Source organism: Streptomyces sp. NPDC003379 (genome assembly GCF_053589195.1).
The window spans coordinates 1-55,531 of sequence record NZ_JBSFRK010000039.1 but is presented as its reverse complement, the minus strand read 5'-3'; the positions used below and the strand labels follow the sequence as shown (position 1 = coordinate 55,531).

Here is a 55,531-nt window from a genome sequence, read left to right as displayed (position 1 = left end):
CGGATTCCGGGAAGGGAGCGAGCGGTATGAGCCACGTCGTTGACGAGGAGGACGGCCCGGTCGCCGGCGCGGAGGAGTCCGCCACCGGTGAACTGCTGCGCGTGGTGGATGAATCCCCCGAGTCCCTGTACGCGCTCCTCGCCGAAGGCGGCTGGAGTGACGGGCTGCCCGTCGCCGCCCCCACCCCGGCGCGTGTCGAGGCGATGCTGGCCGGTTGCGGCCCCGATCTGGACCCGGACGAGGTGATCGGCGTCCTGCCTCCGCGACTGGGCGAGGCCACCCCCCGGCTGCTGGCCGTGAACGCGGTGCTGGCCGGATGCACACCGGACCTCATGCCCCTGCTCGTCGCGGCCGTGCGCGGCATCGCCGCGCCGGAGTTCAACCTGCGCGGCGTCAACTCCACCACTCACCCGGTGTCCGTTCTGGTCATCGTGCACGGCGAGGCCGTGCGTACCTGTGGCTTCAACGCGGGCACCGGCACGCTGGGACCGGGCAACCGGGCCAACGCCACCCTCGGCCGCGCCATGCGGCTCGTGCTGCTGCACGTCGCCGGCGGCACGGCCGGCTCCGGGGACGCCGCCACGCACGGGCAGCCGGCGAAGTACACGTACTGCCTGGCGGAGAACGCCGCCGCGAGCCCATGGCCCGCCTATCCGCACACCATCGGCGTGGACGCGTCCAGCGCCGTCACGGTGGCGGGCATGGAGAACCCGCACAATGTGCACGACATGGAGACCCGCGGCAGCCCGGCGCCCCTGCTGGCCAAGGCCGCCAGCGTCATGGCCACGCTCGGCTCCAACAATGCCGTGGTCTCCAGCGCGGAGTTCTTCGTCGTCCTCGGGCCGGAGCACGCGGCGACCATCGCCGCCGCCGGATGGTCGCGGCAGGACGTACAGGCGTACCTGTACGAGAAGGCCCGCCGCCCGGCCGGGGAGCTGCGGGCGCACTTCGGCAGCGTCCTTTGGCCTGCGTGGATGCGGGCGCTGGGCGACGACGACCTCCAGCCGATGACAGGCAGCCCGCAGAACATCCGGGTGCTCGTGGCGGGCGGGCCGGGCAAACACTCGCTGGTCGTGCCGAGTTGGGGGCTGACCCGCAGTGTGACCGTCCCGGTCGTCCCTTCCCGGGCGCCGACGTCCACCCGCGACCGGTGAGACGTTCCGCCGGGCGGCCGCGGGAGCACTACCGGAAGAACGGCAGGAGCACCGCAGGAGCACCGCAGGGGCAGCGAGCGCGTCACCACCGAGACACAAGGAGCGCCGTGATCGAGATCCTGTCACCCGCCGGGCGCGTCGGCGTCCGGCCCGTGGAGCCGGCGCCCGGGACCGGTGTGCTCACCGGCCGCCGCATCGCCGTACTGGACAACGGCAAGCCGCACGCCGGTTTCGTCATGGCGGCCATCGCCCGGCTGCTCGCCGAGCGCACCGGGGCCTCACTCGCGGGGGAGGCCGTGAAGACCAGCGCCGCCCTCCCGATGGAGCCGGACGTCGCCGAGCGGCTGCGCGGCGCGGCCGACGTCGTGCTGACCGGATCAGCCGACTGCGGCTCATGCACCTCATGGAGCGTGCACGACACCGTGGAACTGGAACGGCTGGGCCTGCCGACGGTCCTGCTCGCCACCCGCGCCTTCGCCGACCTCGCCCGCGAGGTCTGCGCGCTGCACGGGCTGCGCCGGGCCCGGGTCATGACCGTCCGAGGCCCGCTCGGCGGCTCCCCGGACAGCGAGCTGATGGCTATGGCGGAAGAGGGCGCGGAGCAGGCGCTGCGCCTGTGGACCGAGACCTGACCGACGTGAGAGGGGCAACAACGGCCATGACACACCCCGGCTGCGACGGCGGCGATGGCGTTGCCGCCGCCTTGGACCCGCTGGCCCGGACGCTGGCCGCGGACGGGTACCGCTTGGAGGTCACCCGGCTCGACGAGGCCACGCGCCGGCTCGTCCTCACCATCGCCGCGGGGGAGGGAGCCTGCGCGGAGTGCCTCGTTCCGAAGGAGATCCTGAGCCGTCTGGCGCGCGCACGGCTGAGCGCGGCGATTCCCGGCCCTCCGTGGGACGTGGAGTTCGTGCTTCCCGGCACCGCCCCGGTGGACGGCTGATGACCCGCCCGATGTCATTCGGTCTCCATCTCCATGGGCGCTGCGCCCTGGTCACGGGCGGTGGCGCGGGCATCGGCCGGGCCGTGGCACGGGCGCTGGGGGAGGCGGGCGCCGCTGTGGCCGTCGTGGACATCGTGGCGCATGCCGCGGACGAGACGGCCCGGGACCTCGTGGCCGCCGGTCACCGCGCCGTCGCCGTCACCGCGGACGTCACCGACGCACGGCAGGCCGAGGCGGCGGTCGAGGAAACCGTGCGGAAGCTGGGAGGCCTCGACATCGCCGTCAACAACGTGGGCATGCTGGCCGGACACCGCCCGCGCCCGTTCGTGGCCTGGTCGCCCGCCGCCACCGGGGACGTGGTGGCGAACAACCTGTACGCGACGGTGTACTCCTGCCAGGCAGAGGCGCGGGCCATGATCGCGCACCGGCGCGGTGGCGTGATCATCAACGTCAGCTCGGGCGAGGCCACCCGGCCCGCGCCCGGCATGGCCGTGTACGGTGCCGCCAAGGCGGCCGTGAACCATCTGACGCGGACGCTCGCCATGGAACTGGCGCCGCACGGCATCCGCGTCAACGCCGTCGCCCCGGGGACGACGCTCACCCGCGACGTCGAGGCCGGGCTTCCCGAGGACTACCGGCGGGCGCTGATACGGTCCATCCCTCTGGGCGCGCTCTCCGAGCCGAGCGACTTGGCCGGCCTCGTGCTGCTCCTGGCGTCCGACCTGGCGGCGCACACCACCGGACAGTTCCTCCTCGCGGACAACGGCGCCTTCCTGTCCCGGAACCGGCCCGAGATGCCGCTGCCCGCAGAGGAGTGACGAGAGGTCGCCGAGCGCCGGTGCTCCCTGACCGTGTGGCGAGCGGTGTTCAGGACCAGTAGCGGCGAGTGGCCGCCCACGCCCGGCGGGCGAACTCGGCCGGGCCCAGTGCCGCGAGCTCCGCGGAATTGACCTCCACGCTCACCACTCCCGCGTAGCCCTTCTCGGCGAGCGCCTCACGGAAGGCCCCGAGCGCGAACACCCCGTCGCCCGGCATCACTCGCCGCATCATGCACTCGTCATACAAGTCGGCGCCGGTCCCCAGCATCGCCGGATGGTCATTGAACTGGACATAGGCGATTTCCTCGGCGGGCAGTGCGGAGAGCTCCTCCCACGTGTCCGGCCCCTGGAAGAAGTGCCAGGTGTCGACCAGCACCCCGGCCCGCGCTGCCCCGGCGTGCCGGACCAGGGCACGGGCGTCGGCGATCGTGGTGAGGGGCGTGAACGGCAGGAACTCCACCGCCGCCATCCCGTCCGCGTCCGCGATGAACTCGGCGCAACGCGCGAACAGGTCTGCGCTCCGCGGTCCCGACGCCGCGGTGACCATGCCGAGCGCGTACGGGGCGCCGAACGCCGCGAGGGCCTCGGCGGTCCGCCGTGCGCTTTCGTACGTGCTTCCTTCGTCGTCGGACACGACGAACCCCAGCATCTCGTGGCAGCGCAGCCCGGCCGCGCTCAGGTCCCGGGCGAGCCGGTCCAGGGTGTGTCCGCGCCCGACCCACGCGTCCACGGTGAACAGGTCCAGGCCCACCCCGGTGAACCCCGCCGCCCGTACCGCGTCGAACAGTTCGCCCGGATCCACGGCCGCCCCGCCCGCCCCGCCCGGACCGGCCGCCCGTACGAACGGCGAGAAGTTCAACGCGTTCAAGCACAGCTCCGCCACGGCGACTGCCCCTCCCTGACCTGACGAACCATCAGATACCAATCCTGACTGTACCGCGAACGGCCCGTGGGGGGTGCCGGACGGCATCGACCTCCAGTACGACCATCGCGCCGCCGGGCGGCTGCACAACCAGTTCACCGTGAACGTCATCCAGGGGGTTCAGCATGTCGACGGTCACGCCGTGCCGAGCGGGACGGCGGAGCGAAACGCCGACTGCGGTGGAGCCGAGGGGCGTCAGGGGTTATTCAGGTAGGTGAGGACGGCGAGGACGCGGCGGTTGTTGGTGTCGTCATCGGTGATGCCGAGTTTGCCGAACAGGGAGGTCGTGTATTTGCTGATGGCGCTTTCGCTGAGGAAGAGCCGCCGGCCGATGGCCTGATTGGACAGTCCTTCGGCCATGAGGCCGAGCACGGAGTGTTCGCGTTCGGTGAGTCCTTCGAGTCGCCGGTTCGAGGAGCCGCTGGACAGCAACTTGGCGATGACGACTGGGTCCATGGCGGTCCCGCCCCCGGCGACGCGTTCCAGGGCATCGATGAACTGATCGGCGTCGAAGACGCTCTCTTTGAGGAAATAGCCAATGCCACCGGCGCCGTCGGCCAGGAGCTCGCGGGCGTACAGCTGCTCGACGTACTGGGAAAGGATGAGGACCGGCAGTCCGGGCAGTTCGCTGCGGGCGGCAAGAGCAGCGCGCAGGCCCTCATCCGACTGGGCCGGCGGCATGCGGACGTCGATGACGGCAACGTCCGGCCGCCACGTCAGCAGCGCCTCGAGCGTCTCGGGTCCGGTGGCTGCCGTCGCCACCACCTGGTGCCCGCACGCCTCGATGAGGCGGACCATTCCGTCACGCAGGAGGTAGAGGTCTTCGGCTACTACGATTCGCATGGCACCATCATCCTCACCCGGGTCGGGCCGCCTGCCGGGCTGGTGATCTGCAGGGTGCCGTCGAAGACCGCGAGCCGACGACGCAGCCCCGCAAGTCCGCCGTCGGCTCGCACGCCGGCTCCGCCGCGGCCGTCGTCTTCGACATCGATGACGATGCCGGTGTCGTCATGGGTGATGGAGATCCGGGCCCGTGTCGCACGGGCGTGCTTGACAGCGTTGGTCAGCAGTTCGGCGATGGCGAAGTACAGGGCAGACTCGATCGGCGGGTCCAGGCGGAGCTGAAGGTCGGCGCTGACACCCGCTTCGAGCGGGCTGTCCAGGGCAAGAGCGCGGACGGCATCGACGAGCCCGCGGTCGTTCAGCACGGGCGGATTGATTCCCTGGACCAGTTCGCGGAGCTCGGTCAGTGAAGCGGTGGCACCGGCCCGCGCTTCCCTCATCAGCTTCCTGGCCTGGTCGGGGTCGGTTTCCATCAACTTCTCCGCAGTCGCCAAAGAGAGCCCGAGCCCGACCAGGCGGGCCTGCGCTCCGTCGTGCAGGTCCCGCTCGATCCGGCGGATCTCGGCGGCCTGAGCGACCGTCGCGTCCGCACGCTGGGCGGTCAGTTCGCCCACCCGGTCCGCCAACGCCATAGCGGGTGACGGGCGTAGGAAGCGGACGGCCACCGGCTCGACACACCGCCACGCATACGGGGCACTAGCGAGGGCCACCACCAGGCCGAGCGCCCCGACGACGCGAGCGGCGGACTCCGGCCGGCCGAGCCCGAGGACCGCCACGGCCACCCCGGCCGGCGGGAGGGACGCGACCACGCCCGCGGTGAGCGGCGCGATCGCCGTGAACCTCAGATCGCGCCAGTTGGCGGGATCCCCCCACCGGACGCGCCACTTCTGATCCAAGAGGGCGTCGCGGCGGGTGCGCTCGTAACTGAAGCCGTTCCACCAGTACCCGGTGGACATCCGTGTCACCGGCCCGGCCTCCCGGTATCCGGCGGGGATGACGGTGGCCGTCCACTTCGTGACGAGGAAGCGGACCATCCGGCAGACCGGGCGGGACAGGAGGAGCGTGCCCCCGCACACCAACACGATCGGCGCGACCCACGACCACGGGTTTCCCGCCCCCCACCAGATCCCCAGCGCCACGGCGGCTGCCCACAAGGCCGGGAGCAGCATGCTGATGGCCGCCACGACGCACGCCCGTACGAACCCCACGCCGGCGCGCGCCGACCACGAACCCAGCTGTCTCATGTTTCTTCCTTCGCTTTCCGTTCGGTGCTTCCACTGTGCACCGCGCGGAGCCCGCTACCGCCCTGGTCAGCCGGGGAGTAGGGCTACCCCCACCCACCCGTGCGTCCAGACGGATACCGCGTCGACCGAGCGCTTCGTAGCGTCGGTGAGCATGGAATCCAACATCCACACCCCGCCCTCCGCCGCCCATCACGACCATCCCCACACCCGACGAGCCTTCGACACGGCGAAGAGCAGCATCAAGGTCTACGGCGCACTCGGCGCCGTCGCCCTCCTGGCGGTCATCGTGGTGTCGAGCAGCGGTCATATGGTGAACACGTTCATGTGGGTCCGGGCAGTCCTGCTGCCTGTAGTCGCCGTGCTGATCTACCGGATGACCGGCTCCGCTTCCCGGGGATCCCGACGGGCCTTCGAGCGCGTGAGTGCCCTCGCCGTGATCATGCCGATCGCGATCATCGGCGTCGACCTGATCCCGGGTGTCTGCCCGCCGTGGTACGCGGTGATGCAGGTCGTCTGCATGCTGCCCATCATCCGAGTCGCGTTCATCATCCGTGGCTCTGCACTGCGCGCCGCCTTCCCGAGAGAGCGGGGCGGGCGTGACGATCGAACCACGGCATCTGCGACCACGCACGACCGGGCCGGGACCCTCCGGCAACCGCCCGGGCAGGGCGAGCGCGGGACCAGTACTCGACCCTGCTCTCCTACCGGGTAACGGCAGGCCCGGCGGGGACAGGCTTCCTGGCCGCGCTGCGGCGGACGATCGCCCGTGGGACCGCCCGCTTCGGCCTGCGCGGCGCGGTTGCCTCCGCTGAACCCGGGCGCTCCACGGACCGCCGGCGAAGACGCGGGCGAGCGGTGCTCGGCGGCCTACCGGCTTCCGGGGCGATGACTCACCGGGCCAGCAGACACATGACCGCGCCCGCCGCGGAGGCAGCGGCGACAAGGCACGCCGCACAGGTGGCGTGCCGTCTCAGCAGGGTGCGCTTGAGCGTGACGTAACGCGCCTCGTACTCCTGCCGCAGCCGTGCGGCCCGGTCGGCGGTGCTGCGCAGTCTCTGATGCGTCAGGGCGAGGTCTCGCTGGATGTAGTGGTGCGTGAGGTCCTCCGCCTGCGCGGTGGTGAGCCACGGCAGACGGGCACACAGGTCCTCCGCTCCCTGCCGTGCCCGCTGTCGTTCGGCTTCGAGGAGGAGGAAGCCCTCGGTCTCCTCGGCGAGGGTCGCGCCCTGACGTTCTTGCGGTACGTCGTGTCCGTCCGCGATCACGACCGGTCGCCCTCGTGCCCGCTGGCGTCGATGACATCGCGCTTGCCGGCGTTCTCCTTCTGGTCGAGCTGGACGACGGCGGGGTGATGCAGGTCGAAGGCGGGGGATTCGGAGCGGATCTTGGGGAGGGTGAGGAAGTTGTGGCGAGGTGGCGGGCAGGAGGTGGCCCACTCCAGGGAACGCCCGAATCCCCAGGGGTCGTCGACGTCGACGCGCTTGCCGTACTTGGCGGTCTTCCAGACGTTGTAGAGGAAGGGCAGCGTGGACAGGCCGAGCAGGAAGGCTCCGATGGAGGAGATGGTGTTGAGGGCGGTGAAGCCGTCGGCATCCAGGTAGTCGGCGTAGCGGCGGGGCATGCCTTCGGCGCCGAGCCAGTGCTGGACGAGGAAGGTGGTGTGGAAGCCGACGAACAGCGTCCAGAAGTGGATCTTCTCCAGGCGGGTGTCGAGCATGGTGCCGGTCATCTTCGGCCACCAGAAGCTGAAGCCGCCGAACATGGCGAAGACGATCGTGCCGAAGAGCACGTAGTGGAAGTGGGCGATGACGAAGTAGCTGTCGGTGACGTGCCAGTCCAGGGGCGGAGAGCCGAGGATCACTCCGGTCAGGCCGCCGAAGAGGAAGGTCACCAGGAAGCCGACCGCCCACAGCATGGGCGGCTCGAAGGAGAGCGAGCCCTTCCACATGGTGCCGATCCAGTTGAAGAACTTCACCCCGGTGGGCACAGCGATCAGATACGTCATGAAGGCGAAGAACGGCAGCAGTACCGCGCCGGTGGCGAACATGTGGTGCGCCCACACCGTGACCGAGAGACCGGTGATCGCGATGGTGGCGCCGACCAGGCCCATGTATCCGAAGATCGGCTTGCGGGAGAACACCGGCAGGATCTCGGTGATCACGCCGAAGAACGGCAGCGCGAGGATGTAGACCTCGGGGTGGCCGAAGAACCAGAACAGGTGCTGCCACAGGATGGCCCCGCCGTTCTCGGGGCTGAAGACCTGCGCGCCGAAGCGCCGGTCGGCCTCCAAGGCGAGCAGCGCCGCTGCCAGGACGGGGAAGGCGAGCAGTACCAGGACCGAGGTGAGCAGCACGTTCCAGGTGAAGATCGGCATCCGGAACATGGTCATGCCGGGGGCGCGCATGCAGATGATGGTGGTGATGAAGTTGACCGCGCCGAGGATGGTGCCGAACCCGGACAGGGCAAGGCCCATGATCCACAGGTCGCCGCCGATGTACGGGGTGCGTTCGCCGCCGCTGAGGGGTGTGTAGGCGGTCCAGCCGAAGTCGGCGGCGCCCTGGGGTGTGAGGAAGCTGCTGAGGACGATCAGCCCGCCGAAGAGGAACAGCCAGTACGAGAGCATGTTCAGGCGGGGGAAGGCGACGTCCGGGGAACCGATCTGCAGCGGCATGATCGCGTTGGCGAAGCCGGCGAAGGTCGGGGTGGCGAAGAGCAGCAGCATGATCGTGCCGTGCATGGTGAACGACTGGTTGTACTGCTCGGTCGAGAGCAACTGCATCCCCGGACGGGCCAGCTCCGCCCGGATGGCCATCGCCAGCGCCCCGCCGATCAGAAAGAACACGAACGAGGTGATCAGGTACAGGTGACCGATCTTCTTGTGATCGGTCGTGGTGATCCAGGAGACGATCACCTGCCCTCGGCTGCGATGCCCCTCTACCGGTACGAGCGTGGCCGACTCTGCCTGAGCGGTCATTACTTTCCTCACCTGGTCCCGAGTGCGGTCTTTTCGTCATCAAGCTCCCGAACAACGCGCCCAGACCCCACGTGACGCGCCGACAAGATCCGTGGCAATTGCTGAATCACCAAATGGCCGAGGTTTACACCGATGGCTTTCGGTCGCTGTAGAGCGTCAGAGCGTCGGGTTCCAAGCCTGCGCGGTCTTCGGATTCCCGGATCGCCGGGCGCCGGGAACCGAAGAGGACTGAGGCGGCGTTCTGGCACGGCCGCGCCGTGACCATGCCGCCGCGGCCCCGTCGTGTTGGCAGATGGGTTCGTCGGCCACCACAGCAGCGCCCATTTCGTCCCGCTCGACACCGCTGACGACTGGCCGCACTTCGGCCTCGGCAGCGGAATGCTGGCACTGGGCACGCTGCTCACCCGTGGCAGCAATGCGACCAGGTGAGGACAGAGTAGGACGTGGTCACCCAGGAACCGGGCTCAGCCGCCGGACGTCTTCCCCCGGCGCGGCATTTGGGGCGACTTCGCGGCTTCGGCCTCGGCCTTGGCGTCGTTCACCGCGGCGGCGGCCTGTTTCTCGGCCTGGTCAACAGCGGTGGCTGCGTCGAGCGGGACCGTTGAGCCTGCTGCGAGTTCCGGAGCCCGGCTCTCGCCCGGTGTGTCGTCGGCGTCGGCGGTGCCTGTTCCCTCAGGTTCCTCAGGTCGCGCCGGTCCGGGAAGACCCATCGCTGAGTGATCGCCGAACGCGGTGGTGACGGTGCGGACTGCCTCGGTCAGCTCTCCCGGGATCACCCAGAACGTGTTGTTGTCGCTCTTCGCCAAGTGCGGAAGTGTTTCGAGATACTTGTAGGCCAGGATCTTCGGGTCGGCATTGTTGCGATGGACGGCCTGGAATACGCGCTCCACCGCCTTTGCCTCGCCGTCCGCCCGCAGGATCATGGCTTGTTGCGTGCCCTGTGCCTCGAGGATGTCCTTCTGCTTCGTGCCTTCCGCGGTAAGGATCTTGGCTTGCCGCTCCCCCTCGGCGTGCAGGATGGCCGCGCGCTTGTCACGCTCGGCCCGCATCTGCTTCTCCATCGCCTCTTTGATGGTGTGCGGTGGATCGATGGCCTTGATCTCGACGCGGTTGACCCGGATGCCCCACTTGCCGGTGGCATCGTCGAGGACGGCACGGAGCTGGGCGTTGATCTCCTCCCGTGAGGTGAGCGTCCCCTCCAGATCCATGCTGCCGATGACGTTCCGCAGCGTGGTCACGGTGAGCTGATCGATCGCCTGTAGGTAGTCAGCCACCTCGTAGGCCGCTGCCCGCGGGTCAGTGACCTGGTAATAGAGCACGGTGTCGATGTTCACCACGAGGTTGTCCTCAGTGATCACCGGCTTGGGGTCGGACGAGTACACCTGCTCGCGCACATCGAGTTTGGTGTTGATGCGGTCCGCCACCGGCACGACGAAGTTGAGGCCGGGTTGCAGCGTGCGGCGATATCGGCCGAACCGCTCGACGTTGTAGCGGCGCGCCTGAGGGACGATCCGGACAGTGGAGGTGACGAGGAAGACGACCACTATCGCCGCCACGAGAATCAGGATGACAACCGTGTCCACGCTTCCTCCATTGCCTTCTGGTCAGCCGTTCATGGTAGGAGTTCGCGGGGGTAGACGATGGCTGTAGCGCCTTCGATCTCCATCACGTCCACCAGCCTCCCCACCGGAATCACATGGCTTTCGTCGAGGGTGCGGGCGGACCAGTGTTCGCCGGACAGTTTGATCAGGCCGCGGGTGGCGGTGACCTCCTGCAAGACCTCGGCCCGCTTACCGATCAGCGCATCGCTGCCCTCACGTGTGACGGGTGGCTGTGCCATGTGCCGCAGTGCGATGGGACGGATGATGACGACCCCGGCTGCCGCTGCTGCCGCAAGGGCCGCAAGCTGGCCGACCGTGCCGATGCCCACACCGGCGACTACGGCGGCGACCAGCGCGGCGCCCGCCAGCAATCCGAAGACCAGCGTCAGCGTGAAGAACTCCGCGGCACCCAGTGCCGAGGCGGCGAGCAACCATAGATACCACGGCATCGAACCGCCCTCCTGCAGAGGCCTTGTCTACCAAGTTACCTCTCGCGACTACGGGCGGAACATACATGGCGCCGACGGACCACTCCCTGGCCCGTCGGCGTCTCGCGTCCTATGCGGCAGCGGCCATCCGCGCCTGCCGCGCCTGCCGCGCGAGCCGACCGTACGCGGGTCAGGGACCGCCCGTCATAGGCCCTCTCCCAGCGCACGGCGACAGGCCCTCACTTTCCTCAGCGTCATCGGCATCATCGGCGTCCTCGGAATGATGCTCTGGCTCTCCCTGCTCCTCATCCTCATCGCCGTCGTGGTGCTGCTATAGGGGAGATGTACGCCGCCCCCTACGTCTACCGCGCCACGTATACGGTGTTGGCCGCTGACCCTCCTTGGAGCGGGTTGGGGAACTCGACGACATGGCTCTCCGATGTCGCGAAGACCTCGGCGAGCACGGCGTTGAACTCCTCGTCCGGCGGGTCATTCGACCACAGAGCAAAGACGCCGTCAGGGCGCAGACGACGGGCGAGCGCGCGTAGCCCCGCAGGCCGGTACAGCGCTGCGTGACTGGGGTGCAGCACCTGGCGGGGCGAGTGGTCGATGTCGAGCAAGATGGCGTGGAAGCGCCGATCCGGGTCCTCGGGGTCCAGGCCGCCGCCGTCACCGGCCATCCCGAAGAAGTCGCCGTGGATCAGACGGCATCGGGCATCCGACGTCAATTCGACGCCGAGCGGTACGGCTCCGCGCTCGTGCCACCCGATCACGTCGCCGAGAGCCTCGATCACGGTCAACGAACGCACCCGCGGATCGGCCAGCGCCGCCCGCGCGGTGTATCCGAGACCGAGGCCGCCCACCACGACGTCCAGTTCGGTGTCCGGCAGCGGTTCGAGGCCGAGCCGGGTGAGTGCGATCTCGCCGGCGGTGAAGAGGCTGGACATCAAGAACTCGTCCCCGAGCTTCACCTCGTACACGTCGTCGCCCGATGCCGGGTCCCGTCGGCGCCGCAGGCTGATGTCGCCCATCGCTGTCGGGCGCCAGTCGATCTCCTCAAAACGCGCGCTCATCCGTTCCGCCTTCTGAAGTAGGTATGCCGGGAGGCCCCTGGTCCCCGCGTGCCCGGGTACAACGTCACGTCCGCCCCGGCCGAGGGCGAGGCGGACGCGTCAGGCGTCGACGATGCGGGATGATCAGTGCCTGCGGCGATGCGTTCGGTACGCCCAGTTTCGCCATGGTGCGTGCGATGAGCTGCTCCGGGTGGTGCGTGTCGCCGACATCTTCCTCTGCCGAGGTGGCCCGGCCAGGGTTTTCTCGATCACCGGGATGACAAGCTCGCAGGTGGTGTCGTCGGGGATGATGGCGACCACCGTGACGACGCCTTCCTCGGCCAACGGGGAGGCGGTCCTTGGGAGAGGCTTCGGTGACGCCGTCGACGGCCGCCCCGTCCACGTAGACGGCGGGCGCCTTGACGGTGATGGAGGGCCGGCCGTCGGTCCTTGCCGCCCGCGTCGAACTCCATGGAGCCGTGCGCGGCTTGGCACGACCTCGGCGGCCACGGCGACCTCCGCGGCCATGACGATCGCGAACTTCTTGCCCGCCGGGAAGCGCCACTTCCGCGGTCGGTTTCTGCTCCGGTCGGCACCGGCAGTCGAGGCCAACTGATGCACGCTGCCGTTGCCTGCCTGGCGGTCTGCACAAAACCGTAGCCGCCGCTCCGTCTGCGCACCCCTCCCTCCAAACCCGCACCATCACAAGGGAGTTGACGGAGCGTCACGTTCCCGTACACAGTCCCCGCATCTCCTTGCAGGCACATTGCACCCACTGCGCGCGAGCGCCAAAATGAGCGTCCCGCACCACGCAAGGAGTTGCGTGTGAGTGACCCGCCGATCATGTTTCCGGACGTCGAACGCCTCGTCGTGGACTACCTCAAGAGCCGGCCCGAGCTGGCCGGAGTCATCGTCGACAACCGTACTCCCCAGGGATTCGACGGCACCCAGAAGGCCGTGCTGGTGTCCCGGGCCGGCGGGGTGTGGGTCGACGACGAGCGCCTCGACCAGCCGCTGATCGACCTGGAGGTCTACGGCCCCGACAAGCCGACGGCCCACACCGTGGCCACCGCGGCCCGTACGGCGCTGCTGACCGTGCGCAACACCACGTACGGCAGCGCCTACGTCACCGACGCCGTCGAGGCGGACGGGCCGCGCTGGCTGCCCGACTACAACCGGCAGGCCGCCAGCCGCTATCTGTCCACCACCCGGCTCTCGATCCGCCCGGCCTGACGTGCCAGTACGCCGGCCGGGCGCGGCCGGGAAGCAGCCCGGAGGAGCCACGAAGGGCCACGAGGAGCCAAGAGGAGCCAGCATGCCCGGAATGAACCCGAACGAGATCCGCGTCGCCGGTACGGGACGCGTCCTCACCGCCCAGCTCGGTACGCCGGTGCCCTCCGACGTGACCGCCGTCTGGGACGCCGCTTGGCGCGACTTGGGCTACACCAGCACCGACGGCATCAAGTTCAACAAGAAGGACAAGATCGACCCGGTGGACACCTGGCAGTCGGTCAGCCCGGCCCGGTTCGTGTACTCCGACCGCGACCTCACCGTGAAGTTCGCACTGCTCCAGCTCAACGAGGACACACTGCCGTTCTTCTTCGGCGGTGACATGGTCAAGGAGACCGCGCAGGGCTCCAAGCTCTACACGTACAAGGTGGCGGCCGAGCCCAAGATGGACGAGCGGATGCTCGGGGTGGAGTTCGCGGACGGCGACGCCATCAAGTACCGCTTCGTCATCGTGCGCGGCCAGGTCACCGAGACCGAGGAGTTCCAGCTCACCCGCACCGCGTCGGTCAAGCTGGGCCTCACCTTCACCGCGCTCGCGGTGGACAACGAAGCGCCGCTCGCCACCTGGCTGATGAACGACCCCGCGTTCGCGAAGTAGCCGCGGAGTCGTTGTGGCAGCCACCGCCACCGTTCGACCTAGGAGCCCCATGTCCGCGCCTTTCAACGTCAACGCCGCCCGTGCCCAGCGGCTCGAATCGCTGGGCCTGAACTGGGAGTTCGAGGTGGACGGCGAGAAGTTCTCGCTGCCCACCGAGATCCCGCGCCGCTCCGCCCAGGCCCTCGCCACCCTGGACGACAACGACCTGGACGGGCTCCTTGCCCTGTTGATGGGCGACGAGCAGTACAAGCGGTTCGCCGAGCACGACGTCAGCGTCCAGGACGTGGCCGCCGTCCTCAACGCCTATGGCGAGGCGACAGGGCTGAGCGTGGGGGAAGGCTGAGCCTCGGCGCGCTCGTGGAGGAGCACGCCGAGGCGCTGGAGGCGGACCTGCTGCGCTACTACGGCGTCGACCTGCTCGGCTGGTACCGCGGCGAACTGTCGTCGCGACGGCTCGCCGTGCTCGTCCGGCACCTGCCGGGGGACAGCGCGTTCCGGCTCGCGCACGACGGGGAGGTGGCGCAGTGGTCACTGACCGACCACTTGCTCGCCGCGGTGGTCGACCACCTGGCCATCGCCAACTGGATGTTCGCCTCGGTCAACCGGGCCGAGGACGAAGCGGCGCCGGAGGCACCGCAGCCTGTGCCGCGGCCGGGAACGGACGGGGCCGCGCCCGACGGGGCGCCCGCGGCCGGCACCCCCGGGCCCGCCGAACTGGCCCGCTTCTTCGGATGACGTGACTGACGTGACCCGAGCGCCACGCACGACGGACGGGAGGAGGAAACGTGACCTCGCACCACGACAGGCAGCCCGACGGCGCCGGTACCGTCCCGGCCACCAAGAAGGACTTCGAGGAACGGGTCAAGGCACTCATCAAGGCTGCCAAAGACGAGCAGTACAAGCGCATTGGCCCGCTTGAGGTGGAGGCTGCCCGGCACAAGGAGGCGCTGACCGGAGTCAACGCCGAAGTCAACGCTCTCAAAGGGGAGATCACTCTCATGGCCGGCTCGTTCAAGGGTCTGGAGAGCAACGTCCGCGTGTACGGCAAAGACGTGAACCTGTACGAGATGATGCGGAATTGGCGGAAGAACCTGGACCCCGCAGACATGCGGGACGACATCGATGCGCTCAAGAGGCAGATGGCCGCCATCCGGACCAGGGCCGCTGCCACGCCGCCCGCCCAGCGCGCCAACTTCGGCAACACCGGAACCTTCAGCGAAGCGGCCGCCCAGATCAACCGCCTCGAGGCGCGCATCAACAGCCTCGTCCGCTCCCTCGGATGACGGGCCCATAAGCCCGCAGGAGACAGCCCATGTCACTCGTACAAGCCCTCAACCGCTCCGCCTCCGGTTTCCGCGGCCTGCGGACCAACGCCGGGCAGGCCGAGTCCGGGGTCGGCAAGCTGCGGGCGACCGTGCAGCAGGCGGACCGGGCCGTCGGCCGGATCAAGGGCGGGCTCGACCGCACGGCCAGTTCCTTCCGCGGAGTCAAGACGCAGGCGGACGCCGCGGCCCGCAGCGCCCGGCAGGCCGACCGGGCCATGGACGGAGCCGGGAAGTCGGCCACGCGCGGCGGCGGGCTCATGGGGCGGATGAAGACGGGCCTCCAGGGTGTCACCACCGCTCAAAAGGGCCTGAACACCGCCATGAAGGCGAACATCTTCGGCGCGATCATGGCGCTGCTGCTCCCACTGATCACCAAGCTCATCGACATGGCGATGCAGTCCAAGACCGTGCAGCGCATCGTGCGGACGGCGTTCCGGATCATCGGGCAGGTGATCGGTACGACGATGCGGGCGGCCCGGCAGGTCGTGACGGCCACCTGGAACGGCATCAAGGTCGCCTTCCAGGTCGTCCTGAGGGTGATCTGGACCGTCGTGAAGACGTACTTCACGATCTACAAGACCATCATCACGATCGTGATCCGCGCGGTCCTGGCGGTGATCAGACCGGCGCTGAACTTCCTCCGGGAGCGCATCCCGGCCGCGTTCCGTGCCGTACGTGACGGCCTGCACCGGGCCTGGAACGGCCTGGCGAACTTCACCAAGGGCGTCTTCAACAGCGTACTGAGCGCCGTGAAGGGGCCCATCAACGCGGTGATCGGCCTGGTGAACTCGGCGATCCGGGCGCTCAACAAGGTGAAGGTGACCATCCCGGGCTGGGTTCCGCCACCCTTCGGCGGCAAGTCCTTCGGCGTCAACCTCCCGACGATCCCCACCCTCGCACAGGGCGGCATCGTGCTGCCGCGCACCGGTGGCACGCTCGCCCTGCTCGGCGAGGCGGGGCAGGCCGAGGCCGTGCTGCCGCTGAACAGGCTGGAGGCGCTGCTCGCGCGGGGCGCGCGGCCGGGCGCGGGGCCGGTCCGCGCGCTGGGGCCGCAGCAGCGCGGCGGCGGTGTGGTGATCGAGAACTACTACGAGGCACGCGGCGGCAGCGCCCGGCAGACCGCGGAGGACCTGATGTTCCTGATGAAGGCCAGGGGCTGATGCCCTGATGAAGGCCAGGGGCGGGGTGGGGAGCGGATGACCACAGGGGCGGGGCGCGGATGACCACAGGGACGCGGATGACCACAGGGATGGAGTACGGACCCGGCGTGTCCGGCGCGGCGGATGTCGTCGCCGCCGAGCCCGGGACGCTGATCAACAAGGACGGGCAGGTGCAGTGGGCGGAGCTGCTGCTCGGCCCCGACACCGTCTACTGGGTCGCCGCCGAGGGCCTCACCGGCTGGGAGGAGCTGCCGGGCCTGGAGTCGTCCGACGCCAACCGTCCCGCGGGACACGGCGGCTGGCCGGGCACCCAGTGGGCGCAGCCCCGCACCGTCACCGCACAGCTGTGGCTCGCGCCCGACCCGGACGGCGGTCCCGAAGCGGCCCTCGCCGCCCTGCGCGCGCTGCGCTCCGCCACCGCGATCCGGGACGAGGAGGAGTGGCTCGCGGTGCGCCTGTACGGCGAGACGCTGGCCGTCAAGGCGCGGATCACCCAGCGCGTGGTGCCCACGGACCGGCAGTTCCTCGCGAGCCGGCTCGCCAAGGTGACGCTCCAGTGGAAGGCCATGGACCCGCGGCGCTACGAGAGCGTCGCACGCCGCGCCACGATCGGTCTTCCGCGCCGGGAGCCGGGCCTGACCTGGCCGCTGACCTGGCCGTTGAAATGGGGGACTCCAGGTGCCATCGGCGAGGCGACGGTGGAGAACACGGGCAGCGCCCCCACCCACCCGCTGATCACCTTCACCGGGCCGTGTGTCGGCCCGCGCCTGGCCAACCACGACGACGGCACCTGGCTGGAGTACCGCCTGCCCCTGTCGCCCGGCGATGTGCTGGAGGTCGACACGGCCGAAGGCTCCGTGGTGTTGAACGGGACCGCGTCACGCCGCCACACCGCGGTCGTCGGCAGTGTCCCCGAGGAATTGTTCACCCTGGCTCCCGGTGCCTCCCGGCTGTCCTTCCGGGCCGAGTCCGGTGACGTGGCGCTGGCGTCGGCCACCGTCGCCTGGCGCTCGGCCGAGTGGTGAGCGACCGACCCATCGACCGGCGATCTTGGAGAGTTCCATGACGACACGTTCCGCATGGCATCTGCCCACCGGACAGACCCGGGAGGACACCCGGCTCGCCATGAGCCTCGGAATGGCCTCCTTCGGGCCGCTGACCGCCCGCGGCGGCTGCGCCGTGGGCGGGCTCCAGCTGACCGGCACCGCGGCCACCAGCATGCAGGCCCGTCTGTCCCCCGGCAGGCTGTGGGTGCCCGGTGCCTCCGCGGCCGCGCAGGGCGGCTACCCGGTCACCGTGGACGCCGACGCGCAGCTCCTCTTCGCCGACGGCCATGCGACGCTGCCGCGCATCGACGCGCTCGTGGTGCGGGTGTACGACGCGGACTACGACGCTTCGGGCCGCTACGAGGCCGTCCTGGAGATCGTCCAGGGCACCCCGGCGAGCGCGCCGGTGCCGCCCGTGCTGCCGAAGAACGCCGAGCTGCTGTACGAGGTGTCGGTACGGGCGGGCGCCTCCACGGTGCAGGGCATCACGTGGGCGACGGCCATCGCCGACCGGCGTCGCTACACGGCCGCGCTCGGTGGCATCCTGCCCGCCGGGGGTGGCCACGGCGCGCGGGGCGGTTACGTCGGCGAGTACCGGGACGTCAACGGACGCCTTGAGCGCTGGGACGGCGCCCGGTGGCTGCTGTACACACCGAACGCCATGCTCAAGCACACCCCCGACCGTGGGTTCACCACCTCCGCGACCTACACCGAAACCCTCACCGACGTCGTCTCCAACCCCTTCGGCCTCACCTTCGTCGCACCGGCGTCGGGCTGGGTGCACATCGCCATCGGCGCCCATATGTGGGGCGCGGGCGGAAAAGAGGCGTTCATGTCGGTGAATGTGCGTCCCGCGGCGGGCGGCACCCCCTTGCTCAGCGCCACCGACGACCGGGCGGCCTCCCACAACGGGGCCGGTTCGGCCTCCACGTGCAGCAACTTCCCGCTCGGCCCGCTCACCGCGGGCACCTCGTACACCGCCATCGCCGCCTTCAGGTCGGGCACCGCAGGTAACGAGGCCTCCTTCGACAACCTCTTCGTCCGCGTCGACCCGGTGGTCTGACCCCGATGGACAGCCCCTACCTCGCCGTCTTCGCCGACCTGCGCACCAACGACCCCATCGACGTCCTTCCCCTGCAGGGCCTGGAGTTCGACGACTACATCGGCAAACCGGGCTCCCTCAGCGCCACCCTGCCGGTGCCCAACCGGCGGATGGCCCGGCGTGTCAGGGAGCTCGTGGAGGGCCGTACCGCCGTCTACCTCGAACGCGGCGACCAGGTGTGCTGGGGCGGCATCGTGTGGACGCTCACCCCGGCCATGGACGAGCAGGGCATGGTCACCGTCGCCCTCCAGGCCGCCACCTTCGACTCGTACGCGGGCCGCCGCCACATCCGGCGGCGCCTCACGTACACGGACACCGACGACCTGACCATCGTACGAGGTCTCTGGGAGCACATCCAGGCGGTGCCCGGCGGTGACATCGGCGTCGGCTTCGCGCCCGCGCCACCGGGGACCCGGCGCACGGTGACGTACCTGGACGGCGACGAGACGCTGGTGGAGGAGGCGATCTCGCAACTGGCCGCCATGGAACCGGGCTTCGAGTATCTCGTGAGCGTCCACCGCGACCCGTCGACCGGCCAGCGCGCCAAACGGCTGCTGTTCGGCGTCCCGCGCATCCAGGTCGGCGAGGGCACCACGGTCCTGGACCTGCCGGGTGACATCCTCACGTACTCCTTCCCCCGGGACGCGACCCGCGGCGGCACCACCGCGCGGGCCCGCGGAGGCACCCCCGAAGGCGCGGAGCGCCCCGTCATCTCGGACGAACACGTGGCGCACGCCCTCATCGACGCCGGTTTCCCGCGCCTGGACACCACGTCCGACCACAGCAACGTCACCGACAAGGCCGCACTCGACGCGCTGGCCCGCACCGAACTCGCCGCGCTCGGCGGGCCGGTCGTGATCCCCGCCGTCCGGGTCCGCCTCGACGCGGACACCACGCCCTCACTCCTCGGGGCGACCGTCCGGCTGCGCATTCACGACGTGTGGTTCAGCGAGGGCCTGGACGCGTCGTACCGCGTCATCGGAGTCAAGGTCACCGCCCCCGAGCGGGGCCGCGCGGAGACGGCGGAACTCTTCCTCGAAGGCATGGAGGCCCTCTGATGCCGAATCTTCCCGAGGACATCGTGGACCGCGTCAAGAGCCTGGAACGGCAGGTACGGCAGCTGACCACGTACATCAACACGCGCGCTGCGGCCCCCGCGGGAACGGCGGGCGCCGCGACCGGCGATCAGGGCGATCAGGGCGATCAGGATGATCAGACCGGGCAGGGGCAGACCAGACAGGAGGAGTGAGCCGCCGCTCGTCGCCCACCTCCCGAAGAAGCGTCCCGGCCGGTGATTCCTTCGCCGTGCTCGACCGGCCGTCTTTGTGCTCGACCGGCCGTCCTTTGGGGGCCCAAGGGCCTTCTCACCCAGCCCAGATGGGCCCCTTCCCGCGCCGGGCGCACGCTCCCGACGGTGCGAGAACGTGGCTATACGCTTACCGGATGGGATGAATCCGACCGGGTGTGGTTGGAATGTCATTGCCGTCGGGCACGTCCCCGTCAGCGGTTCTCGCCGTTGAGAGGGGACACGCATGACGAGTCACGCCACCGAAGCCGGACTACAGTGCATCCTCGACGAAGCGCTGCACGCCGCAGGTACAGGCGGGCGCTGGAGGGTCGACACGGACGAGATGTGGTGCCATGTCGCCCACGTCGCGCCGGCGTCCGGGCCGCGGCGCGAGCAGGGCTGGAAGCTGCACCTGTCGGCAACGGTCGCCTCCGCGCCGACGGTCCTGGCAAGAGCTCTGGACGTGCTGCTGGGGGAGGAGTCGGCGTTCAAGTTCGCCCGGTCGACCGACCAGGTGAGCGCGCTCAATGCCCGCGCCACGCCCCGCGGCAGCTCGGGCAAGTTCATCACCGTCTACCCACGTTCCGACGCCGACGCCGCCCGGATCGCCCAGGAGTTGCACGGGGCCACGGCGGGGCTGGCCGGCCCTCGGATCCTGTCCGACCAGCCCTACGCCGAACACAGCCTGGTGCATTACCGGTACGGCTCATTCGTCGGCCGACGGCGGCTGGCGGACACCGGCCTGCTGGTGTGGTTCATCGAGGACCCCGACGGCAATCCCGTGGAGGACAAACGCACCGGCCAGTATTCTCCGCCCCCTTGGGCGGTCAGCCCGTTCCCCGCCGCGGTGCCTGTGCCGCCGCGTACCGCGGATGCGGCAAGCGGCCCGGTGGTGATCGGCGGCCGCTTCGCGGTGCGGGAGGCGATCCGGCACACGAACAAGGGCGGCGTCTACCGGGGCACCGACGTCCGCACGGGCGCCTCCGTGGTGATCAAGGAGGCACGGCCGCACGTGGAGGCCGACGCCCGCGGCCGCGATGTCCGTGACTGGCTGCGCACCGAGGCCCGGACGCTGGAGAAGCTCAAGGGCCTGGGGCTGGCTCCACAGCCGCTGGCGCTTTTCGAACATGGCGGCCACCTGTTCCTGGCCCAGGAGCAGGTCCCCGGTATCGCCCTGCGTACCTGGGTCGTCGAGCACTTCCGCGATGTCGGAGGCGAGCGCTACCGCGCCGACGCACTGGCCATGGTCGGACGCCTGGTGGACCTGGTCGCGGCGGCTCACGCCCACGGCTACGTCCTCAGGGACTTCACACCCGGCAACGTCATGGTCCGCCCGGACGGCGAACTACGCCTGATCGACCTGGAACTCGCCGTCCTGGAGGACGACTCCCCTCTGCCGACCCGCCTGGGGACCCCGGGGTTCAGTGCGCCTGAACGGCTGACCGACGCACCTGTATCCCCGACGGCCGACTACTACAGCCTCGGCGCCACCGCGTGCTTCGTCCTGACCGGGAAGGTGCCGAACCTGCTGCCCGAGGAGCCTGCCACGAGGGCCGCGGAACAGCGGCTCACCACCTGGCTGACCACCTGCGCCGGGCCGCTGCGCCTGCCGCACGGCCTGGCGGACATGGTCCTCGCGCTGATGAAGGACGATCCCGCCGAGCGCTGGAACCCGCCCAGGGCTCGCGAGGCTCTCCGGCAGGCCGTCTCGGCGCGACCGTCATACGGCGCCGCCGCCCGCCCGGCACGGGACGACGAGCCTCACGATCAGGTGGCCCCGCTTGTGGACCACCTCATCGACTCGATGACCCCGGAGAGTGATCGACGGCTGTGGCCCGTGTCCACTGCGGCCGGGGAGAGCGACCCCTGCACCGTGCAGCAGGGCGCGGCCGGCGTCCTGGCCGTACTGACGCGGTACTTCGAACGCACAGGCGACCCCCGTCTGCCCGAGCTGATCTCCACCGCGGGCCATTGGATCGCACGCCGCACCGACACCGACTCGACGCGCCCCGGCCTGCATTTCGGAGGCCGTGGAACGGCATGGGCTCTGTACGACGCCGGACGTGCCGTCGAGGACCGTCGGCTCACCGACCACGCACTTGCCCTGGCCCTGGCACCACAACAGTCGACGGCCAGCCACGACATCACCCACGGCACCGCGGGCAGCGGACTCGCCGCCCTCCACCTGTGGCACCGCACCCGTGACCCGCTCTTCGCCGAACTGGCCGTCGACGCCGCCGATCGGCTGGTCGCCGCCGCCCAGCATGACCGATCCGGAGTCAGCTGGGCGGTTCCCGCCGAAGCCGTGGCCCCGGCGGCCGGCAAACGCTTCCTCGGCTTCGCCCACGGAACGGCCGGCATCGGCTGTTTCCTCCTCGCCGCCGCGCTCGTCTCACGGCACCCCAGGCACATGGAGCTGGCCGTGGAGGCCGGCGAGCAACTGATGGCCCACGCCGTACTCACCGGCGCGGCGGCCCACTGGCCCACCCTGGCCACGGACGCCCCCACGGCTCCGTACTGGTGCCACGGCGCCTCGGGCATCGGCACCTTCCTCATCCAGCTGTGGCAGGTCACCGGCGACGACCGGTTCCGTGACCTCGCCCACCGCAGTACGCACGCCGTGACCGAACACGCCTCCCGTGCCACTCTCACCCAGTGCCACGGACTGGCGGGCAACGGTGACTTCCTCCTCGACATGGCCGCGGCCACGGAGGAGCCCGCCTACCGCGCCATGGCCGAAGACCTGGCCCGCCTCATCCTCTCCGAGCGAGCCCACCGCCACGGCCACATGGTCTTTCCCAACGAGTACGGGGACGTGTCCACCAGCTGGAGCGACGGATCCGCCGGAATTCTGGCCTTCCTTCTCCGGCTCCGCCACGCCGAACCCCGGCACTGGATGGTCCAGCTGCCGGCCTGAGCGGCAGAACCTCTGCCGCCGCTCCGCACAAAGAAGGAGAAACCCATGGAAAACCAGGACATCGAACTGCTGGCCCGGCTCCACGCCCTTCCCGAGACGGACCCCGTCGACATCGACGGAACGCCGTTCGCCGCCACCTGCCAATGCATGGGGCTCCTGACGCTCCTGGAAACCCTCTGCCTGGGCATCACCTGCTAGGCGGTTCCGCTGGTACGACCATCCGGTCGGCGGCTGTCGCCAACAGCCGCCGACCGGTGCGACGGCCGGGTCTCGGACGCGGCCGTCCGCGGCTTCGCTTCGCATGCGTACCGCCACCTCCACAACCGCGCTGAAATCCACCGCCCTGCGAGCGGCCACTCGCTGCGCGCCGGCGGGATGACTCGCGTATCCCTCGACCTGTAAGGCTGACGAGACGACATGAGCCCCATGGCCCTGCGCCCACGCATCCGTACCACTGCGACCGCCGAGGAAACGGCCCCGCTCAGCCGGCGCACCGGCACCGACCGGCAGACGAGCCAGGCTGCCGACCCAGCCCCCATCACCGCGATTGTGGCGGGTCACCGCTGGACCGGACCGGGTCCGACCACAGGCAGCTGCACGCCGGTGACGGCCGTCGCACCCGAGCAGTTCTCATGACAGCCCCCATCACCAGGCCGCACGCCGCACACACGCCCTCTGAGCCCGCGTACGCCATCCGCACTCGCGGGCTGGGCAAGAGCTATCCGGGTCCTCGGGGCACCATCACCCACGCCGTACGCGACCTGGACCTGGACGTGCCACAGGGCGAAACCTTCGCCTTCCTCGGCCCCAACGGCGCCGGGAAGTCCACCACCATCGCCCTGCTGTGCGCCCTGGCCCGCCCCACCGCCGGACGCGCCACGGTGGCCGGCGCGAACGTCCTCACCCACCCCCGCCAGGTACGGCGGCAGATCGGCATGCTCTTCCAGCACAGCGCCATGGACCCGGATCTGACAGCCGACCAGAATCTCCACATCCACGCACGCCTCTACGGGCTGCGCCGCCGCTACGCCCGCCGACGCGCCATCGAGGTACTGGAGATGGTCGGTCTGACCGACCGGCGGCACTGCCCGGTACGCACCCTGTCGGGCGGCATGCGACGCCGCCTGGAAATCGCCCGGGGACTGCTGCACGCCCCCCGGGTGCTGTTCCTCGACGAGCCGACCACCGGGCTCGACCCCCACGCCCGCGCCCAGGTCTGGCAGCATCTGCGCACACTGCGCGACCAGCATGGCAGCACGCTCTTCGTCACCACCCACTATCTGGACGAGGCGGAGAACTGCGACCGCATCGCCATCATCGACCGCGGCCGCCTGGTGGCACAGGGCACACCCTTTGCTCTCAAGACCGCGAGCGGAGACGACCGGGTGACGGTGCACACCAGCGACGACAGGACGGCACAACAGGTGGTGCGCCAGATGGCGCCGTCGGACCGCGTCGTCACCGTGGACGCGAACGGCATCTGCCTGCGGGCGCCCGACGGCAGCGCCTTCATCCCACGCCTGTGCGCGGCACTGGAAGGCCAGGGCATCGCGGTGCACGCCGCGTCCGCCACCCCGCCCACGCTCGACGACGTCTTCTTCCACCACACCGGACGCAGTCTCCGCGTCGCCCACCCCGGCCAGGGACCGACCGTCCCTGGCTCGTGCGACAGGGCGGCGGAAGTCGGCGGCGGCCGATGACCGCTCCCACCCACGAGACCTCAGCCATCTCCGGCAGTGAACGGCTGGCCGCCCTGCGGCGCGAGCTGCGCGCGATCCACGCCCTGGTCTACCGCGACCTGCTGCGCCTGGCCGGACAGCGCACCCAGACGGCACTGATGCTGCTCCACCCCGCGCTCTACCTGCTGATCCTGGGGGGCGGACTCGCCGACCTCATCCCCAACGCCTCCCTGGGCGTCGGCTACCAGACCTACCTCTTCCCCGGAATGCTGATGATGACGGTGCAGATGCCGGCCATCACCGTCGGCGTCCGCCTCATGACCGACCGGGAAAGAGGCTACCTGCGCGAACTCCTGATGGCCCCGGTCAGCCGCTCCACGCTGCTCCTGGGGAGCTGCACCGGCGGCACCCTGGTCGCCACGGCCCAGGGCGCTGTACTGCTCGGCCTGGCCGGGGCCGTCGGCCTGCCCTTCGACCCACTCCTGCTGGTGCTGCTCCTCGTCTGCATGATCCTGGCCTCCTTCACCCTCACCGCCCTGGCTCTGGCCCTGGCCGTGAGCCTGCGCAGCGCCGAGACATTCCACATGCTGCTCGGCCTGGTGATGATGCCGCTGCTGTTCCTCTCCGGCGCCTTCTTCCCGCTGCAGAGCATGCCCGGCTGGATCCACGCACTGGCCGGAGTCAATCCACTGGCCTACGGAGTGGACCTGCTCCGCCGCTGCATCGCCCTACGGCTACCGGACAAGGCTGCCACCGGCGGCATCACATGGGGCGACTGGCAACCCCCGCTGCCCCTCGAAGCCGCCGTTCTCCTGACCATGGGCGCAACAGCCCTCCTGTGGGCAGCTCACCGCTTCAACCGCCCCGAGTGACACACCAAACGAGTCGGTGAAAGCGCGCCGGTCAGCCGGTCAGGCGGTCGATTTCCTGCGGGTCGAGGCCGGTCAGCTGGGCGATGCGCTGCACGGGTATCCCCGCGGTCAGGGCCCGATGCACCAGAGCCTCCCGGTCCTGGGTCGTCTCCCGGAATTCGAGCAGTTCGCCCTCCATGTCCGTGACGGCCTGAGGCGCGCACTCCTGCTGGACCCGCAGCGCCTCCTCCTCGCTCAACGGCACCGGCAGCCGCTCGGCGTCCTCCGGGATGAGCGTCTCCGCCTCGGCGGGCAGGATCCTGACCTGTTCCGAGGACGCGGAGACCTCGTGAGCCTGCAACCAGCCGTGCACGGCAGGGGTTTCCGTGCATTCGAGGGCGCCGACGGCGGCGAGGGCCGCTCCCCGTCGAGGGTGCCGGTGAGGAAGGAGGAACAGGTATGCGTCATCGGCCATCGCGGAAAATCGCCTTCTCGTTCGGACGTGATCGGACGTGATCGGACGTGTGCGGAGGTGTATGGACGTCAGCCGGGCACCGATATGTGAGGCCCAGGGAAACAGGTTCCCGGTGGTCGGCCGGTTCACTCAAAGCTTGCGACCCGACCTCCTCGCCCCGCCATGCGAACGACCGCCCTCGTCGCCGCCGCCACAAAAGCGGCGATCGCCGGATGGGCACCGCCGCCCGCGCGGAACGCGACCTTCGAGCGACGGAACAACGGCAGCTTCGTGAGCACCACGCCCGAGGGGCTCGGCACGGCGGCCATCTCCGGCACGAAACCGGCCCCTTGTCCGGCGGCGACCAGAGCCAGCACGGTGCGGAAGTCGTTGACCTGGTGACGGATCCTGGGCTGGAACCCGGCGGCCTGGCAGGCGCGTACGGCCATGGCGTGACCGGTCGTGCCGTCCCGCGCGGTGATCCACGGAACCTCGGCGAAGGGCCCGAGCAGCGCTGCCAGCGTGTCACCGTGGCCGGAGTCCGCGGTCGCGGTCGCAGCAGTCGCGGTCGCGGTCGCGCTCGCTTCCGTGCCCATGGCCTCGCTCGTCGCAGGGGTGACGAGGTACATCGGCTCTTCGAGCAGGGGCACCTCGTCCACGGTCGTATCCGGGGTCGCGGGCACGAAGTCGTAGTCATGGACGAGGGCCACGTCCAGCTCGCCGGCCCGCAGACCGTCGGAGACGCGCGCGGAGTCGATCTCCCGCACCATCGGCTCCAAGGCGGAATTCCCGCGCGCCAGTTCGGCCAGCGCGGCGGGAACTATGGTGTGGCCGCCGGAGGGGAACGTCCCGATACGCAGCGGCCCGCCGATGCCCTCCCGCGCGCCGGCCAGCTCGGCGACCGCCTGTTCGAGGCGGTTCAGCACCGCGTCGGCATGCGCGACGAGGGAGCGGCCCGCGGGCGTGAGGATCACGCGCCTTCCGCTGCGTTCCAGCAAGGGCACGCCCGCCTCCCTCTCCAGCACCCCGAGCTGCTGGGAGACGGCGGACGCGGTGAAGGTCAGCGCTTCGGCCACGGCGGCGATGGTGCCCCGCCGGTCCAGTTCGCGGAGCAGATGAAGACGACGGACATCGAGCATAAGTTCAGCTTAGGTGTGAAGGCAGAAATCAGAAATGGATCTACCGGGTTGGTGTGGGCCAGAGTTGGAGCATGAACCCCGAACCGCTCTTCAACGGCCTGTACGTCCCTCTGGTGACTCCGTTCACCGACGATCTGCGCCTGGCTCCCGACGCGCTGACCCGACTCGCCGACGAGGCGCTGTCGACCGGCGCCTCCGGGCTCGTCGCCCTCGGTACGACAGCCGAAACCGCCACGTTGACGGCGGACGAGAGAGAGACGGTGGTACGCGTCTGCTCGGCCGCCTGCCGGGCACACGGGGCACCTCTCATCGTCGGGGTCGGCACCAACGACACCGCCGCCGCCATCACGTCGCTGCGAGAGCTGGCGGCCAAGGGTGACGTCGCCGCCGCGCTGGTTCCCGCGCCGCCGTACATCCGCCCCGGAGAAGCGGGGACCCTGGCGCATTTCACCGCGCTGGCCGAGCACGGCGGCCTTCCTCTGATCGTGTACGACATTCCCTACCGCACCGGGCAGACTCTCGGCGCCGACACGATCACCGCGCTCGGCCGCCTGCCGGGGGTCGTCGGCATCAAGCACGCGACCGGCGCGATCGACGCGACCACCATAGAGTTGCTCGACTCGCCCCTGCCCGGCTTCGCCGTGCTCGGCGGTGACGACATCGTCCTCTCGCCGCTCGTCGCGGCGGGCGCCCACGGCGGAATCGTCGCGTCGGCCAATGTGCGCACAGCCGACTACGCCGAAATGATCGCGCTGTGGCGACGCGGCTCCGCCGCACCCGCCCGCAGCCTCGGAGCTGAGCTGGCCCGACTGTCCGCCGCACTCTTCACCGAACCGAACCCGACGGTGATCAAGGGAGTCCTCCACGCTCAGAACCGCATCCCCAGCCCGGCCGTTCGCATGCCGCTGCTGGCGGCCTCCGCCGATTCGGTCCGCCGAGCGGCACTCCTGGCCGAGAGCTGCACACAGCCATCAAGTCGCAGTTCGCGCCCTTTCCCGCGGAAGTCTGTCCTCACGGTGTGAGGGAGGTCACGATCTGACGCATTCTCCGTTCGGACCGGAGGATCGGTCAGGCGAAGCTCCCATGACACGAACTGTTCCGCATGCGCCCGTGCTCATAGCAAGCCCCTCCGTCAAGTTCTCCAGCGCTCCACAGCGCCCACCCCTGCGGCACCTCGGCACCCCTTCCCTGCGTACGTCGCGGTCCGGCACCAGGTGGCGGGCCCGTGAACGGCCCGTGGCTGGCCCTGGGAACCGACTGGTTCGATCTGCACCTCGCCGAGGTACGCAAGCACGACCTGCCGTGGGTCGAGGAGGGCGGCCTGAGCCTGTTCAACCTCGTCCTGCTGCACCTGGGCACCGAGTTCGCGGACGCCATGGACGAGAGCGAGCGCCGCAACCCCGACTTCCGCAACATTCTCGCGGCGATGCGGGGCGGGCTCACCTGCCGACCGGCGGTTTCATGCTCGGCTTCGTCAACCCGCCCGAGCGGCCCGGGGTCAAGCCGTACATCGAGTCGCTGGAGCAGATCGAGAAGACCATCGACTACGCCGTCACGCTCATGGACGGCTGGTCGCACGAGAAGGCGACCATGGCCACCGACCAGTGGAGCGCCGAGGACATCGAGCGGATGCGTCTGGAACTCCTCGTGCGGGCCAACGGCGCCGACAAGGTGGTGGAAATGGTCCGCCGCGGGACCTGGCCGGTGGACGCCTGACCCGGCCGGGCTCAGCCCCCGCGCGGCGGCGGGTCCGGCTCAGCCTTGGCGGCGCGCCACTCGCAGGGCGTCCACCGAGGCCAGCGCGGCGCCCCCGGCGATCAGCACGCCGGCGACGGCGACGGGCCGGCTCGCGTCGGCCCGCCCGGTCGCGACGAGCAGCGCGGTGGACGACAGCGGGGCGAAGTACGAGAGAAGTACGAGAACCTGCCGAGAAGTTGGTTGTCGCCGTGCTTGGTGCCGTGGTCCCAGACGTAGAAGGCGCCGCCGACCGGGCCGAGGCCCAGGGCGAGCACGGCGAGCCACTGCCGGCCGTCGGGCCCGACGGTGGTTTCGAACAGCAGATGGCAGACGGCGGCGAGCGCCGCCGTGGCCAGGCAGAAGAACGCGACCATGTCCGTGGGGACCGCGCATAGCGGCGGTTGGCCACCGAGTACGTCGACCACACCAGCGCGCAGACGAGGGCCGCCACGTACCCGAGCAGGTACTCACCGCGAAGGTGGAGACCCTGGCCGCCGGTGACCAGGACGAAGGTGCCGCCGAGCCCGAGCAGCGCGCCGCGGTGTGCCACCAGCGCAGCCGCTCGCCGGGCAGCAGGGCGGAGAACCTGACGATCAGCAGCGGCCACAGATAGGCGATGAGGCCGGCGTCCACGGCGGGCGCGTTGCGCAGGGCCACGAAGTAGAAGAAGTGGTAGCCGAACAGGCCAGTTGGTAACAGCACGTCAGGCTGCGGCTACCGGGACATGGCAGGGCGCGTCCCGAGAGCAGCCGTGCTTTCCGGACAGCCATGCGGGCCGCCGGGTCTCGCATAGTGGTCACTCTCTGGACCTGAGGGCCGGTCGCTGTGTTTACATGCGCGTAATGCTTGAGCGGCGCCCCTTACCGGATCGCCGGTGACAGCCGCGCCAGCCGTACCAGTTGCGCCAGAAAGGGCCCCTTTGACCACGCGACCCGATACGAAGACAGCGCTGCCGGCGCTCTCGCAGCTGCTCACTGAGATCGAACACCGCAACCCGGCCCAGCCGGAGTTCCACCAGGCCGCCCGCGAGGTACTGGAGACGCTGGCGCCGGTCATCGCGGCTCGCCCCGAGTACGCCGAAGCCGGACTGATCGAGCGACTGTGCGAACCGGAGCGGCAGATCGTCTTCCGAGTGCCGTGGCAGGACGACCGCGGTCGTGTGCGGGTCAACCGCGGCTTTCGGGTGGAGTTCAACAGCGCGCTCGGCCCGTACAAGGGCGGCCTGCGCTTCCACCCGTCGGTGAACCTCGGCGTCATCAAGTTCCTGGGCTTCGAGCAGATCTTCAAGAACGCGCTGACGGGCCTCGGCATCGGCGGCGGCAAGGGCGGCAGCGACTTCGACCCGCGCGGCCGCAGCGACACGGAAGTCATGCGTTTCTGCCAGTCGTTCATGACGGAGCTGTACCGGCACATCGGCGAGCACACGGACGTGCCCGCGGGTGACATCGGCGTCGGCGGCCGGGAGATCGGCTACCTGTTCGGCCAGTACCGGCGCATCACCAACCGCTGGGAGGCGGGCGTCCTCACGGGCAAGGGCCAGAACTGGGGCGGCTCCCTGATCCGCCCGGAGGCGACCGGATACGGCAACGTCCTCTTCACGGCGGCGATGCTGCGCGAGCGCGGCGAGGCCCTCGAAGGGCGGACGGCGGTCGTCTCCGGCTCCGGGAACGTCGCCATCCACACCATCCAGAAGCTGGCCGCGCTGGGCGCCAACGCCGTGACGTGTTCGGATTCCTCCGGCTACGTGGTCGACGAGAAGGGCATCGACCTGGACCTCCTCAAGCAGGTCAAGGAGGTCGAACGCGCCCGGGTGGACACCTACGCCCAGCGCCGCGGTGGCTCGGCCCGCTTCGTGCCGGGCAGGCGGGTCTGGGAGGTGCCGGCCGACATCGCGCTGCCGTCGGCCACGCAGAACGAGCTGGACGGCGACGATGCCACCGTCCTGATCCGCAACGGCGTGAAGGCGGTCTCGGAGGGCGCCAACATGCCGACGACCCCCGACGCCGTACGCCTGTTCCAGCAGGCGGGTGTCTCTTTCGGGCCCGGCAAGGCGGCCAACGCGGGCGGCGTCGCGGTCAGCGCGTTGGAGATGGCCCAGAACCACGCCCGTACGTCGTGGTCGGCGGAGCGCGTCGAGGAGGAACTGGCGCGCATCATGAACGACATCCACCGCACGTGCCACGAAACCGCCGAGCGCTATGGCGCCCCGGGGGACTACGTGACGGGCGCGAACATCGCCGGCTTCGAGCGGGTGGCGGACGCGATGTCCGCCCAGGGCGTCATCTGACCCGAAGCTCCGCGACGGAGACGCCCAGCCGGTCGGCCACGGAGGTGAGCGCGGGTCCCAGCGGCAGCGCGACCCGTGTGACGGCGTAACGGTCGCCCCGGGTGGCATCCCGGTTGACGATCACCACTGGTTTGGCGGCCTCGGCCGCCTGGCGGACGAACCGCAGCCCCGACATCACCGTCAGCGAGGAGCCGAGGACCAGAAGTGAAGCCGCCTCACGGACCGATTCGCGGCAGCGCTCGACCCGCTCGGGCGGAACCGTCTCCCCGAAGAACACCACGTCCGGCTTGAGGATGCCGCCGCAGACCGTGCAGGGCAGCACGTGGAAGTCTCCGACCTGTTCGTCGGACAGGTCGGCGTCGCCGTCCGGGTTGATGCCGGCGGCCACCGGCGCATAGCCCGGATTGGCCTCCTCCAGCCGCTGAGCCAGCTCACGGCGCCCGCTGAAGGTGCCGCAGGACAGGCAGACGACCCGGTCCAGGCTTCCGTGGAGTTCCACGGCGTCCCCGCTGCCCGCGGCCTGGTGCAGCCCGTCGACGTTCTGCGTGATCACACCGGCGAGCAGGCCGTGCCGCTCGAACGCGGCCACGGCCCGGTGCCCGGCATTGGGCCGGGCCCGGCCGAAGGTGCGCCAGCCGAGGTGACTGCGCGCCCAGTACCGACGCCGGGCCTCATGGTCGGCGGTGAACTCCTGGTAGGTCATCGGGGTGTGCCGACTCAGGCTTCCGCCCTCGCCCCGGTAGTCAGGAATGCCCGACTCCGTGGAGATGCCCGCCCCGCTGAGCACCAGCACACCACCGGCGCCCAGCACATCGACGACCGGCCCCGGATCGGTCGTACCCGGCGGCAGATCCTCGGCAGGAGTCCAGCTCAGAGTAGGGCGCATACGCATGCCGCCAGGGTACGGAACAGTGGGGACGAGGAAGGGCACCGACGTCCAAGGCGGCGTGCTGCCGCTCCATCCACCCCCGAGGGGCGGGCCCACACAGCCCTGGAAGGCGTGACCGCCACAGCCCCAGCCCAACCCATCGCCCACCACACCCGTGGGGACCCGGCGTAATCCGGGAGGAGAGGGAGACCCGGCGTACCCCCTCGAAGGGCCGCCGGACGCGCCCCCGCGCCGAGTCGGCCGTAGCGTTTCTGCCATGTGCTGGAGCGCGACGGCCGATCTTGTGGCGGGCACGGGCATCGCCGCCGTGGGGGTCACCAGTGTGATCCTCGCGGCCAGGCGGCCCCGTGACCTGCCGCTGGCCGCGCTTCCGCTCCTCCTCGGCGCCCACCAGATCGTCGAGTCCGCGGTCTGGCGCAACGACGGCGGCACGGGGCCCGCCACCGTCGCCTGGGCGGCGATCGCGCTCCCGCTGCTCGCGCTGTGGGTTCCGGTGGGTGTGCTGTGCGCGGCGCCGCCGAGCGCCCGCCGCCTGCTGATCCCACTCGCCGCGGGGGCCGCGACGGCGGCGGCGCTCGCATACGTACTGGCGACCCGCACCGTGACGGCCGATATCCGGGGTCACACGGTCGGCTACTCCCTCGGTCTGCCGCGACCGGAGCTGATCGTCGCCGGCTACCTGCTCGCCACCGTCGGCTCCCTGCTTCTGTCCGGCGACCGCGGCCTCGTCCTGTTCGGCGTGCTGGTCGCGGCCGGGGCCGTGGTGTCCGTGGCGCTGTGGCGCCAGGAGTACATCTCCACGTGGTGCGCGTTCGCCGCCGTGTGCTCGGTGGTCCTGCTGCTCTGGGTCAGAAGGCGCCGTCCCCCGGTTCCACGGCCCTCAGGGCGAGGCTGCCGGGCAACGTGAACCAGACCCCGATCGGCACCCGAGCGAGTCTTGGGCCAGGTGCCGTCAGTCCTGCGCGGCGGGCTCGAACACCGCCGCGTGGACCGCCTCGAACAGCGCCGTCACGTCCGGGCCGGTGAGCCCCGCCCACCGCGCCCGACGCATCCACTCCGTCAGCGCGGAGCGGAGGTGGGCGAGCAGGACTTCCTCCAGGCTCGGCTCGGAGACCTCCCAGTCCGGGGCGAGCAGGACGAGTTCGTCGGTGTCGCCGGCCATCCGGAGCCGGCCGTCCGGAGCCGGCCGTCCGCGACGACAAGGAGGTACAGGAGGTAGTCGCACATGTCCTCCAGCTCGGCCAGCATGTGGGAGGACATCACCACCGTCGTGCCCCGCTCGACGGCCTCGGACAGCAGCAGGGAACTCATCTCGTCCCGGGCCGGCGGGTCCAGACCGGCCATCGGTTCGTCGAGCAGCAGAAGATCGTACGATCCGCTCCGCCGCGGCCATGTCCCAGCCGGGGTTGAACTCGGCGCCCATCCGCAGCGTCTCGGCCACGGTGAACCACTTGAACAGCGGCTCGTCCTGAGAGAGGAACGCGTACCGGGGCATCGCGGCCGGATCGTGCCGGGCAAGCGCTACGGACGCGGCTGGGCGCTGCGCGACTGCTCCTTCCGGCTGCCCGCCGGGCGGATCTGCGGTCTTGTCGGCCCCAGCGGCGCGGGAAAGGGAACCCTGCGTCTTCGGTGTGCCGGTGGAGTTCTGGGCGGGCCGACCTGTCATTCTTTTGGTGCAGTTGATCCGGTTTTCGAACAAGCTCTACGCTTCTGGGCGGACCAACGGCTGGTGCCGGACGCGGACGCTGCGGGGGTGGCGAGGGCATGACCTGTGCCGAAGACGCCTGCCGGAGCCGGGGCCGGGGGCAGCCGTGACCGTGCCGCCGCCCGAGGACCCCGAGGACGGAGCCGGGCAGGCGTTGCTCGGGCGGGACGACTTCCTGCGCTCGGTGCGCGCTCAGTTGGAGCGGGCGAGTGAGGGCCAAGGCGGTCTGCTGCTGATCGCCGGTGAGGCCGGGATCGGCAAGACGACGCTCACCGGGCGCGCGGTCCACGAGGCGGGGCGCGGCGGCATGGCCGTGCTGCGCGGGTCGTGCTGGGGCGCCGACGGCACCCCCGGGTACTGGCCCTGGACGCAGGTCATACGGGGCCTGCGCAGGTCCTTGCGGGCAGAGGCGTGGGAGGCCGCGTCGGAGGCTGCCAGTGTGGTGTGGCAGGTGCTGCTGGGCGGCGGGGGCAAGGCGGAGGAGGTGGGCCAGTTCGAGCTGTTCGACGCGGTCACGACCATGCTGGTCACCGCCGCGCAGCACCGGCCGGTGCTGGTCGTGCTGGAGGACGTGCACTGGGCCGACACGGCGTCGGTCGCCCTCCTGGAGTTCGCGGCCCAGCACGTGTCGCTGGAGCGGGTGCTGATCGTGGCGACATGCAGGCTCGTGGAGGTCGAGCGGCCGGACCACCCGCTGCGTGACCGGCTTCGATCGCTGGTGACCCGGGCCACGACGCTCACGCTGACGGGGCTGGAAGCCACCGATGTCGCCGAACTGATGCGCCGTACGGCGGGGAGCGCACCGGACGGCGCACTCGTGGCCGAGGTGCTGCGCCGGACGGGCGGCAACCCCTTCTTCGTCCAGGAGACAGCGCGCCTGTGGGCGGGCGGTCACGAAGTGAGTGGGATGTCACCGGGCCAGTACGCCTCTCTCCGGCAGAGACTGCACCTGCTGGACGGCGCCGTGGCGGACTGCCTGGGTGCGGCGTCCGTACTGGGACGGCGATTCCGCACCGACACACTGGCGAGCGTCATGGGTGCCTCGCCCCAAGAGGTGCGCGGGTGGCTGGCGCAGGCCGCGGACGCCCAACTGGTGGCACACGAGCGCTCAGGGGAGACCCTCTTCAAGCATGACCTCGTACGAGAGACGCTGTACGGCGGCCTGGACGCGCAGCTCGTACGCCGACTGCACGCGGCCGCCGTAGGCGCGCTGCGGAGCACGACGACCGTCCAGGACGCGACGCTTCCGGTGGAGTTGGCCCGCCATGCCCATTTCGCCTTCGAGGAGCTGGACCGCGACGAGGCCGTGGACCTGCTGCTGTCCGCGGCGCGGCATGCGGAGAGCCGCATGGCGCATGAGGAGGCGGCGGGTCACTACGAACGCGCTGTGGACCGCCTCGGTGACGCGGCCCCGGCGCGGCGGGTTCTAGTCGGGCTCCACTTCGGGACGGCACTCCAGTTGTCCGGTGAACACGAACGTTCCTGGCGGATCTTCGCCGACGCGGCCGACCTGGCGAGGGGGCTGGGCGATCCGCTGCTGCTGGGGCGGACCGCGCTGACTCTGTACGGCTCCGACGGGCGGGGCGACACCGCGCTTCTGAAGCCACGCGTTTTGCGCTGGGCGTACGACCAACAGCGCGCCGTTTCCGACGACTCGTCGCCGACAGCGTCACCGACGGCATCGGCGTCAGCGTCGGCAACCGAAGTGACGCTGTCGCAGACCTCCCTGGCCCGGCGGGTGGCGGCCGCGGTGGTCGCCGGGGCCCGCGTGGCGGGCGACGACGACACATTGCACATCGGGCTGTGGGCGCGACTGCAGTCGGAGTCGGGACCGCGGGCCGTGGGCGACCGGCGGGCTCTGGCGGCAGAGCTCGTCGCGGTGTCCCGGCGCCGCGGCGACCGGTGGACGGAGCATGTGGCGATGTCCATGCGCTGGGTCGCCGCGCTCGAATCGGGCGACCCGCGGTTCATGGAGGACTTCCACGCCATGGTGGCCCTGGGCGCCGCCGACGGGTCGGCCCGCCTGCGGCTGCACACCGTGATCGACCGCAGCATCGTCCACGCCATGACCGGCAGGTTCGCCGAGGCGACAGAGCTGCTCGAAGCCTCGGAGTCCATGAACGCCCAAGGCGCCAACTACTACCGCTACTTCGTCTCCCACCACCGATGGAGCCTGCTCGTACTGCGGGGCAGATTCACCGAGGCGAGGCGGTTGCTGGATGTGCTGCGGACCCAACAGCATCCGTACGTCGACCTCGTCGAGGCCCTGACCGACCTGGAAGCCGGCGAACGCCAGGGCGTGCCCGTCCCCCGGCCGGGGGCGGGCGCCGGCGGTGACACGGTGCTCCATCGCAGCGTCACCCCGCTGTGGCTGCGCTACCAGGCCCAGGCTGCCGCCGCGTCGGGCGACCCGGCGTGGTGCGACGATGCCCGCGCCGCGCTGGCCCCGTACACCGGCCAGTGGCTGGTCTCCCTCTTCGGGTGGGACATCAGCGGCCCGGCGGCTCTCTGGGCGGGCATCCTCGACGCCGCGCAGCAGCGGTGGGACTCCGCCGTGCGGCATCTCACCGAGGCACACCGGGCGGCCGACCGGCTGCACGCGCCGCCCTGGTCACTGCGGGCCCGTCTCGAACTGGCCCTCGCGCTCTCGGCGCGGGGCACCGACGACGAGCGGTACGTGGCCACCCTGCTCAGCGAGGCGGCGTCACAGGCGCGCGAACTCGGCATGCCGCATCTGCTCGCCCGCGTCGAGCATGTGGGCGCACACCACCTGAGCGCGCGGCCCGGCCAGGACGGCTCGTCCCACGCGTACGAGTTCCGCCGCGACGGCGAGGTGTGGCGGCTGGCGTACGGGGGACGCACCGTGCACATGCCCGACGCGAAAGGTCTGCGCGACGTGCACTGCCTGCTGACCCTGCCCGGCCAGGACATCGCGGCCGTCCGGCTGCTGAACCCGGACGACGACACCGTCGCCACCGTGCAGGGCGTGGGGGCCGACGAGGTGCTGGACGCCGAGGCCCGCAGCCGGTACCGCCGTCATCTGGAGCGGCTGGAGGCGGAGATCGACCGGGCGACCGAGCAGGGGGACGACCGACGCGCGGCCGCCTACGACCAGGAGCGCGCCGAACTGCTGGAGGAGCTGCGCCGCTACGCGGGCCTCGGAGGCCGACCGCGCCGCCTGGGCGACTCGCGCGAACGCGCCCGCAAGAACGTCACCGCCCGCATGCGCGACACGTTGCGCAAATTGGACCAGCTGCATCCCGAGCTGGCGGCCCACCTGCGCCGCACTCTCTCCACCGGCACGATGTGCCGCTACACCCCCGAGCAGGATCTCCGATGGAAGCTGTGACCAGCTTGACTACTGTGACTCGCCAGGTGCGCGCGGCCGGGTCACAGCGGTTGCCAGTCGTGCCAGGTGCTGCCGGGCTGGTGCTGCCAGCGGTGGTGGACGCCGCCGGGGTTGTTCGCGAAGATCTCCAGTCGGCCGTCGCGGTTGCGCAGGGCCTGGATGAAGTAGCCCCCGCCGCCGAAGTCCTGCCAGGTGCGCCAGGCACCGGAAGCGTCGACCTGGTAGTTGTGCTGGAGGAGGTCGTCGTTCATGGCGAACGCCTCAATGCGCTCGTCATGCGACTCCACCACGGCAAGACGCGCACCCGCCGGACCACCCAACGGTCGCCAGTCATGCCAGTCACCGGCCGGCAGGTTCTGCCAACGGTGGTGCACACCGGTCGAGTTGGTGGCGAATGCCTCCAGCCGTCCGTCACGGTTCTTCGCCACCGCCAGGTGCTCACCACCCAGGCCGAAGTCGACCCACTGCCGCCAGGTCCCCGACAGATCGGTCTGACACGTATGACGGAAGATGTCATCGGTCAGAGCGAACACCTCGATGCGTCCGTCCGACGCGGACCCGACAGCCAGCCGCGCGCTCTCAGGACCGCCCAACGGCCGCCAGTCATGCCACGTCCCGCTTGGCGTGTCGTGCCAACGATGGTGCACCCCGCCGGCGTTGGAGGCGAAGACCTCCAACCGGCCGTCATGGTTGCGCCCCACTGCCAGATGATCCCCACCACCACCGAACGCATACCAGTCAGCCCACTCTCCGGACACCTTCGCCTGGTACCGATGGACGAACGTGTCCGCGTTCATGGCGAACAACTCCAACCGCCCATCGGGCGCGGCCGACAACGCGATCGTCGCCGACGCCGGTCCACCGAAGGCCCGCCAACCCGACCACGTACCACCCGGCTGATGCTGATACGTGTGGTAGATCTGGTCAACCGCCGCATGGAACACCTCCACGCGGCCGTCCGCGGACATCCCCACCGCCAACCGCTGCCGCCGATCCGGCACCACCGGGCCTTTCCACCAGCTGGTCTGCTTGCGGGCGCCGGCCCACGAGAAGCTGAAGTGGATGTGGTTGGTGTGCGGGTTGGCGCCCCGATACGGCTGCCAGCCGGCGTCCGGGCGATTGGCCATCCAGATGCGCCGGTTCCAGATCATGTACATGATGCCGAAGCGGCGGGCGAGGGCGTGCGGGTTGCCGTGCCGGTCGGTGGCGTGCAGCCAGTTGATCAGGTCGTCGGCCAGCTGCCCCTGACCCTGCACGTTCACGCCCCAGTCCCAGGCCCGGCCCTCCTTGTGCTCGCTCTGGCCTCCGCTGCCGCAGGCCCTGCTGATGCCCATGTTGGTCGTACCGGGATAGGCGGCGAGCACCAGGTCGCGGAAGCCGAGCAGGCCGGGCTTGGCGTCGGGGTCGCAGTCGCGCTGCGGTTCGTAGGGCGCGTAGGGGTCGATGTCAGGACCGAAATCGGGTGCGGTGGGTGCCATGTCCGGCTCCTTCAGCCTGGCCCCTCGCCCGGTGCGAGGGGTCGTCGTACCCGTAGGGCGCGTGATCGGAACGCGCGGCCGCCGGACGCGATCACGCGCCCGCCCCGTGGTGAGGGCCCGTCCGGTCGGGCTCGTGCCTCGATCAGGTCGTCTCCGGTGCGTCCGCGCGCGGGGACAGGCGCCCACGAGGAAGGCTTCCGTCGTGACCCCTCGCAGAAATCCCCATCGGGCGGCCGTCGCAGCGACGGCCACGGCCCTGACGTTCACCGTGCTGGTATCCGCTCCGGTCGCCGCCACGGCGAGACCCGGTCCGGCACAGGTCGCCGAGGACCGGCACGGCACGTCGGCCGGTGTCGCCACCGACGAGACGGTGCGCACCGACGCGGGCCTGGTCCGCGGCGCCCGGTCGGGCGCACACCGGATCTTCCAGGGCATCCCCTACGCGGGCGCCCCCAAGGGGCGCCACCGCTGGGCGCCGCCCCGCCCGGTACACCCGTGGAAGGGAGTCAGGGACGCCACGAAGCCCGGGCCGCTGTGCCCGCAGGTGCCGTCCCCGTACGCGCAGATCTCCAGCACGGAGGAGGACTGCCTGGCCCTGAACGTCACGACGCCGCCGGCCACGGACCGGCGTCGGCGGGCCGCGCCCGTGCTCGTATGGATCCACGGAGACGGCTCCGTGGGCGGGGGCGCCTTCTTCGACGGACGCCGTCTGGCCGAGCGGGGCCTGGTGGTCGTCACCGTCAACTACCGTCTCGGCGTCTTCGGCGGCCTCGCCCTGCCGGGTCTTCGAGGGTCCGGCACCTTCGGCCTCCAGGACCAGCGGGCCGCCCTCACCTGGGTGAGGAACAACGCCCGCGCCTTCGGCGGCGACCCCGGCAACGTCACCGTCGCCGGTGTGTCGTTCGGCGCGTCCGCCGTGGCCGGACACCTGACGTCGCCCGCCTCCAAGGGCCTGTTCCACCGCGCCGTCATGGCAAGCGGTGAGGCCATGATGGACATGCCGGCCGGCGCGATGGGACCGGGCGTACCGGGATACCCGTGGTACGTGTGGCGGACGGGGCGCGAGATGGAGGACATCACCACCGAGATGACCTCGTCCCTCGGCTGCCGGAACCGCCGCCCGGAGCGCACGCTCGCCTGTCTGCGCGCCCTGCCCGTGAAGACGATCCTCAAGGTGCCGCACATCATGAACGCCTTCCAGGCGTTCGGATACGGCAACGCCACCCTGCCCGAGCTGCCGCCGACGGCCCTGCGCACCGGACGCTTCCACCGCGTGCCCGTCCTGTCGGGCGCGACCCGGGACGAACACCGCACGTTCGTCGGGATGATGTACGACGCGGTGGGAAGAGAGTTCACCGAGGCCGACTACGGCCAGGCGCTGCGCACCGCGTTCGGCAAGCGGCCGGCGAAGTGGGTGCGGGCGGAGTACCCCACGGCCGCGTACCCGTCTCCCGCGCTGGCGTGGGCCACCGTGATCACCGACCGCATGTGGGCACGCGGCACACGGGACCAGCACCAGGCGCTGGCACGACACGCCCCGGTGTACGCCTACGAGTTCGCCGACCGCGACGCGCCGATGTTCCTGCCGCTGCCCGGCGACTTCGACTTCGGCGCCTTCCACGCGGGAGACATCCCGTACCTGTTCGAGGACGAGACGGCAGAGCCACAGTTCACCCCGGCGCAGCGCCGCCTGTCAGCCACGATGAGCGGATACTGGGCCGCGTTCGCCCGCACCGGCACACCGCGCGGCGCCGGCCTGCCCGCCTGGCCGCCCTACCGGCCGGACCACGTCGGCCGACCGTACACACAGTCACTGGCCCCGCACCGGATCGGCCCCGTCGACTACTACCGAGAACACAACCTCGGCTTCTGGAACCGCAAGCCCTGACGATCGTCGGCGGCTCAGCGCGGGGTGCGCACGAAGACATCTCCGATCAGGTTGGTGTCGTCGTGCTTGCCGTCCTCTCCCGGTGAGAGCAACTCTCGTGGCCGGTGCGCGGGGGAGTGGCCGTCGTACCGCTGAAGTGTGCCGGTACGCAGGTCGCGGACGAAGGCGTTCCAGGACGCGGGTTCGTGGCCACGGAGGCGAGGACGGCCCCGGCCACCCGTCGTGCCCGGCGGTCTCCGCCGAGCCGCCGGGGACGTCGACGCAGATCGATCCGCCGCCCAAAGCCCGGGGCCCGTGGCCCGGGGCGGGAAAGCTCTGTTACGTCGACGCGGTGTGCACCAGGTCGGCCATCAGTTCCGCGAAAAGGTGCGGGCGGCTGAAGTATCCGACGTGGGACGCGGCCAGCGTGCGGACGTCGAACGGGTTCTCAGGCGTCAGCTCGTCCGCCTTGCGGATCATGTAGTCCTGCACGGCCGGGGGGATGCTCAGGTCATCAGAGAGGCGTACGAAGGTGTGCGGCACTCTTCCCCATTCCGCGGCCCGCGCCACCGCGCCCTCCTCCAGCACCGAGTAATTCTCATCCGGGTCCATGGAGTCCAGCAGCATCCGGAACTGGTGGTCGGTGGCGTCCGCCATGACAGCGGCCTTGAGCTGTGCGAACAGCACGGGGTCGGCGTGCGCACTCCGCCAGTTGAGCCGTACCACCCCCTGATTCCCCGCGTCGGGCACGGTGATCCGCGCCGCTGCGGCGTCCAGCAGGTTGTCGTCGACGACGTCCCACTCGTCGGTGACCATCGCGGGGTCGCTCAGGCAGACAGCGGAGAGGTACACGACGCGGTCGATGAGTTCGGGCACGGCGTTCGCGACAGCGGTGACGGTCAGGCCGCCGAAGCTGTTGCCCGCCAGGACCAGGGGCCCCGACGGAGCGAGCCGGTGCAGGACGTCCACCACGTGACGCACGTTGTCCCGCAATGTGATGCCACGCATCGGGGACGGGGCGGTCGCCAGTGCGGCCAGATCCTGCGGCTGCCGGTAGTAGGCGGCCGGGTGGTCGGCGCGGTCGCCGTGTCCGGGCAGGTCGACGGCGTACGAGCGGTGCCCGTGCAGGGCCAGCTCGTTCTGCAACGGCCCCCAGGCCCGGGCGTTGCTGGACCCACCGGGAACGAACACGAAGGTGGGGTGTGAGGTGGTGCGCATGAAGGATCCTCGTCATCCTGAGGCGAACGGTGAACAGTGCGCGGATGACCAGGTGCCGACGAACGCGCGGGTCAGCACCGGGTCCGGGACACCGAACGGATGCGCAGGGACTGCCAGTTGTGCGTGACCGTGTACATGATCGGGACTCTAGGGCCCGGGCCGTCACACCTGCCACCGCATTTGACTGCCGCGATCACTCATGAACGTAGGCCTGTTGTGGTTCGCGTTGCCCGCCCACCAAAACCCGTTGGCGCACCACGGCGACCACTGCTACTTTTCCGGAGGCCGTGCGAGAGAACGAGGAGGTGGTACCCGTGAACGCAGTATCGACATGGGTGCTCCCCTCCGGGGTCACGGTCGGGCGATAGGTCGTCCGGGAGCGCCGTTCAAGCGCACTCCCGAAAGGCACGACCATGCACTTCACTTCCGAACAGCGCCTCGACGACGGCGTCCTGGAACGCGAATTCACCCTCGGCGAGATCCCCGGCACCTTGTGGACGCCTGAATCCGCCGCACCGGCCCCCCTGATCCTGATGGCCCACAACAACGGCCTGCCCAAGAGGGAAGCCCGGCTGGTGGCCCGGGCCCGGCACTCCGCGGCGTACGGCTACGCGGTGGCCACCATCGACGCCGCCGGGTGCGGTGACCGGCCCCGTTCCGCCGCCGACGAGCAGGCCCGCGCCGACCTCCGCCGGGCGATGCAGGCCGGCGAGCCGGTCGACGAGCACTTCGAGTCCGTCGTCGGTCCGATGGTCGAAAAGGCGGTCCCGGATTGGCGGACCACCCTGGACGCCCTCCTTTCGCTGCCCGAGATCGGCGGCCCGGTCGGGTACTCGGGGTGGACCGCCGTCGGCATCCGCCTTGCGGCGGCCGAGCCGCGCATCGCGGCCGCCGGTTTCTTCGCCGGGGGCTACGTGCCCCGCGCCCAACGCGAGGAGGCCCGGCAGGTCATCATTCCGCTGCTGTTCCTGCTGCAGTGGGACGACGAAGGGAACCCCCGGCAGCGGGCCCTGGACCTGTTCGACGCCTTCGGCAGCAAGGAGAAGACGCTGCACGCCAACCTGGGCGGGCACACCGGTACCCCGTGGTTCGAGGCGGAGGACGGGGGCCGATTCTACGACCGGCACCTGAAGTGAGCCCGGACCCTGGACCACGGGCCTCCCTTGATGTGTTTTGCGGCCCGTGCGGCCCGTGCGGCCGCGGCAGTGTCAGCGCCAGTGGTTGTTGCTGGCGTGGTCCCCGTCGAGCCAGCGGGCGAGATCGGCGTGCGCCGTCGCGCGCCGCTCGGTGTCGATCTTCTCCGCGTCAGGGTGGTCGACGGTGAACTCGAGCATCAGCCCGTTGGGGTCCGTGATGTACAGCGAAACACAGAATCCGTGGTCCATGACGAAGGTGTCCGGCTCCGTGTAGCCGGCCTCGCCGATGCGCTTCCGCATGGCCTCCTGGATGTCCTGCTCGACCTTGAAGGCGATGTGACGAAAGGGGGTGAAGTCGACATCGGTCTTGAATTCCTTCTGGTCCTCGGGGTCGGCGAACATGAAGAAGGCCAGGGCGCCGCCATCGGCCAGGCTGTAGAAGGTGTGGCAGTAGGCGCGCTCGGCACCGGATATCACGGCGCTCTCGGTCCACGTGGCCACCAGGGGCAGGCCGAGTACATCCTCGTAGAAACGCCGGTTGGCTTCCTGGTCGTCGGTTATCCACGCGTGGTGGTGGAGGCGAAGAGGGAGGGCTTGGCTCATGTCGGGTCGTCTCCTCTGACGGGGCAGGACGTTGGGTCGACGCTCAGGCGGCTGCCGACTCCCTACCCAGGATGACCCATCTGATTGAACGTTAAACCGGCGAGCACCAGCCTGGACGGCATCCCTTCACGCGAGTCACGCGAGGCTCACCTCCACCCCCCGGCGGGGCTATCTGACCTGGCAACACCCAAGACAAGGCAGGTCTCTTCGGTGCCGTGCCCCGAGGCCCGCATTGGGAAATAACTGAACAGGGCCTACGGAGTATGGTTGCCCGGAGTTCGGCCGAATGCTGGGGAAAGGTGGCAAAGTGATCCGGACGCTTTTCGTTGACGCTGGTGGTGTGCTCTTCAACAACATTAACGAGGAGACAGAGTTTATTGCCCGAGTGGCTGATCGCCATGGTGTGGACAGGGCGGAGCTGAACTGGCGCGCCATGGCGGCGGCCCGCGTCTACGAAAGCGGGCGAAAGCATGTGCACCAGGTATTTCACCGGCTTGTCGGAGGATATTCCTGGTCGAGGCAGGGGCAGGGGCAGGGTCGGGATCGGGGAGTCCTGGACACGCAGTGGCTCGATCACACCTACATGGACTGCGTGCGCGCCTACCACGACAATGCCCGGGCGCTGCGGGAGCTGCGCGAGGAGCGGCCGGACCTCACCCTGGTGCTGACGAACAACGAGGCCGAGCACTGGGACCGGCTCAAGGACGAGGCGTACGGGCACCTCGGCATGTTCGATGTGCTCTGCTCGTCATGGCGGGTGAACCGGGTGAAGCCGGCCCGGGCGTTCTTCGCGGAAGCCCTGAGCCGGTGCCGGACGACGCCCGAGGAGACGCTGCTCGTCGACGACCGCCTTCCGGTGTTGCGGGCGGGAGCCGCGCTCGGCCTGCGCACCCTGCACGTCTCCACGCCGGACGTTCTCGCCGATCGGCTGAGGTCGCTCGTCCACGGCCACCCGGAGCCGACCGGCGTGCTGTGACGCCCGTCAGTCGGCCAGCTCTCCGATATGGGTGAGGACCTTCTCGAACGCCACTGCTATGTCGTCGATCGCGTCGAGCGGGGCGAGGAGCACCTCGTGGCCGAAGCTCACCACGCTGTCGTGGATGCCCTTGGCGACCGGAAGGTCGAAGCGGGCCGGGTTCACCCGCGCCGCGTACTCCCGGTCGATGGCGAACCTGCGCCGCGTACTGGGGCGGTTGAGCGGGTTGTCGTTCAGCGGCTGGTGCGTCCGCATGACGGCGAAGCCCAGTTCGGCGGTGAGCGCCCGGCAGACGCGGTCCACGGTGGCGACGGCCAGTACCTCGTCCGGAAGCCGCACCGCGTAGCGGTAGTAGGACCGTTCCGTCGTCTCGGCCGAGGTGGCCTGCGGGGTCAGCCCCAACGCGCTCAGACGTGCGCTCAGCTGCTCGGCGGACCGGCTGCGGCGCGCGTTCTGTTCGTCGAGGAGATCGAGCTGGTCCACCAGGACGGCCGCGTGGAACTCGGACAGGCAGGCGTTGCTGCCCATCAGGTGGCCCGTTTCCAGCAGTTCCATCTCGCCCACGTTCACCGCGTCGCGCCGCAGCACCCTGCCGTCCGCACGCAGATGCTCCGCCCGGGTCGCGATCTCGGGGTCGTCCGTGATCACGGCGCCACCCTCGCCGCAGGTCAGCAGCTTGCTGCCCTGCATGCTGAAGACTCCGGCGGCGCCGAAGGCACCCACCGGCCAATTGCCGTACCGCGCGCCGTGCGCATGGGCGCAGTCCTCGATCAGCGGTAGGTTGTAGCGCTCGGCGATGCCCAACAGCGCGTCGAGGTCCGCGACCGCCGAGTAGGTGTGTACGACGGTGATGGCCCTGGTCCGGTCGGTGATGGCCGCCTCCACTGCCGCCGGGTCCAGGCAGTAGGTCGACGGATCGACATCGACCAGGACCGGCACGGCATTGATCCCCAGGACCGCCGACGCGGAGGCCACCCAGCTCAGCCCCGGAACCACCACCTCGTCCCCGGCACCGACCCCGCAGGCCTCCAGAGCGATGGCCAGCGCGGCTGTTCCCGTCGCCACCGGCACGCACAGCGTGGAATTGCAGTACTCCGCGAATGACTCGGCGAATTGACGCTCGTAGGACTGCCGTCCCTGATAGGCGCAACTGATGGTCCACCGACCGCTCATCAGCACCTCTTCGAGGCTTTTCAGCGCCCGGTCTCCCGGTTGCGGCCACCGGGGCCACTCACGGTCGGTCAGCCGAGGCCCACCGGAGATTGCCAGAGAATTTCCCATGGTTGTCCTCGCTCTTCGGGGGTTCGACGGAGGCCCTTGGAATTTACGCACCCCCGCAGACGTACGCCACAACGCCCGGTTTGCCGATTCGGTCGCCGCACGTTCGAGTGAGGAAGGTGCGCACTCGAACGACTGGGTACGCTGCGGCGGTCGAACGGTGGGGAACACGCTCGTGCCCTCATGGCCGGCGGCCGAATGAACAACGGTGGGAAACTGCGCGCGAGGAGCCATGGATGCCCATCAATTCCGTTTCGAAGAACGACCGCGGTCGGGCGTCTTTCGCGTCGGCGGCCGACGGACTCCCCGAACACGCCGGGATCGTGGTGGTGGGAGGCGGCCTCGCGGGCCTGGAAGTCGTCACGGCGCTTTCCGACAACGGTGCCCGGGACGTCCTCCTGCTGGAGTCCGGCCCGGGCGACGACCTCGCTCACATCCACCTGAGCCTTCCACAGGACCGCGCCACGGAAGCGGTCTTCGCCCCCGAGAACGACCCCTGCTTCCACCGGCCCTGGGAGTCCGACTCGGCGCACTACACCGGCATATCCGGACTGCGCCGCCGACTGGGCGGCCGGTCACTGTACTGGCACGGAGTGGTCCTGCCTCTGGAGGACTGGGCGCTGTGCACCCCTTGGTGGCCCTCCGACATCGTCGCCGACCTCACCAAGAGCTGGCGGGACGGCCCTTCACTGTACGAACGCGTCACCGACGACCTGCGCGCGTGGAGCTCGCCGACGCCCGGTTCCGCCGAGGGGGCCCGCACCTTCGGCGGACAGGACTTCCTGCCGCTGCCGCGCGCCTGCCGCTACTCCGGAGACGGCCGCTGGGAGGCGTACACCCCCCTCGAACAGTGGCCCCGCGCCGACGGCGTACCGCGGCCACCCGACGGGGTGCGCGTCCGCCACGCCGCGGAAGTCCTGGCCGTGCGCGTGCGCGACGGCGCCGCGCGGGGCGTGCTCGTGCGTGACGGTGAGGGCGCGACGACCACCGTGACCGCCGACGCGGTGGTGCTGAGCGCCGGCACGGTGGAGAGCACCCGCCTGGCCGTCCAGGCCCTCACCGAGCTCGGCGGCCTCGCGGAACCAAGGCTCGGCGGCCTCGCCGACCACATCGTGCAGGGCTTCGTCGTCCGCCTGCCCGGCACCGCCGACGCGCGCGTGCCCGAGCCGGGCTCCTACTACGTCGGGGCCGATCCGGTCTCTCGTTCCTACCTCCGGCTGGACGTGCAGAAGACCGCACCCGGTGAACTCGTCCTGGACGTACGGGTCACCGGAGAACAGTTCCCCAACGACGACAGCGCCGTGGAGTGCGTGCCCGCCGCCGCCCCACCGTGGCGGACCCGGATCCATGCTGCCCTGCACCCGCAGGACCATGAACTGGTCGCCGCACAGCGGGAGACCCTGCGCACCTTGTGGCGGAAGCTCGCCCAGGAGCTCGAACTCCCGGCAGCAGCCCTGGAGTTCACCGCGTACGGCGACCCCGCACGGGACAACACCCGGGTACTGCCCAGCCGTACCCGGGCCCAGTCGATGGGGGTGCCGGAGACCTGGACCAGCCTGCTGGGCACCGAGGACCACGAGGGCGGCAGTCTGCCGCTCGGCCGGATCCTGACCTCCCGGCACGAGTTCGCCGGCCTGCCGGGCCTGTACGCCGCGGGACCCGCCGTCTTCCCGCGGCTGGGTGCCGCGAACCCGTCCCTGACGACCCTCGCGCTCTCCCGCAGGCTCGCCGCGATCCTGACCGGTACGGGCTGACGCCGAGGCCCGCGCTCGCGGCTCCGCATGACCAACACCATCAGCCCTCGTGACACCCAGGGAGGAACAGTGCCGGGACCGGGATACCGCTTCATCGGTGACGAGGAACGGAACAACGTGCTCGCCGTACTCGACCGCTGGTACACCGACCGGGAGGCCTTCGACGACCCCGGTGAGGCGGACATGACCCGCCGCTTCGAACGGGCGGCCGCCGACCGCTTCGGCGCCGCCCACTGCCTCGGCGTCAACAGCGGCACCTCGGCGCTGCTCGCCGCCCTCGTCGGGCTGGGGATCGGGCCGGGCGACGAGGTGATCGTGCCCGGCTATATGTTCGTCGCGTCGATCGCGTCGGTCCTGCACTGCGGCGCCGACGTCGTGCTCGCCGAGATCGACGAGTCCCTCACCCTCGACCCGGACGACGTAGCGGCGAAGATCACCCCTCGTACCAAGGCGATCATGCCCGTGCACATGCTGGGTGCCGGCGCCGACATGACAGCTCTGCGCCGCATCGCCGACGCACACGGAGTGCACCTTCTGGAGGACTGCGCGCAGGCTGCCGGAGCCAGCCACCGGGGCCGCCCGCTGGGCACCATCGGCCGGGCCGGGACGTTCTCCCTCAATCACTTCAAAGTCATCACCTCGCTCCAGGGAGGATTCGTCCTCACCGACGACCCGCAGGTCTTCCAGCGGGCCTACTCCTTCCACGACCAGGGCTGGTTCCCCTACCGCGAGGACCACGGCGAGGGCGACCGGCTGCTCGGCATGAACCTCGGCCTCGGTGAACTGCACGCAGCGGTGGCCCTGGCCCAGCTGGGCAGGCTCGACCTGATCCTGGAGCGGGTCAGAGCGGTGAAGCGGCGACTCGTCGAGCGCGTCGGAGAGCTTCCCGACGTACGCCGCAGGCGACTGCACGACCCGGCCGGGGAGTGCGGCACCGTCGCCGTCTACGTCTTCGACCACGCCAAGCACGCCCGGGACGTCGCGGAGCGCATCGGCGCCAAACCGCTTCTCGACTCCCCGACCCACCACTACGGCAGCCTGCCCGCACTGGCCGCCTTCGGCCGCGGCGACCGGCGGCCCGTGCCGTTCCGCGCTTCAGGGACCGGACGGTGGCTGCGCAACTACGAGCCGGGCGCGCTGCCGCGCACCGATGACATCCTCGCCCGCTCCGTCGCGCTGGCCACCGGAGTGTCCGACGGCTACCTGGGAGCCGGGTTCGGGGTGCACCCGCACTCCTCGGAGGCCGAGATCGACACCGTGGCCCAGGAGTTCCGCCGGGCGGTCCTGGGCAGGAGGGCCGGCACCACGCGCCGCTGACGACACCGGCCGGGAGCCAAGGCCCCACGCTCCGCCACCGCCGGTTCAGCCGGCCACCCCCCGTACCAGCTCGGCGAGTTCGCGTGCGAGGCCGTCGGCCGTGTACGTCAGCCATGGCAGGTCGATCCGCGCGCCGCCGTGCAGATCGTCGACCCGGCCGCCTGCCTCCCGGACCAGGAGCGCGACCGGGGCCCGGTCCCAGACATGGCCCCCCTCGTCGACGATCCCCGCCACCCGCCCCTCCAGGAGATCGGCTACCAGACACACCGACGAGTCCGCCCAACGCATCCGGTCCCGCACCGCCTCGAAGGGGGAACCGGGAAAGAGGAAGCCACCCACACGCGCCCCGGCGAGCGGGCCGGTGAACTCCGGAATGCTCAACCGGCGCACGGCCGACAGCGGTTGGACGTGAGAGGAGGCGTAGGCGCCCGTGCCGGACCGCGCCCACCAGCGCCTGCCCTCGGTCGGCCGGCTCAGGACCCCGATCCGCAGCTCCCCGTCGATTTCGAGAGCCACATGAGTGCCCCAGTCGCGCCGACCCGCCAGAAACGGAATCGTGCCGTCGATCGGGTCGATGATCCAGCGGCGGGCGGACACCGACAGTGCCCCGCTCTCCTCACTCAGCACCGCGTCGCCCGGACGTTCCGCGGCGAGCACCGCGAGCATGGCCTCCTCCACCGCGAGATCCGCCTCGCTGACCGGAGTTCCGTCGGCCTTGCGGTGCGACCGGGGTCCGCGTCCGAAATGGCGCAGGGATATGGCGTCGGCCAGATCCACCAGTTGGTGGGCGAGAAGCAGATCGGCATCGGTTTCCATGGACGTACTCCGCCTTTCCGGCCGGTCGCCGACGAGAGCAACAGGCTTGGGTGCCAGGGTAATTGGAACACTGGGGCCGCGATGTTAGCCTTTGGCATGCTCTTGGAAAACAAGCTCGTGGAACGCCGGAGTCTTCTTCGGCTCGTTGCGGAGAAATTCCAGGACGTCGTAACCGACGGCGACAGAGCCGAGGAACTGAAATTTCTACCGCTCGGCGAGGATAGTTGGTCCTATCGATACGGCCCGTTATGGATCAGTGTGCGCCGTGATCTCGACGGCCATTTTCCCGGCGCCTATGAAGCGGCCCTTCTGATGAACACGGCAGGCAAGGAATTCGTCCTCGCGCCGCTCCCCGGCCGTGACGGAAGGGTGGTCCACGAGGTGTCGGGACTGCCGGTCGTGGTCTTCCCCTACGTCGAACGTGCGGCCGCCACCCCGGACGTGTCCCCCACCTCCGCCCAACTTGATCTGCTCGTCCGCCAGCTGAGGGAGGTGCACCGCTTCTCCTCCCCGGCCGAGCTGGCCGCCGAGCTGCCCGTGGAGGACTTCCGTTTCCCCTTCGAAGCCGATCTGGACAAGGCGCTGCACATCGCGCTCGACGAGGAGACGGAGGGCCTCGGTCCCTATGGCCGCCGGCTCACCGAACTCGTGGGTGGGCGCCAGGAGCACCTGGCCGCACTGCGCCGGGAGGCGGCACAGGTGGCCGCGCGCTGCGCCGGGCTCTGGGACGGCGAACCGCCCGCCATGACCCATGGCGACCCGAGCATGGCCAACGTCCTGTTCGGCACGGGCGTCGACATCCTGGACTGGGGCGGCGCGATGTGGGCCCCTCCGGAGCGGGACTGGGCGGCCGTCACCAGGGCGTTCGGCATGCTCCCTGACGGCCGCGAGGAGTTCCTGCGGTTCTACGAACTGCGCTGGCAGCTCGCCGAGATCGCCGAGTACGTGGCCCGGTTCGCCGCACCGCACACGGGCGACGCCGACGACCACGCCATGTGGGGACGGCTCCTGCACTACCTCCCCGCCGACTGAACGGACCGCGAAGCGAGGAGGTCACGTATGAGCCTGGTCGGCGTCCACAGCGAATGGGACCCGCTGGAAGAGATCGTCGTGGGACACGCCGGGTACGGCCGGCCGGAGATCGTCTCCCCGCTGCCGTATCCGGACCGGATGGTGAAGGAGGCCGAGGAGGAGCTGGAGAACCTGTGCGAGGAACTGAGGGGCCTGGGTGTGAGGGTCCGGCGTCCCCTGCCCGTCGACCACGCGGTGCGCCCCGCGGATCCGGCGGGGGAGACGGGCGCCTTGGGAGCCTGCCGTCCGCGCGACGGACTGCTGACCGTGGGCGGGATGATCATCCAGACGCCGACGGCCTTCGGAGGGCCCGGGCCGGAAACGCCCGCCTACAAGACGCTTCTGATGGAGTACTTCACCAGCGGCAGTACATGGATCGCGGCCCCCAGGCCGCGCCTGACCGGCGCCATGGGCTCACCGGCCGCACCGGCCGGAGAGCGGCTGCCCGAGCTCGAACCGGTCTTCGACGCGGGCAACGTGCTGCGGCTGGGCGCCGATCTGCTCTACCTCGTCTCGGGCAGCGGCAACGTGCTCGGTGCGCGGTGGCTGCGGGCCGTGCTGGGAGAGGCGTACCGGGTGCACATGTGCCGCGGGGTGCGCGGCTCGTCGCACGGAGCCTCCGCTGTCGTCCCGCTCCGGCCGGGGCTGGTCCTGGTCAATCCCGACCGGGTCGACACCGAGGGCATCCCCGCCTTCCTGCGCACGTGGAAACGCGTCGTGTGCCCGGAAGCGGTGGACACCGGATGCCTCGGCGGCAGCGCGCCCCGCTCGGCGTGGATCGGGGCGAACATGCTCGTCGTCCGCCCGGGACTGGTGATCGTGAACCGTCGGCAGGGGAGCCTCATGCGCGTACTGGAGAGCAACGGCATCGACGTACTGCCGCTGGAGATGACCCATTCCCGGGCGCTCGGCAACGGATTCCACCGTGCCACTTTGGATGTACGTCGAACCGGAACACTGGAGAAGTACCGCTTCTGATGAGGAGCAGTGATGCGTTCGCTCGGTATTGAAGGTGCCTGGCTGGTCGAGACACAGACTTTCGCTGACGAGCGGGGAGAATTCCAGGAGCTCTTTCGCGGCGGGTCGTTGAGCGAGGCACTCGGTCATGAATTCGGCGTCGCGCAGGTGAACCGCTCCGTCTCCCGCAAGGGTGTCGTTCGGGGCGTGCACTTCGCCGATGTGCCGCCGGGCCAGGCCAAGTTCGTCACATGCCTCACCGGTGCCGTACTCGACGTCGTGGTCGACATCCGGGTCGGCTCGCCCACCTATGGAACCTGGCGGATGGTCCAGTTGGACGACCCCCGGCGCAGCGTGTACATCGAGGCCGGGCTCGCGCACGCCTTCATGAGCCTCGCCGACGGCGCCACCGTCGTCTACCTCACCTCCGAGGGCTACGCACCGCGGCGGGAGCACGCCATCCACCCCCTGGACCCGCGGCTCGGCATCACCTGGCCGGCCGGTATCGCGCCCGTACTCTCCGAGAAGGACGCGGCCGCACCGGGCCTCAAGGAACTGGAACGAAAGGGAAGGCTGCCCGACTTCGCGTCATGCGTGGAGTTCCATCAGACCCTGCGGCGGCGGCACACCGGCTGACGCCCCGGGCGGGAGGACGCTGCGGCGCGGATCTCAGCGGACCGGGGCGGCGACGTCGTCCGCCGTGCGGTGCAGCGTGGGGAACGCCTCGGCGAGCGCGCCGCGCCAGTCGCGCATCGGTTCGAGGCCGGCGTCCCGCCACCGCTCCTGGCCCAGCACGCTCCAGGCGGGCCGGGCGGCGGGGCGCGCCAGTTCCTGGCTGCTGACCGGGCGGACGCGGCCGGGGTCGGCGCCGAGCAGCCGGAACACCTCCCGCGCCAGCGTGTGCCAGGTCGTCCGGCCCGAATTCGTGGCGTGGTAGATCCCGGCGGGAGCCGTGCCGTCCAGGGCCGCGGTGCCGAGCGCGATGAGCCGGTCGGCGAGATCGCCGGTCCAGGTCGGGCCGCCGTGCTGGTCGTCGACGACCGCCACCGTGTCCCGCTCGGCGGCGAGGCGGATCATCGTGGAGACGAAGTTCGCGCCGCCGGCTCCGTACAGCCAGGCGGTGCGCACCACGTGGCCGCTGTCCGGCAGCGTGTCGAGCACGGCCCGTTCACCGGCGAGTTTGGTCCTGCCGTACACCGTGCGCGGCCCGGTCGGGTCCTCCTCGCGGTAGGGGCGGCCGCTGTCTCCGGCGAAGACGTAGTCGGTGGACAGCTGGAGCAGCCGGGCCCCGGTCGTACGACAGGCCCGGGCGAGGTGTCCAGGCCCCTCTCCGTTCACCTTCATGGCCGGTCCGTGCCGGCTCTCCGCGGCGTCGACCGCCGTCCACGCCGCGCAGTTGACGACCACCGCGGGCCGGCACCGGGCGAGGACTGCCCGTGTGCCGGCCGCGTCCGTGATGTCGAGGGCGTCGCGGCCGAGTGCGATCACCGGCAGCCCGCGGCTCTGGAGGCGCGCGGTGAGTTCCCGGCCGAGCATGCCGGCGGCGCCGGTGACGAGCCAACCGGTGCTGGGCGTCAGGGGCATGGTGATGACCTCCGGAGGCTGGGGGAGAGGTGCAGACGGGATCTGGGTGCCGCCCGCGTCGGTTCGTACGTAGTGCGGTGGTCAGGAGGAGATCTGGGCCCTGCTGTGATCGCCGAGGACGAGACGGTGGGCGTGGGGCACAGCCGGCGCGGGGGTCACCTGGACGTGGCGGCCGATGAGGGAGGCCTCGATCCGCCGCACCCCGGAGATGGAGGCGTTGCGCAACACGATGGAGAACTCCACCTCGCTGTCCTCCACCAGGCAGTCCTCGGCGATGGAGGTGAAAGGCCCGATGTAGGAGTCGGTGACGACCGTGCCGGCGCCGATCACCGCGGGGCCGACCACGCGGGAGTTGCGGATGACGGCGCCCTCGTCGACCTGGACGCGTCCGATGAGTTCGCTGCGCTCGTCCACGAGACCGTTGGAGTGGGGATCGACCGTCTCCAGGACCAGCCGGTTGACCTCCAGCATGTCGCTGACGTTGCCGGTGTCCTTCCAGTAGCCGGTGATCAGGGTGGACCGTACGTCGCGGCCCTCGTCGATCAGCCACTGCAGCGCGTGGGTGATCTCCAGCTCACCCCGCCAGGACGGCTCGATGGCCCGTACGGCCTCGTGGATCGCGCGGGTGAAGAGGTAGACGCCGACCAGGGCGAGGTCGCTCTTCGGCCGCTCCGGCTTCTCCTCCAAGCGGCGCACCCGGCCGGAGCCGTCCAGTTCGGCCACACCGAAGGACCGGGGGTCGGACACCTGGGTGAGCAGCAGATGGGCGTCCGGCCGGTGGTCCAGGAAATGGCGTATGGGTTCGGCGATGCCACCCACCACGAAGTTGTCGCCGAGATACATCGCGAAATCATCGTCGCCGAGGTAGTCGCGGGAGATACGGACGGCGTGAGCGAGTCCCAAGGGTTTGTGCTGGGAAATGTATGTGACGTCGAGGCCAAATTTGGATCCGTCTCCCACGGCCTCCGTAATTTCGTCGACTGTATCCCCGACCACCATCCCGACGTCAGTTATCCCTGCGGCGGCGATGGCCTCCAGGCCGTAGAAGAGGACGGGTTTGTTGGCGACCGGGACCAGTTGCTTGGCCGATGTGTGGGTGATGGGTCGCAAACGGGTGCCGGCCCCTCCGGACAGTACGAGCGCCTTCATGGTCTCTCCCTGCGTGACATGAGGCCACGGGTGAGTCGGCGGACGTACGAGGTGATCCGCCGCTGACTGGATGGCCGAAAGCGATCTGTCTGTGACGCGATTCTTCTGTTGTCGCGCTTCCGAGGCGTAAGGGGCGCGCGCGCTCCCCATCTATTTCTGGGCCCTTTGACGGCCGGAAACTTGCGGGTGAACGGTGGGTCGAACGTCGCGGGCGCCAGCGATTTTCCGTCGAACCCGTGTGGCTTCCCGGTCTCTGCCCGGGATGTGGCGCCCCGGATGCACCGGTGTGGCGCTCCTGGCCTGTACTTTTCAGCCATTTACGGTTGCTTTACCGGCGAAACAGTTAATGATAATCCTACATCCGGGGGAAGTCGGGGGGCGTGCTGCGTGCCGCTCAGTGGGAATGCCTTTTGACCGAAAGGTGTGTAATGGAGCTCAGTTTCAACGGCCATACGCAGTCCAATAGCGGCACTTCCGAGGTGCCGGAAGAAACCGACGGGCGCAGCGCGAAGCTATCCGATGTCGTCAAAGTCCCGATCGCTTCTCTCCGGCCTTCGGACTCCCCACGAAGCGCAGGCGAGGACCCGGATCATATCCGCGCTCTTGCGGAATCCGAAGCGGAACTCCCTCCTATCATCGTGATGCCGTCCACGATGCAGGTGATCGACGGGATGCACCGACTTCGGGCCACCGAATACCGGGGCGCCACCGAGATCGACGTGCGGTTCTTCGAGGGCGAGGAGAAGGACGCCTTCGTCCTCGCCGTGGAAGCCAATATCAGCCACGGCCTGCCGCTCAGCCTCGGCGACCGCAAGGAGGCGGCGGCGCGGATCCTGCTCAGCCACCCGATGTGGTCGGACCGGGCGATCGGGGCGGCGACCGGGATCTCCGCCAAGACGGTGGGCGCGATCCGAGGCCGTTCAACCGAGGGGGTTCCGCAGTCGAACGTCAGGATCGGCCGGGACGGACGGGCCCGCCCCCTGGACCCCGCCGAGGGGCGGCGACTGGCCGGCCGCCTCATGCAGCAGAACCCCTCGGCCCCACTGCGCCAGATCGCCGCTGAGGCGGGCGTTTCCCTCAGTACCGTCTCCGACGTGCGCAAACGGCTGCAGCGCGGCGAGGGCCCGGTACCGGAACGAGGAAGGAAGCGGGCCCAGCCGGACACGGTCACCGGCCGTGTACCGCGCCCGGACCAGCAGCAGGACGAAGCCGGGGCCGACAGACCGTCCCATGCCTTGATCCTGCGCCATCTCAGCCGTGATCCCTCGATCCGGCAGACCGAGGACGGCAGGGCGCTGCTGCGCTGGCTCGCCATCGTGGCCGTGCGACGACAGGACTGGGAGCGGCTCCTCGGAGGCATCCCCCCACACCGCCTGGAGGCCGTCGCCGAACTGGCGCGGGGCTGTTCCGCAACGTGGCAGCAGGTGGCAGAGCAGCTGGAACGGGCCCACAGCGTCCACGCCGGCCCTGGGGCCGGTGGTACATCGGGGGCCGCGGTGAGCGGTAGTGCATCGGGCGCCGAGGTGGCCGGC

54 protein-coding genes and 2 pseudogenes are annotated in these 55,531 nt (G+C 70.2%); 35 read left to right on the top strand and 21 right to left on the bottom strand.

The annotated features are described in order from the left end of the window. Positions 1-26 precede the first annotated feature (26 nt). The 4 genes from ACWDVB_RS30775 to ACWDVB_RS30760 all read left to right on the top strand — a co-directional run bounded on the left by ACWDVB_RS30775 (position 27) and on the right by ACWDVB_RS30760 (position 2,915). Positions 27-1,154 (top strand): hypothetical protein, encoded by a 1,128-nt coding sequence (locus ACWDVB_RS30775; protein ID WP_451516598.1) that lies wholly within the window; start codon positions 27-29, stop codon positions 1,152-1,154. A 107-nt stretch (positions 1,155-1,261) separates the two neighbouring features. Beyond that, positions 1,262-1,786, top strand: a complete 525-nt coding sequence (locus ACWDVB_RS30770; RefSeq protein WP_451516597.1) for a UGSC family (seleno)protein — start codon at positions 1,262-1,264, stop codon at positions 1,784-1,786. 26 nt (positions 1,787-1,812) lie between these two features. Then, a complete protein-coding gene (locus ACWDVB_RS30765; protein WP_451516596.1) occupies positions 1,813-2,097 on the top strand; it encodes a hypothetical protein in 285 nt (94 codons plus the stop codon). Between the two features lie 11 nt (positions 2,098-2,108). Then, complete coding sequence (locus ACWDVB_RS30760; RefSeq protein WP_451516595.1) at positions 2,109-2,915, top strand: SDR family NAD(P)-dependent oxidoreductase; 807 nt, start codon at positions 2,109-2,111, stop codon at positions 2,913-2,915. 49 nt (positions 2,916-2,964) lie between these two features. Here ACWDVB_RS30760 and ACWDVB_RS30755 read toward each other — a convergent pair whose 3' ends face one another. From ACWDVB_RS30755 to ACWDVB_RS30745, 3 genes are all read right to left on the bottom strand, one after another. Then, complete coding sequence (locus ACWDVB_RS30755) at positions 2,965-3,783, bottom strand: sugar phosphate isomerase/epimerase family protein (protein WP_451516594.1); 819 nt, start codon at positions 3,781-3,783, stop codon at positions 2,965-2,967. 249 nt (positions 3,784-4,032) lie between these two features. Next, positions 4,033-4,680 carry a response regulator transcription factor gene (locus tag ACWDVB_RS30750; RefSeq protein ID WP_451516593.1) on the bottom strand — a complete coding sequence of 216 codons (648 nt, stop codon included), beginning with the start codon at positions 4,678-4,680 and terminating at the stop codon, positions 4,033-4,035. Continuing rightward, a complete protein-coding gene (locus ACWDVB_RS30745; RefSeq protein ID WP_451516592.1) occupies positions 4,668-5,924 on the bottom strand; it encodes a sensor histidine kinase in 1,257 nt (418 codons plus the stop codon). Before ACWDVB_RS30745 ends, ACWDVB_RS30750 begins: the two co-directional genes overlap by 13 nt. A 151-nt stretch (positions 5,925-6,075) precedes the next feature. On the opposite strand from ACWDVB_RS30745, the gene ACWDVB_RS30740 reads away from it, so the two are divergent. Next, a complete protein-coding gene (locus ACWDVB_RS30740; protein ID WP_451516591.1) occupies positions 6,076-6,636 on the top strand; it encodes a hypothetical protein in 561 nt (186 codons plus the stop codon). A gap of 178 nt (positions 6,637-6,814) precedes the next feature. Here the strand turns inward: ACWDVB_RS30740 and ACWDVB_RS30735 are convergent, their stop codons facing one another. Then, positions 6,815-7,189 (bottom strand): hypothetical protein, encoded by a 375-nt coding sequence (locus ACWDVB_RS30735; RefSeq protein ID WP_451516590.1) that lies wholly within the window; start codon positions 7,187-7,189, stop codon positions 6,815-6,817. After that, positions 7,186-8,898 carry an aa3-type cytochrome oxidase subunit I gene (gene ctaD / locus ACWDVB_RS30730; protein WP_451516589.1) on the bottom strand — a complete coding sequence of 571 codons (1,713 nt, stop codon included), beginning with the start codon at positions 8,896-8,898 and terminating at the stop codon, positions 7,186-7,188. Before ctaD ends, ACWDVB_RS30735 begins: the two co-directional genes overlap by 4 nt. A 282-nt stretch (positions 8,899-9,180) precedes the next feature. Between ctaD and ACWDVB_RS30725 the strand changes: the two genes are divergently transcribed. Next, positions 9,181-9,327, top strand: a complete 147-nt coding sequence (locus ACWDVB_RS30725) for a hypothetical protein (RefSeq protein ID WP_451516588.1) — start codon at positions 9,181-9,183, stop codon at positions 9,325-9,327. A 35-nt stretch (positions 9,328-9,362) separates the two neighbouring features. Here ACWDVB_RS30725 and ACWDVB_RS30720 read toward each other — a convergent pair whose 3' ends face one another. The 4 genes and pseudogenes from ACWDVB_RS30720 to ACWDVB_RS30705 form a co-directional block, all read right to left on the bottom strand. After that, positions 9,363-10,481, bottom strand: a complete 1,119-nt coding sequence (locus ACWDVB_RS30720; protein ID WP_451516587.1) for an SPFH domain-containing protein — start codon at positions 10,479-10,481, stop codon at positions 9,363-9,365. A 29-nt stretch (positions 10,482-10,510) separates the two neighbouring features. After that, positions 10,511-10,948, bottom strand: coding sequence for an NfeD family protein (locus tag ACWDVB_RS30715; protein WP_451516586.1), 438 nt, complete (start codon positions 10,946-10,948; stop codon positions 10,511-10,513). Positions 10,949-11,289: 341 nt separating this feature from the next. Continuing rightward, a complete protein-coding gene (locus ACWDVB_RS30710; protein WP_451516585.1) occupies positions 11,290-12,000 on the bottom strand; it encodes a spermidine synthase in 711 nt (236 codons plus the stop codon). Between the two features lie 123 nt (positions 12,001-12,123). Further along, positions 12,124-12,424, bottom strand: a pseudogene (locus ACWDVB_RS30705) (RNase J family beta-CASP ribonuclease); the annotation flags it as partial. Positions 12,425-12,804: 380 nt separating this feature from the next. Here ACWDVB_RS30705 and ACWDVB_RS30700 point away from each other — a divergent pair. The 14 genes from ACWDVB_RS30700 (at position 12,805) to ACWDVB_RS30635 (ending at position 25,256) form a co-directional block, all read left to right on the top strand. Continuing rightward, positions 12,805-13,212 carry a hypothetical protein gene (locus ACWDVB_RS30700; protein WP_451516584.1) on the top strand — a complete coding sequence of 136 codons (408 nt, stop codon included), beginning with the start codon at positions 12,805-12,807 and terminating at the stop codon, positions 13,210-13,212. 82 nt (positions 13,213-13,294) lie between these two features. Further along, positions 13,295-13,867 (top strand): phage tail tube protein, encoded by a 573-nt coding sequence (locus ACWDVB_RS30695; protein WP_451516583.1) that lies wholly within the window; start codon positions 13,295-13,297, stop codon positions 13,865-13,867. A 49-nt stretch (positions 13,868-13,916) separates the two neighbouring features. After that, the gene (locus tag ACWDVB_RS30690) at positions 13,917-14,210 is read left to right on the top strand and encodes a hypothetical protein (RefSeq protein WP_451516582.1); all 294 of its coding nucleotides are present in this window, start codon (positions 13,917-13,919) and stop codon (positions 14,208-14,210) included. Between the two features lie 14 nt (positions 14,211-14,224). Beyond that, positions 14,225-14,602, top strand: coding sequence for a hypothetical protein (locus ACWDVB_RS30685; protein ID WP_451516581.1), 378 nt, complete (start codon positions 14,225-14,227; stop codon positions 14,600-14,602). A 50-nt stretch (positions 14,603-14,652) separates the two neighbouring features. Continuing rightward, positions 14,653-15,150, top strand: coding sequence for a hypothetical protein (locus ACWDVB_RS30680; RefSeq protein WP_451516580.1), 498 nt, complete (start codon positions 14,653-14,655; stop codon positions 15,148-15,150). Between the two features lie 29 nt (positions 15,151-15,179). Then, complete coding sequence (locus ACWDVB_RS30675) at positions 15,180-16,352, top strand: hypothetical protein (RefSeq protein ID WP_451516579.1); 1,173 nt, start codon at positions 15,180-15,182, stop codon at positions 16,350-16,352. Between the two features lie 89 nt (positions 16,353-16,441). Further along, a complete protein-coding gene (locus ACWDVB_RS30670; protein ID WP_451516612.1) occupies positions 16,442-17,377 on the top strand; it encodes a phage distal tail protein in 936 nt (311 codons plus the stop codon). Positions 17,378-17,414: 37 nt separating this feature from the next. Then, the gene (locus ACWDVB_RS30665; RefSeq protein WP_451516578.1) at positions 17,415-18,461 is read left to right on the top strand and encodes a hypothetical protein; all 1,047 of its coding nucleotides are present in this window, start codon (positions 17,415-17,417) and stop codon (positions 18,459-18,461) included. A gap of 5 nt (positions 18,462-18,466) precedes the next feature. After that, the gene (locus tag ACWDVB_RS30660; RefSeq protein ID WP_451516577.1) at positions 18,467-19,558 is read left to right on the top strand and encodes a hypothetical protein; all 1,092 of its coding nucleotides are present in this window, start codon (positions 18,467-18,469) and stop codon (positions 19,556-19,558) included. Then, positions 19,558-19,749, top strand: coding sequence for a hypothetical protein (locus ACWDVB_RS30655; protein WP_451516576.1), 192 nt, complete (start codon positions 19,558-19,560; stop codon positions 19,747-19,749). Before ACWDVB_RS30660 ends, ACWDVB_RS30655 begins: the two co-directional genes overlap by 1 nt. Before the next feature lie 283 nt (positions 19,750-20,032). Continuing rightward, the gene (gene lanL / locus ACWDVB_RS30650; protein ID WP_451516575.1) at positions 20,033-22,705 is read left to right on the top strand and encodes a class IV lanthionine synthetase LanL; all 2,673 of its coding nucleotides are present in this window, start codon (positions 20,033-20,035) and stop codon (positions 22,703-22,705) included. A gap of 45 nt (positions 22,706-22,750) precedes the next feature. Next, the gene (locus tag ACWDVB_RS30645; protein WP_451516574.1) at positions 22,751-22,903 is read left to right on the top strand and encodes a VenA family class IV lanthipeptide; all 153 of its coding nucleotides are present in this window, start codon (positions 22,751-22,753) and stop codon (positions 22,901-22,903) included. Positions 22,904-23,337: 434 nt separating this feature from the next. Further along, positions 23,338-24,405: an ATP-binding cassette domain-containing protein gene (locus ACWDVB_RS30640; RefSeq protein ID WP_451516573.1), complete on the top strand. Its 1,068-nt coding sequence runs from the start codon at positions 23,338-23,340 to the stop codon at positions 24,403-24,405. Continuing rightward, the gene (locus tag ACWDVB_RS30635; RefSeq protein ID WP_451516572.1) at positions 24,402-25,256 is read left to right on the top strand and encodes an ABC transporter permease; all 855 of its coding nucleotides are present in this window, start codon (positions 24,402-24,404) and stop codon (positions 25,254-25,256) included. The genes ACWDVB_RS30640 and ACWDVB_RS30635 overlap by 4 nt, the downstream gene beginning before the upstream one ends. A 31-nt stretch (positions 25,257-25,287) precedes the next feature. Here the strand turns inward: ACWDVB_RS30635 and ACWDVB_RS30630 are convergent, their stop codons facing one another. Further along, the gene (locus ACWDVB_RS30630; RefSeq protein WP_451516571.1) at positions 25,288-25,710 is read right to left on the bottom strand and encodes a DUF6003 family protein; all 423 of its coding nucleotides are present in this window, start codon (positions 25,708-25,710) and stop codon (positions 25,288-25,290) included. Between the two features lie 125 nt (positions 25,711-25,835). After that, positions 25,836-26,828 carry a LysR family transcriptional regulator gene (locus ACWDVB_RS30625; protein WP_451516570.1) on the bottom strand — a complete coding sequence of 331 codons (993 nt, stop codon included), beginning with the start codon at positions 26,826-26,828 and terminating at the stop codon, positions 25,836-25,838. 71 nt (positions 26,829-26,899) lie between these two features. Here ACWDVB_RS30625 and ACWDVB_RS30620 point away from each other — a divergent pair, with 71 nt between their 5' ends. After that, positions 26,900-27,850 carry a 4-hydroxy-tetrahydrodipicolinate synthase family protein gene (locus ACWDVB_RS30620; RefSeq protein ID WP_451516569.1) on the top strand — a complete coding sequence of 317 codons (951 nt, stop codon included), beginning with the start codon at positions 26,900-26,902 and terminating at the stop codon, positions 27,848-27,850. Between the two features lie 439 nt (positions 27,851-28,289). Beyond that, entirely contained in the window at positions 28,290-28,544 is a 255-nt protein-coding gene (locus tag ACWDVB_RS30615) for a hypothetical protein (protein ID WP_451516568.1), read from the top strand. 101 nt (positions 28,545-28,645) lie between these two features. Here the strand turns inward: ACWDVB_RS30615 and ACWDVB_RS30610 are convergent, their stop codons facing one another. Next, positions 28,646-28,939 carry a hypothetical protein gene (locus tag ACWDVB_RS30610; RefSeq protein WP_451516567.1) on the bottom strand — a complete coding sequence of 98 codons (294 nt, stop codon included), beginning with the start codon at positions 28,937-28,939 and terminating at the stop codon, positions 28,646-28,648. 104 nt (positions 28,940-29,043) lie between these two features. Between ACWDVB_RS30610 and ACWDVB_RS30605 the strand changes: the two genes are divergently transcribed. Then, positions 29,044-29,178 carry a hypothetical protein gene (locus ACWDVB_RS30605; RefSeq protein ID WP_451516566.1) on the top strand — a complete coding sequence of 45 codons (135 nt, stop codon included), beginning with the start codon at positions 29,044-29,046 and terminating at the stop codon, positions 29,176-29,178. A 306-nt stretch (positions 29,179-29,484) separates the two neighbouring features. After that, positions 29,485-30,852, top strand: a complete 1,368-nt coding sequence (gene gdhA / locus ACWDVB_RS30600; RefSeq protein WP_451516565.1) for an NADP-specific glutamate dehydrogenase — start codon at positions 29,485-29,487, stop codon at positions 30,850-30,852. On the opposite strand, the gene ACWDVB_RS30595 is transcribed toward gdhA, so the two are convergent. Further along, positions 30,845-31,744 carry an NAD-dependent protein deacetylase gene (locus tag ACWDVB_RS30595; RefSeq protein ID WP_451516564.1) on the bottom strand — a complete coding sequence of 300 codons (900 nt, stop codon included), beginning with the start codon at positions 31,742-31,744 and terminating at the stop codon, positions 30,845-30,847. The two genes, gdhA and ACWDVB_RS30595, sit on opposite strands and share 8 nt — an antisense overlap. Positions 31,745-31,997: 253 nt before the next feature. On the opposite strand from ACWDVB_RS30595, the gene ACWDVB_RS30590 reads away from it, so the two are divergent. Next, the gene (locus ACWDVB_RS30590; RefSeq protein ID WP_451516563.1) at positions 31,998-32,648 is read left to right on the top strand and encodes a DUF6629 family protein; all 651 of its coding nucleotides are present in this window, start codon (positions 31,998-32,000) and stop codon (positions 32,646-32,648) included. Positions 32,649-32,807: 159 nt separating this feature from the next. On the opposite strand, the pseudogene ACWDVB_RS30585 reads toward ACWDVB_RS30590, so the two are convergent. Beyond that, positions 32,808-33,248 (bottom strand): annotated as a pseudogene (locus ACWDVB_RS30585) (ABC transporter ATP-binding protein); the annotation flags it as partial. A 304-nt stretch (positions 33,249-33,552) separates the two neighbouring features. On the opposite strand from ACWDVB_RS30585, the gene ACWDVB_RS30580 reads away from it, so the two are divergent. Next, positions 33,553-36,795 carry an ATP-binding protein gene (locus ACWDVB_RS30580; protein ID WP_451516562.1) on the top strand — a complete coding sequence of 1,081 codons (3,243 nt, stop codon included), beginning with the start codon at positions 33,553-33,555 and terminating at the stop codon, positions 36,793-36,795. Between the two features lie 41 nt (positions 36,796-36,836). Here ACWDVB_RS30580 and ACWDVB_RS30575 read toward each other — a convergent pair whose 3' ends face one another. After that, positions 36,837-38,273, bottom strand: a complete 1,437-nt coding sequence (locus ACWDVB_RS30575) for a hypothetical protein (protein ID WP_451516561.1) — start codon at positions 38,271-38,273, stop codon at positions 36,837-36,839. 202 nt (positions 38,274-38,475) lie between these two features. Here ACWDVB_RS30575 and ACWDVB_RS30570 point away from each other — a divergent pair, with 202 nt between their 5' ends. Then, a complete protein-coding gene (locus ACWDVB_RS30570) occupies positions 38,476-40,161 on the top strand; it encodes a carboxylesterase/lipase family protein (RefSeq protein ID WP_451516560.1) in 1,686 nt (561 codons plus the stop codon). Between the two features lie 318 nt (positions 40,162-40,479). On the opposite strand, the gene ACWDVB_RS30565 is transcribed toward ACWDVB_RS30570, so the two are convergent. Beyond that, complete coding sequence (locus tag ACWDVB_RS30565) at positions 40,480-41,358, bottom strand: alpha/beta hydrolase (protein ID WP_451516559.1); 879 nt, start codon at positions 41,356-41,358, stop codon at positions 40,480-40,482. 413 nt (positions 41,359-41,771) lie between these two features. On the opposite strand from ACWDVB_RS30565, the gene ACWDVB_RS30560 reads away from it, so the two are divergent. Beyond that, positions 41,772-42,494, top strand: coding sequence for an alpha/beta hydrolase (locus ACWDVB_RS30560; RefSeq protein WP_451516558.1), 723 nt, complete (start codon positions 41,772-41,774; stop codon positions 42,492-42,494). A gap of 72 nt (positions 42,495-42,566) precedes the next feature. Here ACWDVB_RS30560 and ACWDVB_RS30555 read toward each other — a convergent pair whose 3' ends face one another. Next, entirely contained in the window at positions 42,567-43,097 is a 531-nt protein-coding gene (locus ACWDVB_RS30555) for a VOC family protein (protein WP_451516557.1), read from the bottom strand. A 307-nt stretch (positions 43,098-43,404) separates the two neighbouring features. Between ACWDVB_RS30555 and ACWDVB_RS30550 the strand changes: the two genes are divergently transcribed. Then, positions 43,405-44,073 (top strand): HAD family hydrolase, encoded by a 669-nt coding sequence (locus ACWDVB_RS30550; protein ID WP_451516556.1) that lies wholly within the window; start codon positions 43,405-43,407, stop codon positions 44,071-44,073. A gap of 6 nt (positions 44,074-44,079) precedes the next feature. Here the strand turns inward: ACWDVB_RS30550 and ACWDVB_RS30545 are convergent, their stop codons facing one another. Continuing rightward, positions 44,080-45,354: a DegT/DnrJ/EryC1/StrS aminotransferase family protein gene (locus tag ACWDVB_RS30545; protein ID WP_451516555.1), complete on the bottom strand. Its 1,275-nt coding sequence runs from the start codon at positions 45,352-45,354 to the stop codon at positions 44,080-44,082. 233 nt (positions 45,355-45,587) lie between these two features. Between ACWDVB_RS30545 and ACWDVB_RS30540 the strand changes: the two genes are divergently transcribed. Then, entirely contained in the window at positions 45,588-47,105 is a 1,518-nt protein-coding gene (locus tag ACWDVB_RS30540) for a GMC oxidoreductase (RefSeq protein WP_451516554.1), read from the top strand. A gap of 69 nt (positions 47,106-47,174) precedes the next feature. Continuing rightward, positions 47,175-48,422, top strand: a complete 1,248-nt coding sequence (locus ACWDVB_RS30535) for a DegT/DnrJ/EryC1/StrS family aminotransferase (protein WP_451516553.1) — start codon at positions 47,175-47,177, stop codon at positions 48,420-48,422. Between the two features lie 45 nt (positions 48,423-48,467). Here the strand turns inward: ACWDVB_RS30535 and ACWDVB_RS30530 are convergent, their stop codons facing one another. Continuing rightward, on the bottom strand, positions 48,468-49,238 hold the full coding sequence (locus ACWDVB_RS30530; protein WP_451516552.1) for an inositol monophosphatase family protein: 771 nt from the start codon (positions 49,236-49,238) through the stop codon (positions 48,468-48,470). A 312-nt stretch (positions 49,239-49,550) separates the two neighbouring features. Between ACWDVB_RS30530 and ACWDVB_RS30525 the strand changes: the two genes are divergently transcribed. The 3 genes from ACWDVB_RS30525 to ACWDVB_RS30515 are packed head-to-tail and all read left to right on the top strand — an operon-like array spanning position 49,551 to position 51,902. Continuing rightward, complete coding sequence (locus tag ACWDVB_RS30525; protein WP_451516551.1) at positions 49,551-50,270, top strand: phosphotransferase; 720 nt, start codon at positions 49,551-49,553, stop codon at positions 50,268-50,270. A 27-nt stretch (positions 50,271-50,297) separates the two neighbouring features. Next, on the top strand, positions 50,298-51,287 hold the full coding sequence (locus tag ACWDVB_RS30520; RefSeq protein WP_451516550.1) for an inosamine-phosphate amidinotransferase 1: 990 nt from the start codon (positions 50,298-50,300) through the stop codon (positions 51,285-51,287). Between the two features lie 12 nt (positions 51,288-51,299). Beyond that, positions 51,300-51,902 carry a dTDP-4-dehydrorhamnose 3,5-epimerase family protein gene (locus tag ACWDVB_RS30515; protein WP_451516549.1) on the top strand — a complete coding sequence of 201 codons (603 nt, stop codon included), beginning with the start codon at positions 51,300-51,302 and terminating at the stop codon, positions 51,900-51,902. 33 nt (positions 51,903-51,935) lie between these two features. Here the strand turns inward: ACWDVB_RS30515 and rfbD are convergent, their stop codons facing one another. Continuing rightward, positions 51,936-52,850 (bottom strand): dTDP-4-dehydrorhamnose reductase, encoded by a 915-nt coding sequence (gene rfbD, locus ACWDVB_RS30510; protein WP_451516548.1) that lies wholly within the window; start codon positions 52,848-52,850, stop codon positions 51,936-51,938. A gap of 81 nt (positions 52,851-52,931) precedes the next feature. Next, complete coding sequence (locus ACWDVB_RS30505; RefSeq protein WP_451516547.1) at positions 52,932-53,999, bottom strand: glucose-1-phosphate thymidylyltransferase; 1,068 nt, start codon at positions 53,997-53,999, stop codon at positions 52,932-52,934. Positions 54,000-54,379: 380 nt separating this feature from the next. Between ACWDVB_RS30505 and ACWDVB_RS30500 the strand changes: the two genes are divergently transcribed. Then, positions 54,380-55,531 (top strand): ParB/RepB/Spo0J family partition protein (locus tag ACWDVB_RS30500; RefSeq protein ID WP_451612004.1); only part of this gene is annotated, 1,152 nt, incomplete at its 3' end.

Excerpts from the sequence above, each read along its gene's own strand:
- ACWDVB_RS30765 (WP_451516596.1), top strand. The coding sequence starts at position 1,813 with ATGACACACCCCGGCTGCGACGGCGGCGATGGCGTTGCCGCCGCCTTG.
- ACWDVB_RS30505 (WP_451516547.1), bottom strand. The coding sequence starts at position 53,999 with ATGAAGGCGCTCGTACTGTCCGGAGGGGCCGGCACCCGTTTGCGACCC.
- ACWDVB_RS30590 (WP_451516563.1), top strand. The coding sequence starts at position 31,998 with ATGTGCTGGAGCGCGACGGCCGATCTTGTGGCGGGCACGGGCATCGCC.
- ACWDVB_RS30630 (WP_451516571.1), bottom strand. The coding sequence starts at position 25,710 with ATGGCCGATGACGCATACCTGTTCCTCCTTCCTCACCGGCACCCTCGA.
- ACWDVB_RS30610 (WP_451516567.1), bottom strand. The coding sequence starts at position 28,939 with ATGGTCGCGTTCTTCTGCCTGGCCACGGCGGCGCTCGCCGCCGTCTGC.
- ACWDVB_RS30675 (WP_451516579.1), top strand. The coding sequence starts at position 15,180 with ATGTCACTCGTACAAGCCCTCAACCGCTCCGCCTCCGGTTTCCGCGGC.
- rfbD (WP_451516548.1), bottom strand. The coding sequence starts at position 52,850 with ATGCCCCTGACGCCCAGCACCGGTTGGCTCGTCACCGGCGCCGCCGGC.
- ACWDVB_RS30760 (WP_451516595.1), top strand. The coding sequence starts at position 2,109 with ATGTCATTCGGTCTCCATCTCCATGGGCGCTGCGCCCTGGTCACGGGC.
- ACWDVB_RS30615 (WP_451516568.1), top strand. The coding sequence starts at position 28,290 with ATGCTCGGCTTCGTCAACCCGCCCGAGCGGCCCGGGGTCAAGCCGTAC.
- ACWDVB_RS30655 (WP_451516576.1), top strand. The coding sequence starts at position 19,558 with ATGCCGAATCTTCCCGAGGACATCGTGGACCGCGTCAAGAGCCTGGAA.
- ACWDVB_RS30565 (WP_451516559.1), bottom strand. The coding sequence starts at position 41,358 with ATGCGCACCACCTCACACCCCACCTTCGTGTTCGTTCCCGGTGGGTCC.
- ACWDVB_RS30715 (WP_451516586.1), bottom strand. The coding sequence starts at position 10,948 with ATGCCGTGGTATCTATGGTTGCTCGCCGCCTCGGCACTGGGTGCCGCG.
- ACWDVB_RS30525 (WP_451516551.1), top strand. The coding sequence starts at position 49,551 with ATGAACACGGCAGGCAAGGAATTCGTCCTCGCGCCGCTCCCCGGCCGT.
- ACWDVB_RS30575 (WP_451516561.1), bottom strand. The coding sequence starts at position 38,273 with ATGGCACCCACCGCACCCGATTTCGGTCCTGACATCGACCCCTACGCG.
- lanL (WP_451516575.1), top strand. The coding sequence starts at position 20,033 with ATGACGAGTCACGCCACCGAAGCCGGACTACAGTGCATCCTCGACGAA.
- ACWDVB_RS30635 (WP_451516572.1), top strand. The coding sequence starts at position 24,402 with ATGACCGCTCCCACCCACGAGACCTCAGCCATCTCCGGCAGTGAACGG.
- ACWDVB_RS30620 (WP_451516569.1), top strand. The coding sequence starts at position 26,900 with ATGAACCCCGAACCGCTCTTCAACGGCCTGTACGTCCCTCTGGTGACT.
- ACWDVB_RS30540 (WP_451516554.1), top strand. The coding sequence starts at position 45,588 with ATGCCCATCAATTCCGTTTCGAAGAACGACCGCGGTCGGGCGTCTTTC.
- ACWDVB_RS30740 (WP_451516591.1), top strand. The coding sequence starts at position 6,076 with ATGGAATCCAACATCCACACCCCGCCCTCCGCCGCCCATCACGACCAT.
- ACWDVB_RS30745 (WP_451516592.1), bottom strand. The coding sequence starts at position 5,924 with ATGAGACAGCTGGGTTCGTGGTCGGCGCGCGCCGGCGTGGGGTTCGTA.
- ACWDVB_RS30555 (WP_451516557.1), bottom strand. The coding sequence starts at position 43,097 with ATGAGCCAAGCCCTCCCTCTTCGCCTCCACCACCACGCGTGGATAACC.
- ctaD (WP_451516589.1), bottom strand. The coding sequence starts at position 8,898 with ATGACCGCTCAGGCAGAGTCGGCCACGCTCGTACCGGTAGAGGGGCAT.
- ACWDVB_RS30695 (WP_451516583.1), top strand. The coding sequence starts at position 13,295 with ATGCCCGGAATGAACCCGAACGAGATCCGCGTCGCCGGTACGGGACGC.
- ACWDVB_RS30670 (WP_451516612.1), top strand. The coding sequence starts at position 16,442 with ATGGAGTACGGACCCGGCGTGTCCGGCGCGGCGGATGTCGTCGCCGCC.
- ACWDVB_RS30545 (WP_451516555.1), bottom strand. The coding sequence starts at position 45,354 with ATGGGAAATTCTCTGGCAATCTCCGGTGGGCCTCGGCTGACCGACCGT.
- ACWDVB_RS30640 (WP_451516573.1), top strand. The coding sequence starts at position 23,338 with ATGACAGCCCCCATCACCAGGCCGCACGCCGCACACACGCCCTCTGAG.
- ACWDVB_RS30530 (WP_451516552.1), bottom strand. The coding sequence starts at position 49,238 with ATGGAAACCGATGCCGATCTGCTTCTCGCCCACCAACTGGTGGATCTG.
- ACWDVB_RS30665 (WP_451516578.1), top strand. The coding sequence starts at position 17,415 with ATGACGACACGTTCCGCATGGCATCTGCCCACCGGACAGACCCGGGAG.
- ACWDVB_RS30660 (WP_451516577.1), top strand. The coding sequence starts at position 18,467 with ATGGACAGCCCCTACCTCGCCGTCTTCGCCGACCTGCGCACCAACGAC.
- ACWDVB_RS30775 (WP_451516598.1), top strand. The coding sequence starts at position 27 with ATGAGCCACGTCGTTGACGAGGAGGACGGCCCGGTCGCCGGCGCGGAG.
- ACWDVB_RS30750 (WP_451516593.1), bottom strand. The coding sequence starts at position 4,680 with ATGCGAATCGTAGTAGCCGAAGACCTCTACCTCCTGCGTGACGGAATG.
- ACWDVB_RS30560 (WP_451516558.1), top strand. The coding sequence starts at position 41,772 with ATGCACTTCACTTCCGAACAGCGCCTCGACGACGGCGTCCTGGAACGC.
- ACWDVB_RS30690 (WP_451516582.1), top strand. The coding sequence starts at position 13,917 with ATGTCCGCGCCTTTCAACGTCAACGCCGCCCGTGCCCAGCGGCTCGAA.
- ACWDVB_RS30595 (WP_451516564.1), bottom strand. The coding sequence starts at position 31,744 with ATGCGTATGCGCCCTACTCTGAGCTGGACTCCTGCCGAGGATCTGCCG.
- ACWDVB_RS30520 (WP_451516550.1), top strand. The coding sequence starts at position 50,298 with ATGAGCCTGGTCGGCGTCCACAGCGAATGGGACCCGCTGGAAGAGATC.
- ACWDVB_RS30515 (WP_451516549.1), top strand. The coding sequence starts at position 51,300 with ATGCGTTCGCTCGGTATTGAAGGTGCCTGGCTGGTCGAGACACAGACT.
- ACWDVB_RS30710 (WP_451516585.1), bottom strand. The coding sequence starts at position 12,000 with ATGAGCGCGCGTTTTGAGGAGATCGACTGGCGCCCGACAGCGATGGGC.
- ACWDVB_RS30625 (WP_451516570.1), bottom strand. The coding sequence starts at position 26,828 with ATGCTCGATGTCCGTCGTCTTCATCTGCTCCGCGAACTGGACCGGCGG.
- ACWDVB_RS30645 (WP_451516574.1), top strand. The coding sequence starts at position 22,751 with ATGGAAAACCAGGACATCGAACTGCTGGCCCGGCTCCACGCCCTTCCC.